Below are 45146 nucleotides of genomic sequence, written 5' to 3'. Positions count from 1 at the left end.
GGCGGGGGCGGGGGGGGGGGGGGGGGGCGGGGGGGGGCCCCCCCGCCCGCCCCCCCCCCCCCCCCCCCCCCCCCCCCCCCCCGCCCCGCCCCGCCCCCCCCCCCCCCCCCCCCCCCCCCCCCCACCCCTCACTGCCCGGCTCTCGCCGGTCAGCTCTCGTCGGTGGCGGCGGAGACCGGGGTCTTCTTCGCCGTCGACTTGGCCGCGGCCGTCTTGGCGGTCTTCGCCGCCTTCTTGGCCGTCGCCTTCTTGGCGGCCGTCTTCTTGGCCACGGTCTTCTTGGTGGCGGCCTTCTTCGCCGTGGCCTTCTTGGCCGTCTTACGGGCCGTCTTCTTGGCCGGGGCCGACTCCTCGCCCTCGGCCTCGGCAACGGTCTCGGCGGCGGCCTCCTTGGCCTCCACGAGAGCCTGCTCGGCCTCCTGGGCGGCCTGCTCCGCGACCGGCGCCTGCGGCTCCGCCGACGGCACCACCACCACGGCCGCCTCCTCCGACGCGGCCGGCGCGGTGGCCTTGCGCACGGCACGGCGCCGCGGACGGGCCGGAGCGGCACTCTCGGCGACCGCCTCGGCGGCAGCGGGAGCCTGCTCGGCCTGGACCTCGGCCGGGGCCTCGGACACCGGCTCGGGCGCCGTGGCCGCCGTCTCCGCGACGGTCACCACCGCGGCCTCGGCACCGGCGGGCGACCCGGCGGGCGCGGTCACCTTGCGGGTGGCGCGACGCCGCGTACGGCCCTTGGGCGCGGCCTCCTCGGCAGCCGGCGCGGCGGCCTCGGCGGTGGGCGCCTCGGTGGCCGGGGTCTCCACGACCGCGTCCTCCACGGCCACCGGCTCGGCCTTCGCCACCTCGGCCGGCTCCGGCTGCACCGGACGCGCGACCTCCTCGGCGACGGTCACGTCCTGAGCCGTGGGCACCGCCTCGGCCTTCTTCGGCGCACCCGCCGGAGCCGACACCCGCCGGCCCCCGCGGCGCCGCGAACGACCACCGCGCACGGCGGCCTCGGCCTCGGCGACGCTGCTGTACAGCTCCTCGTCCGGCGCGAAGGCCGGCTCGGGCAGCGCGGCCGGCTCGGCGATCTCGGCCACCACCTCGGCCTCGGTCTCCGCCTCCTCTTCGGCCGTCTCGACCGCCTCGGCGGCGACCGTGGCCTCGTGCACCTGCTCGGGACCGGCACCGGCACGCGCGCGCTTCTTGCGCTTGCCGCCGCCACCGACGGCCGTCGGCTGCTCCATGTGCACGATGACACCGCGCCCGTTGCAGTGGACGCAGGTCTCGGAGAACGACTCCAGCAGCCCCTGGCCCACCCGCTTGCGGGTCATCTGCACGAGCCCCAGCGAGGTCACCTCGGCCACCTGGTGCTTCGTACGGTCGCGGCCCAGGCACTCCAGCAGGCGCCGCAGCACCAGGTCGCGGTTGGACTCCAGCACCATGTCGATGAAGTCGATGACGATGATGCCGCCGAGGTCGCGCAGCCGCAGCTGGCGGACGATCTCCTCGGCCGCCTCCAGGTTGTTCCTGGTGACGGTCTCCTCGAGGTTGCCGCCCTGACCGGTGAACTTTCCGGTGTTGACGTCGACGACGACCATCGCCTCGGTCCGGTCGATCACCAGCGAACCGCCGCTGGGCAGCCAGACCTTGCGGTCCAGCGCCTTGGCGAGCTGCTCGTCGATCCGGTACGTGGCGAAGACGTCGACCTCGGAGGTCCACTTCTGCAGCCGCTCGGCCAGGTCGGGCGCGACGTGCGAGACGTATCCGTGGACGGTCTGCCAGGCGTCGTCACCGCTGACCACGACCTTGGAGAAGTCCTCGTTGAAGATGTCCCGGACGACCCGGACGGTCATGTCCGGCTCGCCGTACAGCAGCGTCGGAGCGTTGCCGTTCTTGGCCTTCTTCTGGATGTCCTCCCACTGCGCCTGCAGTCGCTCGACGTCCCGGCGCAGCTCGTCCTCGCTCGCGCCCTCGGCGGCGGTGCGCACGATGACGCCCGCGTCCTCGGGGACGATCTTCTTGAGGATGGTCTTCAGCCGGGCCCGCTCGGTGTCGGGCAGCTTGCGGCTGATGCCGGTCATGGAGCCCTCGGGGACGTACACGAGGTAGCGGCCCGGCAGGGAGACCTGGCTCGTCAGACGCGCGCCCTTGTGCCCGATCGGGTCCTTGGTGACCTGGACCAGGACCGACTGCCCGGACTTGAGGGCGGACTCGATCCGGCGCGGGCCGTTGGCCATGCCCAGCGCCTCGAAGTTGACCTCACCGGCGTACAGGACGGCGTTGCGGCCCTTGCCGATGTCGATGAACGCGGCCTCCATGGACGGCAGCACGTTCTGGACCTTGCCCAGGTAGACGTTGCCGACGTACGAGGTCGCCTGCTCCTTGTTGACGTAGTGCTCGACGAGCACGTTGTCCTCGAGGACGCCGATCTGCGTGCGGTCGCCGTGCTGCCGGACGACCATCACGCGCTCGACGGCCTCACGGCGGGCCAGGAACTCGGCCTCGGTGATGATCGGGACGCGACGGCGGCCCTGCTCACGGCCTTCCCGGCGGCGCTGCTTCTTGGCCTCCAGGCGAGTGGAGCCCTTGATGGACTGCACCTCGTCGGACGGCTCGGCCTTCGGGCGGGGCTCGCGGACCTTGACGACGGTGCGCTCGGGGTCGCCCTCGCCGGGCTCGGTGTCGACGGTGGCGTCACCGGCGCGGCGACGACGGCGACGACGGCGCCTGCTGCTGGTGCTGGAGCCGGCGCCCTCTTCGCCACGGGCGTCCTCGGCGTCCTCTTCCTCCTGCTCGGCGGTGTCCTCGGCGTCCTGCGCGGCCTGCGCGGCGGCGAGGTCCTCGGCCTCCACGTCGCCGCCCTCGGCCTCGGCCTCCGCGGCCTCACCGCGACGGCGGCGCCGGCCACCACGCCGACGACGCCTGCGCGACCCGGTCTCCTCGGCCTCCTCGCCCTCGACGACGTCCTCGGCGGCCTCGTCGGCCTCCTCGGTCTCGTCCTCGGCGGCGACCTCGACAGCCTGGGCCTCGGCCTCCTCGCCGTACGCGGCGCCCCGGCGCCGGCGACGGCGCCGCGACGTGCCGGGCTGCTCCTCCTGGAACTCCTCGACGTCCGCGGCCTCCGTCTCGGCCTCCGCCTCCGCGGCCGCCTCGGCGGCGGCCCGCTGGGGCGTCTGGAACTGCGGCTCGGTGAACACGGGCGCCTGGAAGACGGCCACCGCGGGACGGGCCGGACGCGGCGCCTCGGCCGCCTCGGCGGCGGAGGTCTGAGCGGGCTCGGCGAACCCGGTGGCGGCCCGGCGCACTACCCGACGGCGACGGCGCGGGCCGGCTTCCTCACCGGTCTCGGCGGTGGCGGGGGTGCCGGCTTCGTCGGCGGGCGCCTCGGCGGGCGCGCCCACACCGGTCACCGCGGCGGTCTCCGCCTCGATGCCCGGGGTCACGGGGGTCTCCGCGGTCACCGGCGTCTCGGCGGGAGCCTCGGCTCCGGCGGCCTCGGCGGGCGCGGACACACGCCGCGTGGCGCGGCGACGCGTACGGCGCGGGGCGGCTTCGGCGGCTTCGGGGACCTCCGCGGCCTCGCTCGGCTCTGCGGACGCGACCGGGGCGGCAGCCTCGGCGGGAACGTCGGTGCCGGCGGGAACCTCGGCCGCCTCGGCGGCGGCCGGAGCGTCGGCGGGCGCGGACGCCCGGCGCACCGCACGCCGACGCGTACGGCGCGGCGCCGCCTCCTCGGCGGTCTCGGCGGAAGCGGCAGGTGCCTCGGCGGCGGCAGGGCTCTCGGTCTCCTCATCGGCCCCGGCAGCAGCGGGCCCGGAGACCACGGTCTCGGCGGCCTCGGCGGCGGCCGGAGCACCCGCGGGCGCGGACGCCCGACGAACGGCACGCCGACGCGTACGAGGCGGCGCCGCCTCCTCGGTGACCTCCGCGCTCTCAGCCGCGGTCGCCGCGTTGGCGGCCACTTCGGCGACAGGCGCGGCGGCAGCGGCGGGCACCACGGTCTCGGCGGCCTCGGCGGCGGCCGGAGCACCCGCGGGCGCGGACGCCCGGCGAACGGCACGCCGACGCGTACGACCGGCGGGCGCGGCCTCTTGGGCAGCCGCCGTCTCGGCAGCCTCTTCGGCTGCTTCGGTCTCTTCGGCTTCCGCCGCCTCAGGAGTCACCTCGGCCTCAACGGCCTCGACACTCTCCTCGGCCTTCTCGGCATCTTCGGTCACCGCCGCGACATCGGCGGCTTCGGCGACCGGTATGGCCGGCTCGACCACCTCTGCGGGCTGCGCCTCGGCGGCAGCCGTGGGCGGGCCCGCCGGGCGGGACGCGGCGCGGCGCCGCCGGCGCGGCGGCAGCGTGTCGCTGGGGGTGTTCAGTTCGGAACCCTCGTTGGGTTCGGTCGGCTCGAGCATGCGGGCGTTTCTCCCGTCAGGCTCCCGGGCGCCGCGCATGGTCCGGCGATGTGCCGGTGACGTCCGCGGCTCGCGCGCTGCGCGACTGCCGCCGTCCGGGGCGCGGGCGCCGCACGGGAGCTCTCTGTGTCCTGTCTCGCCGGTTCCGTACGCCTCATGCGTACGGCCTGGCGAAAGTCTTCTGGTCGGTGCGCTGCCCGACCCAGGTGGCTCCCGAGTACGAGGGCGGCGCTTCGACGTGCGTCCCTACGGAACCTTCCTTACGCCGGCGCCGTCGCGGCGGCAGCGGTCTCGGCCTCGGTTGCGGCCGTCGCTGCCTCGCGGTCGGGCGCGAGCGGGTCGGTCACCGTGCCGGTCTCTTCATCGAACAGCCCCTGCGCCAGCCTGGTCACCGCTGCGGGGACCGGCGGCGCCAGGTCGGCCACGGCGCGGAGACCGGACAGGACGTCGTCGGGTCGTACGGCAGGCGTCACGTGCCGAACAACCAGCCGCAGTATCGCACAGGGCTGGTCGGTCGGCCTATCAGCCCGCGAAGTGTGCGTTTCTGTTCCGTCGCTGCCGTCCAGGCTTTCCAGGTGGACAACCGCCGGACGGGCGTCGAAGGTGCGCACGCCGTTCTTGGTCATGCGCTGGACCTCGACGGCGTCGGCGGCGTCGAAGGCGGCGACCGCGCGCCCGGCGTCGGCCGGGTCCACGCCGTCGAGCCGCAGCTCCCAGACCGACGCCGTGAGCCGGTCGGCGAGCCCGGAGGTCCGGGCCTCGACCGCCTCGATGACGTCGAGCCCGGCGGGCAGCGACTCGTCGAGGAGCACTCTCAACTGCTCCGGATCACGCGCCTCGGTGAGCGCGATCTCCAGGTACTCCGCCTCACTGCCCGTGCCGGTGGGTGCGGCATTGGCATACGACACCTTCGGATGCGGCGTGAACCCCGCCGAGTACGCCATCGGCACCTCGGCACGGCGCAGCGCACGCTCGAAGGCGCGCTGGAAGTCACGGTGGCTGGTGAACCGGAGGCGGCCGCGCTTGGTGTAGCGCAGTCGGATGCGCTGCACCGCGGGTGCGGGCGGCGGGCCTTCGGGCTGTCGCTTGCCCAGTGTCGTTCAGTCCTTCGTGAGAGCGGTCGTACTGCTACCAAGAGTACGTGTCTCACGGCCCTGAGGTTCCCGCCGGGCGACCGCCTCCCGTTCCCGGGGCTCCCCGAAGAGCATTCGCCGGAAGTCGGCGCGCGCCTGCCGTACGGACTCGCGGGCCGCTGCGAGGGCCTGCCGGGTGGCCCGCCCCACGCTGCGGGCGGCCTCGGCGACGGGCCGCAGCACGGCGTCGCGGACCACGTGCCCGATCGGCGTGAGCACGGTCCGGTAGACCCAGCGCACCGGCTCGACGAAGGTCCACCGCAGGAGGGTCGCGAGGAACCGGCCGACCGCCAGCGAGATCCGTCCGGCGACCCGCCAGGCGTGCCCGAGCGCGTCCCATGTCTCCCTGCCGATGACGGCGAGCACCCGGCCGACGGGAGTGAGGACCCACCGGTAAAGGCCCAGCGCCGGCAGCACGAACAGCACGCGGGCGATCCAGTACAGGGCCATCCCGATCCCGGTGACGACCGTGCTCACGATCCACACGAGGCCCCTCGCGCACCAGGCGATCGCCCGCCCGACCGGCGTGAGGATCCACTCGTACACCCACAGGGCGGGAACGACGAGGAGATACCGCACCAGCCACGCCAGCGCGCCGAACACACCGAGTCCGATCGCGGCGAGCACCGCACCGAGTCCCTTGAGGGCCCACATCACCGCGTGCCCCACGGGCGTGAGCACGCGCGCGTAGATCCACGCCAGCCCGGCCCCGATCCCGCGCGCCACCCAGGCGCACGCGTGCCAGACGCCCCGGCCCACCCACGCGCACGCGTGCCCCAGTGGTGTCAGCACATACCGGTAGAGCCATACCGCGGGCACGACGACGAGCACGTTCCCCAGCCAGGCGAACCCCTTCGCGACGGGTACGACCACATACCGCCACAGCCCCACGAACGGCCAGACGAACACCGCCCGCCCCAGCCACAGCAGCGCCCGGCCCAACGGCCGCAACACCGTGTCGTTCAGGAACCGCCCGGCGACGACGAGCGCGTCCCACACCATCCGCACCGGCACGACCAGCACGAGCACGACGATCCGCACCGGCAGGCGAACAGCGACGACCAAGCACCCTTCGGGTTCCTGGCGCGGCGGAGGCGGTTTTTCGAGATCCATGTCGTGGTAGACGCGGCAACGGCCCTGGTGGATGCAGTTGCGGGAAAGGAGCTAACCGGAGAGCACGTCCTTCGTCTCCTGGGCGCGTGTCAGCAGTTGGTACTGCTCGCTGCCGGCCAGCAGTTCCTCGTGGGTGCCCGCGGCGACGACACGGCCCGCGTCGAGCACGACGATCAGGTCGGCGGCGCGGATGGTCGACATGCGGTGGGCGATCACCAGCAGCGCGCACTCCTGCGCGGTCTCCCGGATGGACCTGCGCAGCGCCGCCTCGTTGACGGCGTCCAGATGGGCCGTCGGCTCGTCCAGCAGCAGCAGACGCGGCCGGGTCAGCAGGGCACGGGCGATCGCGATCCGCTGACGCTCGCCACCGGAGAGCGCCATGCCGTGCTCCCCGGCGTCGGTGTCCAGCCGCCGCGGGAGACGGTCGACCAGGTCCGTGAGGTGCGCCAGCTCGACCACCCGGTCCAGCTCGTCCTGTCCGGCGTCCGGGGCGGCGTACATCAGGTTCTCCCGCAGCGTTCCGTACAGCACCGGGGCGTGCTGCTCCACCAGGCCGACCCGGGCCCGGTGGTCGGCGCGGCCGACCGTCCGTATGTCACGGCCGTCGAAGAGGATCCGGCCGCGATCGGGGTCGTAGAACCGCTCGATCAGGGCGAACACGGTGGATTTCCCCACCCCCGAGTTGCCGATCAGGGCGACATGGGCGTGCTCCGGTACCTGGAAGGTGACGCCGCGCAGGACGGGGCGCCGCGGTGAGTAGCCGAACCACACGTCCTGGAACTCCAGCACGGGCGCTCGAGACCGCCGACGACTGCCGTCCGCACGCGGCGACGCCGCGGCCGCCGGGCCGGACTCGGCGTCCTGCTCCGTGGGCAGTGCCAGCACCTCCGTGACCCGGTGGTAGGCGCCCATGCCCTGCTCCATGGTGCTGAAGGACTGGAACAGCATGCCGATCGGCTCGACCAGATAGACCATGTACAGCAGGAAGGCGGCGAGATCGGCGATCGATCCCTGCCGGTCGGCGACCCGCACGCCGCCGATGAGCAGCACGACGATGAACGACCCCTTGACGGCCAGCTGGATCGCCGGTGCCACCACGGCGTCCAGTTTCGCCATCCGCACGCTTCCCTCGTAGGCCGATCGGGCGCCGCCGGCGATCCGGTCGAACTCGCGCTGTTCGGCACGGCTGGCCCGGACGGTGCGGATGGCCCCGAGCGCGCGCTCCAGATCAGCGGTCATCGCACCCGTCGCCCGCTGGGTGGACAGCGACGCCACCTCGATGCCGCGCAGCACCGAGGCGACGATCACGGTGGTGACCGCCACCATGGCCAGCACGACGAGGAACATCAGCCAGTCGAGCCAGATCATCAGCGCCACGACGCCGATCAGCCCGAGGGCGCCCGTCACCGCGGCGGTGAAGCCCTCGGCGATGAGCAGCCTCAGCGTGGTGCTGTCGGTGCCGACGCGCGAGATCAGATCGCCCGTGCGGTGGCGGTCGTACACGGGTATCGGCAGCCGCAGAACATGCCCGATCAGGCCGAGCCGGATCCCCAGCACGACGCCTTCGCCCGTGCGCACCAGGACGTACTGGGCGAGCCCCTGAACCAGTGCCTGGGCGAGGAAGACCACGGCGAGCAGCACCAGGGCGAGCACGGTCGCACCGCCGGACCCGGTCGCTTCGATCACCCTCTTGACCAGCAGTGGCTGGGCCAGGCTCAGCGCCGAGGCGCCCAGCGTCAACAGCACCGCGAGGCCCATCCACCGGCGGTGACCACGCAGCAGGCGCAGGGCAGCGCGCGGGCCGCTCCGGCTCCGCTCAGCTGCCGCTTTCGGCTTCATGACTCAAGGACTCGACGGTGAGGAGGGTCCGGAAGTAGCCGGGCGGGTAGTCCTCACCGACCGCAACTCCGTCCGCCTCCACCCAGGCGTGCGCGCCGAAGGGCGGCAGGTTCCGCGCGCCCACGCACCAAGTGGGCCACTGACCGTGCAGGCGGCACAGCAGCGTCGTGGCCAGTGACCGGGGCAGGCACCCTTCCCGTCCCCCGCACGCCAGGCTGATCGCGACCACGGTGTCCCGGGCGGCCTGGGCCTGCTCGACGGTGGCCGGACGGGCGCCCCGGCGCAGCCACTCCAGCACGGCCCGGATCCGCCGGGGGCGCTGGGTGGCCAGCAGCCGCGCGGCGCCCACCACCAACCGGACCGGGATCCGGCGCCGCAGGGGCACCGAGCGGGGGTGGTGGTAAATGGCCTCCGGCGTGGTCATGGTGTCTTCTTCTCCGGCCACCAGGCGCGTCGGCCACGCCGACCCCGCCGTACCGACGGGCCCTGGGTGCTCTCTTCGGCCAGGCCCGCCGAGCACAGTTCGCCGACCAACTCCCGGACATCCCGGTGCGCGGTGTCGATGTCCACCGCGTACTCCTCGGTGAGCGTCCGCGCGGCATCGGCTTCGGTGCCGCCGTCCAACAGCGTCCGCAGGGCGATGGCCGCGCTGGGATTGAGCGTCCAGTACTGGTCGCGGTCCTCGTCGAGCACCGCGACCCCGTACTCGGTCTCGGCCGTGAACACGCCGTCACGCAGCTTCAGCGTCATGAACGTCTCCTTCGGTGACCGTCGCCTTCAGTGACCGTCTCCTTCGGCCCGGAGCGGACCGTCCCCTCAGCCCGGAGCGGTGGCGCTCGCCGACACCCGTAGCCACACCTCGCAGCCCACGGTCTGGAACAGCGCGTCGAAGGGCAGGGCCGCGGGCAGCGGTCGCCCGCAGACCTCGCGCAGCACGTCCGCGTCGATCAGGCCCAGCCGAGCCATCCGGGAGTCCTCGCACAGGGCCAGCAACTCGGCACGGTTCTCGCGCAGCCCCACCTCCACCTCATGGGAGCCCTCGTCCTTCGTACGGCGGGTCAGGCTCTCGTCGGGAACGATGCCGCGCATCGCCTCGACGATGAGCGGCTTGTACGACCAAGGGGTGATTCGGTCCTCCGGCCGCACCGCCAGGCCCGCTTCGATCACGCGGTCGTCGTAGTAGGGGGCGGTGACGGTGAGCCCGGTACGAGCGGCCATCTGACCCAGCTGCCGGACCAGCCCGGACGTGATCCGCATCGCGTGCAGCTCGACATGCTGTCCGCGTCGCTCGGCCAGTGGTTCGGCGGTCCGGGCCGCGGTGAGAACCAGCTCGCGCACGGCATCGACCGCCGCCGGCGTCGCCCACGGGGGCAGCCGCGGCGGCGTCCCCCAGTCCAGAGTGGGTGCCTCCAAGGGTGGCGGCACGGCAGTGAGCCGGTCGCCGACCCTGGCCAGCCACTCCCGGTAGGGGCTGTTGTCCCACAGCTGCCGGAACGTTTCCCGATACGGCCACGGGCGCTGGGCGGCGAAACCACGCACGCGCCGCAACGCGATCCTGGGGCGCGTACGCACCAGCGCGTGCAGGTGCGCGGGTGAGCCGGCGAGCAGTTCGTCCCCGCCGAAGCCGGTCAGATGCAGCGGTGAGCCGCGCGCCGCGGCCGACCGCGGGATGACCATCCACCGGCTGCGATCGACGACGGCCGGGCACGGTTCGTCGAAGCGGTCGTCCACGTCTCGCAGACCCTCGTACACCATCGGCGACCGGTCCCCGGCGATGATGTGGTGTTCCACCTCGCCCAGTCCGGCAACGGTGCGGCGGGCCCACGTCACGTCGTCGCCCATGGGGTCGCGGCCGTCGGCGGTGTAGGCGATGACCTTCACCCCGTCGTGGGCGGCCAGAGAGCACACCGAGGTGGAATCCAACCCGCCGAGATCACAGCTCACCAGGCCTCGGCCCCGAACTCGAGCCTCGACCGCGGCGGACAGCGCCTCCCGCAGCGCCGCCGCGCCTTCGGCCATCGGAAGCACCGGCTCGGGCGGTGTCCACCACCTGACGGACCGTCGTCGGCCGTTGCTGTCGAGCACCAGGTAATGGTCGGTCGGCAGGGCGCCCACACCGCGCCACACCGGCCGGCCTGCGAGCGGGTGCGGTACCGACGGATTGAGCAGATGGACCGCCAGCAGCTGCTCGTCGACCGCGGCGTCGAGCAGGTCGGCCGGCACGTCGGCCCGGTCGGCGGCCACCGTGGCGTCACCGATCCTGGCGTGGAACACCCGCCGAAGGCCGGTGACGTTTCCCTGGACGCGCACACAGCCGGCGACGGAAGCGACGAGATGAAAGCTCCCCACCAGGGAGGCTGCGAATCGGTCGAGGTCAGCGACCGTTTCCGTGCGTCCGGCCGCCGCACTGAGCCGGTCGGCGGTGACGTCGTGTTCACCGATGACCGCGATCTTCACCCGGCCTGCCTCACCGACCACCAGGGCGTGGGGCGACCAGCTGCCGAGCAACCAGGGCCGTCCGGACGGATGGCTGACCTCCTGCACCGCCCGGCCACGCAGCGCGGCGCCGACCGGCGCCGCCGAAGCACAGTCCGGGAGAACGACGAACCAGCACGGAACGTCGCCGCCATCAGGAAAAGTGCCCATATCGGTGTCTCTCCAGGACGCTCGCCTCGGAGTGGTCGAAGACGGGAGGGCATGAGGAGGGGCGGCGGGGTTGCGTATGCCACAATCCACGCCACCCGGGAGCGCTTCACAGGCTGAACCTCAAGGGAATGACCCTCTCAGGCCCTCTGTTCGTGCCCAGACCAGTCCTGCGGAAAGAACCGGCCGCACTCAGCGTCGGACGCTCGTAAGTACGCATCCCGTCACACCTCCTTTCCACCACCCGAAGCCGGATTGGAGAGTTCAGGAGTGTGATCCTCGATGTGCGCACTTCAATAGCGGATCCCTCCCAGGATAGGCACCTACTTGACAAAACGCCCACTTATGGACACCCCCGGGCAGTATGGAGCCCCCTCCCGATCGGAAGGGGGCTCCATTGACTTGACTCCAGATCCCGGCTGACTTGACTCCAGGTGCCGGCCTCAGACCCCGCTGCCGCTGGGGGCAGGCGCGGCGTTCTTGACCGTCAAGGGCAGCAGCTTCTTGCCCGTCGGCCCGATCTGGATGTGCGTGTCCATCTGCGGCCAGAAGGAAACGGGTCCAAATCCATCGGGTAGTGTCCGCCCCTGTGAAGACGTACGACATAGAGACCGAGTGGTCCGCCGCAGACCTGGCCCTACTGGAGGACCTGAAGAGGGCGGAGGCGCTGCTCCCCGAGGACGCTCCCCGAGCCCTGCTCTCCATCCGCCTGTCTGTACTTACGGACGACACTACGTCGCCGGTGCGGCAGGAGCTCGACCTCCGCCTACTCGCCAGGGAGAAGGGATACCGCGTCGTCGGTGTCGCCTCGGATCTCAACGTGTCGGCGACGAAGGTTCCGCCGTGGAAGCGGAAGGCACTCGGCGAGTGGCTCAACAACCGAGCCCCCGAGTTCGATGCCCTGCTGTTCTGGAAGCTCGACCGGTTCATCCGTCGCATGACGGACCTGTCCACCATGATCGAGTGGTGTGAGCGGTACGGGAAGAACCTCGTATCGAAGAACGACGCGATCGACCTCGGTACGACTGTCGGCCGGATCATGGTCACCCTCATCGGCGGTATCGCCGAGATCGAGGCGGCGAACACGTCCACCCGCGTCACGTCGCTGTGGGACTACACGCGGACTCAGGACGCTTGGCTTGTCGGGAAGCCTGCGTACGGCTACGTCACGACGAGGATCAACGGAAAGCCTGCCCTTGCCATCGCGCCCGACGCACACAAGGCGCTGCACTGGGCTCGCCGCATGGCGCTGCGAGGAGTGTCCGCCCGACGCATGGTTCTGTGCATCGTCCGCTCCGGGCTCATGTCCGCCGGGCTCACCCCGTCGACTCTGCTCCGGCGACTTCGGAACCCGGCGCTCAAGGGATACCGGGTCGAAGAGAACAAGCAGGGCGGGAAGCGGCGGAGCAGAATCGTCCTCGGCAACGACGGACAGCCAATACGGGTCGCTCCCCCGATCTTCACCGAGGAGGAGTTCGAGACCCTTCAAGCGGCACTCGACCGCCGAAGCAAGAACCAGCCTGCCCGGCAGACGGGCGGAGCTACCCAGTTCCTCGGCGTGCTGATCTGCGTCGACTGCACCACCAACATGACCGTGCAGAAGACGACGACGAACGGGCGAGATTACGCCTACCTGCGGTGCGGCAACTGCAAGAGCGGAGGGCTCGGTGCCCCCGATCCGCAGGGCGTGTACGACGTACTTGTGGACGATGTGCTGCAAGTCCTCGGGGACTTCCCCGTACAGGTCCGGGAGTACGCACGAGGGGCGGAGGCTCGCGCCGAAGTGAAGCGGCTCGAAGAGGCCATCGCCTACTACATGACCGAGCTCGAACCGGGAGGCCGCTACACGAAGACGCGGTTCACTCGGGAGCAGGCGGAGAAGACGCTCGACAAGCTCACGGACGAACTGAACGCCATCGACCCCGAGACCACACAGGACCGGTGGACCCTCGTCCACAACGGCAAGACGTTCCGCGACACGTGGAAGGAGGGAGGCATGGAAGCCATGGCCGAGGATCTGCGCCGCGTTGGCATCACATGCGAGGTGACCCGGACCAAGGTGGAGGGAGTGCGCGCTCCGTCCGTGCACCTGCGGTTGAAGATCCCCCGCGACGTGCGCGAGCGTCTCGTCATCAAGGCTGACGACTTCGCCGCCAAGCTCTGACGAAGTGACGGCCCCTGCCCTGGCTCGCCTACCGCGACGCGAAGGGCAGGGGCTCGGCCGGCCAGCTTGACGACCGAGCGGCCTGCCATGTAGGAAGATCCCTCCCGCTCCGTCGAGAACGGACACCGTAGCTCCCGACCGTGCGGCGGTCGGTGAAGCTGGCCACTTAGCTAGGGGCCGCCATCCAGAGGGCTGGCAGGGGAGGCAGGAGCACCCCGAGCGCGAACGGTACGCGCGACTTCCAATCACTCGCCGAGGCGTAGCTACGCGCTGCCCTTGGCCACGCCAGGAGGTCGCCCCCTTGATCATCACGAGCGAAATCATCTGGACCTGTGAGGCGTGCGCGTCACCCCTCATCGACGGCCAGGTTCACGCCTGCGGCACCACCGAGACTTCCGTCTGAACCGTCCTGCTCATCCTGACCAACCCCACAGACAGAAGGGAGGCACATGTGCCCGCCATCCGGCGGGGGTCATCGGCGCACGCTGCGCCGCACAGGAAGCAGGAAGGAGGGCAACACCCTCTTGGGAGCCATCAAGGACAAGGGGCGCAAGCTCCACCAGATCGACCGTGTCTCGTACGAGGAGTCGTTCCTCATCGGCGATCTACTCACCAGCCGCATCACGGTTCTCGCCGGAGAACCGAAGGCGGGCAAGACCTTGCTGTCCGCTGGCATGACCAGCGCACTCGTCAACGGCGAGCCGGAGTTCCTCGGCCTGCCCGTACACCGCACCGTGCAACACGTCGTGTTCGGCCTCACCGACGACGGGGCGGAAGAGGAACTGAAGGAACGCCTACTCGACACCGTGCCCAATGACGCGGTGACCATCTTCCCGGTGGAGCACACCGGAGAGCCCGGCTACTGGGACGGAGTCCTCGAAGACCTCCTGTCCATCGACGCTGACCTGTTCGTCCTGGACAACGCCCTCGGTTCTCTCGCATCGGGTGAGGACATCAGCAAAGGCGTGACTGCCCAACGCATCATCGACGACCTCAAGCCCATCAGCCGGGCAGGCATTCCCGTGCTGGTCATCACCCACACCGCCAAGGCCGGCGAAGGAACGACCACCGCGTCCGCTCCGATCGGGGGGCGAGCCATGGCCAGTGGGGCTCGCGGAGTGATCGCCCTGCGCAAGTCCGCGAGGCACGGGCTCCGCATCCAGACAGCCATCAACCGGGCCAAGGAAGATCTAGACTTGCGGGTCAGCGTGCGCCGCGCCAACGCGGGCAGCGAGGTTCCGGTGTGGGAGCGGGAGAGCACGGGATTGAAGCCCGTCAGCCCCACCAAGGCAGAGGACTGGAAGACCAGCCTCACCGACCGGATCATCCGGGAGCAGCCGGAGGAGACGACGCACAACGGCCTGGCCAAGCGCTACGCGCCGGAACTCGGGAAGAGTGTCGATCACGTACGCAAGGCGCTCACGAAGGCCGTGACCCACGAGGAAGGCCGCTGGGCCGTCCAGCCGCTTCGGGCCGTCTGAATGTTGGTGGTGGTGGTCCTGCCCCCTTATAGAGAAAGAACCACCACCACTACCTCGCTCCGCTCGGCAAGCCTCGCTCCTCCTTCTACTTACGTAAGTACGTCAGTCCTCTGACACTGTCGGCCTTCGGCCGAACAGCACGCAGACCACTGGAGAACTGGAAGCCCGAAGCCAGCCAGCCCAAGCGTCGGCCCCCCGAAGGGGCCGACGAAGGAGCGAAGCCACTTACGTACCTACGTTCGTACGTGAGGCACCGGCGAAGAGGTGAGCAGAAGTGAGCGGCCCCTTCGGGGGCCGCGCTTGAGGGAAGACGACTCACGTATCTACGTAAGTACGGGCAGCGGCGAAGAGGTAAGGAGCAAGGGGCTACGAGGAGTGGGCGGCGGAGCCGCCACCAGAGCGAAGACCCTTACGGCAAGACTCGAAAGCCCTCATTCTTGTGCAGTCCTTCGCCGTCGCCTCACGCCTGGGCAGCGCTTCCACCTGCTACTTCTTCGCCGCTGCCTTACCTCGCCGCTGCCCTGACGAGGTCTGGAACCGTGGCAGGATCTGAGCTGCTAAGACATGCCGGTCCTCGACTTTCCGCTCTAGGGGTCATACCCCACCCCCTTCACCTCGGCTCGTACGTCTCGGCTGTCCGCCTCGCCGTCGCCTTCGGGCAGGCGTGAGACTCTGCCTTCCCTTCCGTTGGCAGGCTTGCCCGCGCCACATGACAGGCGAACGGCTGTGCGTCTCTGTGAGCGGCCGACAGGCCGCACGACTCCGCAAGGGACGAGAGCGAAGCGACGGGCAGGGAGACAGGCGCACAGCCTCACGACAGGACAGGCAGTCAGGGCAGAGGGCAAGCCCAAGGCAGGGCGCACCAGCGCCCCACTGTCGAAGGTGTCAAGCATGAGCACCAGGACCACGGGCAACGCGGAGAGTGATCACGACAGGGCGTCTCAATAACCTTCGATAGTGAGACGATCCGCCGGACTCGGGGCCATGTCCGTTTCGCCCTCACTCTCGCGTCTCGAAACCCGTCTCAAAAGATCCGTCTCACGACTAGCTTTCGAGACACGTTTATGAGACAGTCTCGGTCATGATCACGAACACCCCGGCCGATCAGGTCGAGCGTCACCCCTGCCCAAAGTGCGAAGCCCCCGCCGGTAGCCCCTGCCGTACGGGTGCGGGCAAGGTGGCAGCGAACTACCACACAGGGCGCTTCGCCCTCGTGCCGTCTCTGAAGGCGGAACTCACCGTGAAGACTCCGGCCGACCGCAACCCCGGTAAGCGGTGGGTGCAGGGTGAGCCCGTGCCCGTGGTGTCCGAAGCTGTGCCGGGCGCAGCGATACGACTGGGCTATGCCAGGTGCAGCACGGTCGGGCAGGAACTCCAGAGCCAGTTGGACATGCTTGCCCGTGCCGACTGCACCCGGGTCTTCTCGGAGAAGATCAGTACCCGTGTGAAGGAGCGGCCGGAACTGGAGAAGGCGTTGGCCCTGGCACGGGAGATCAAGGAAGCCGCCCCGAACCAACCGGTGATCCTCACGGTGGTTGAGATGAAGCGCCTTGCCCGCAATGCGGCAGAGCTCATGACGTTGTCCTCCACCCTGCAAGCGGACGGCATCCAACTGGAACTCCTCTCCGGTCCCTTGCAGGGTGTGTACGACCCGAACGGGGCGGGAGCCATCGTGTTCGCCGTCCTGGCCGTGGCCGCCGAGGTGGAGCGGGAAGGCATCCGGGAGAAGACGTTGGAGGGGCTGGACACTGCGGCCCGCAAGGGCAACCACGGTGGACGCCCCTCCGTCGTGGACGACGACAAGCTAGCCATAGCCCGCGCCCGGCATGCCAAGGGAGAGAGCGTCACCGCCATCGCCAAGGCACTGGGGATCTCCCGGGCCACCTTGTACCGGCACATCGGTGAGAGCGCCTGAGACAGGCGCACATGGACACAGGCAGGCCCCCGGCATCACGTCGGGGGCCGCTGTCATGCACGGGCCTGTGCGCCCACCTGAGAGGACCGACCACCCCGCAGCCGGCCGACCCCACCAGGGGCGAGAGAGGCCAGCACAGAGGGCGCAGCGCAGGGCGTGAACGGCCCGGAGCGCGGCGGGTCAGGCGGATGCAGGCTCCGAGTCCGGAACGGAATCCGCGCGAGTCGCCATACGGTCGGCGAAAGCCGGACGCTCATGCATCGCCAGACTGCCGAGCGCGCCGAGGGCGAGCAGGTGAAGCAGGGCCCAGGTTGCGGCGAGCACCGTGCCGAGTCGGTCATGGTCCGGTGGTGCCGCATGTCGAGCCGACATCAAGCCGCCTCCTTCACGGTCACGTGGTCGGCAGCCCACTCCAGAGCGGACGCGATGTGCTCGGGCTGTATGCCCTCGTGCGGGTCAGGCTGGATGAGCAGGGTGGGGTTACCGAACGCGGTACGGTCTGCCGCCCACTGGTGGTCGAGGTGAGTGAAGTCGTCGTCGATCCACACAGCGGGAGCGGTGGCGAGCCAGTCGGCGACGTGGTTGCGCTTCCACAGGTAGCCGTCGGGGTGACTGGTCTTGATCGGCAGGTTGGGCAGCTCGATGTGCTCGAAGTCCGGCACGCCCATGAGCGGGGCGATGATGCGGCGGGCATCGTGCCGCCAGCTCGTGCACCACACGGGCCGGACCAGTCCGGTGCCGATCGCGTCGGTGATGAGCTTGCCGTGGTCCGGGTTGAGCCAGACATCGAACGGCTTGTCCACGTCGTCAGTGCTCACCGTGTGGCGGGGGTGGGTGGCCGGGGTGGCGCCGTCCGGTCCGGGGAACGGGATGAAGACGCCGTCTATGTCCAACAGCAGGAACGGGGCGTGGTGCATCGGTGCCTCCCGGGTTCGGTCGGGGGTCAGGGCTTCCGTGCGGTGATCAGAAGGGTGGTCGGCCAGCGAGAGTCAGCCGGGGCGAACAGGTTTTGCACGCCCGTGATCAGCAACCCGGCGCGGTTGATCGCTCGCACCCATGCAGCGGGGTCGATGTCCCATCGGTCCACCAGGGCGGTAGTGCCGTCCGGCAGAGTCATCCGGTCAGGGGTGCGAGGACTGACGGGGATCGTGCCGGTTCGCTGCGGGTGCGGAACGGAGAAGGCAAGCACGCCTCTTCGGCTCAGCCGCCGGGAGCAGGCACTGAGCAGCTTGGATGGCTCATCCAGGCCGATCGCTCCGAAGACCGAGACGATCGCGTCCAGCCGCTCACTCTCACGAGTGAGGTAGCCCAGCGCCCGGGAGTGGACGAACTCGGTCCCGTGGTGCCCGTAGTGGGCGAGCGCTCGTTGGATCTGTCCCTCCGAGCGGTCCACTCCGGTGACCTTCGCGCCGAGGCTGGTCAGGTGCGCGGCGTTGTGGCCGGGTCCGCAGCCCAGTTCCACGACCCGCCGTCCTGCCAGGTCCTCGCCGAGGGTCTCGGCGCCGGGGCCGATGCCAGGGCGCTGCGTCCACTCCATCCGAGCGGGCGGTTCGAGGGGGCGTAGCGGGCCGTCTGCCAGGCGCTGGGCAGCGTGAGCGTCCCAAGCGTCCACGTCACGCCTCCAGCAGCCTGACGGCCGCGAGGAGGTGCTTGTGGACGACCTTGATGTAGACCGGGTCATCCTCGGGGTTGTTGATCCAGCGAAGCGCCTGCTCCATGAACCACTCACTCGCCCACACCCGATGCCAGCCCAACGCCCACCGTTCGGCGGGAAGGCCGCCACGTTCGGCAAGCGCGTCCTTGTCACCACCAGCGTTCACGTACGCCTCGATGAAGGCGCGCAACCTCTCCGGGTCCGGGTCGCCGGTGGTGCCGTGCCAGGACGCAAGGTCAAGTAGGCCGGGACCGGTGAACGCGCGGGCGAAGTCGAGCAGGCGCCATCCCTCCTCGCCGATGTGAAGGCTGGTCGGGTGGAACTCGGAGTGCACCCACCCGTACGGGCCCAGCTCAGCACCAGTCGCCCGCTTCTCCGCCGAGGCGGCAAGGCTGTCGAGCGCAAACGCCAGCTCGGCAGTCTCATCGTCCCAGCGGCCGGCATCACGAAGGCGGCGCAGGTGGCCGAGCGCGAGCTCGGGCAGGGCGGCAAGCGCGTCCTCGTCCATCTCTCGGAGCGACGGGGCGGCAGGTGCCTGGTGCAGGGCGACAGCGGCCAGGATGCCGTCAGCGTCCTGTGCCTCGCGGACCTCTTCGCCCAGGTCCTCGATGACCATGCCGAGGGTGCCGTCTCGGACGATGGAGCCGATGACCTTCGGCACGGGGATGCCGGACCGGTCGGCGGCTCGAAGGATCTCGTCCTCGTTGGCGAACGGTTCGACGGCGTACTTGTAGATCGCGGTGCGCATGTTCGGGGGGAAGCGCAAGCGCACGACACCCGACATGTCCCACACCCGCATCTCCTCACGAGTGGGGAGCGGCTGGCCGGTGCGGGCGCAGATGTCGGCGAGGATGGCGGCGGTGAGCTTGCTGTCCACGGGGGCGGTTCCGTTCGTTCGGGGGTGGGTCAGGGGGCCAGGCCCGGGGCGACAGCGCGCTTGCCACCCCGGGCCGTGGATCAACGCTGGGATCAGGCGGCGGTCACCCGGTAGGAGTTGACCTGCTCGATCCACTCGGCCTTCATCTCGGCGAGCTCCTTGCCGAAGGTGGCCATCGAGGCGCCGTAGGGGGCGACGACGCCGCCGGTCTGGTCGGGCTTGGACTGGCAGCCGTGAACCAGCCGACCGCCGAGCGCGGCATGGGCCTTGATGCCCTCGATCCGGCGGTGCTCGTTGAACCACCCGCCGTGGTAGACCTCGTCCAGCATCTGGCCGCCCTCGTCGGAGAGGTCGAAGACCACGCCGGTCGCGGAGGGGAAGAACCAGCACGGGCCCACGTTGGAGATGTGGCCGTCGAGCTCGACCTTGTTCAGGGCCATGAAGGTGGCCGCCTCGCGGAGCATCTTCAGGTGCTCGGCGGTGACGCCCGGCAGGCCGAGCGTGGCGAGGTGCTCGTCGCGGAACAGGTACGAGTACACCTGGTAGGCGATGGCCAGGACCTCGCCCGCGTCGCTGGTCGAACGGCCGTGGGCCTTCACGAAGTCCAGCGCCATCTGTTCGACGCTCGCGGTCTCGGTCTCGTCCACGCCCAGCAGGCCGTCCGTCACGGTCTGCCAGTCGATGACCAGCCAGGTGTTGGCCTCGAACCGGAAGAAGTACTCGGCCGGGTCGAGGGTGATCTTCTTGCCGTCCACGGTGATGCCGGGCAGGCGGTTCCAGCGCGGGTCGAACGCGTCGGGCAGTTCGACCGTGATCGTCGCGGTGTCGACGGTGGTCACCTGTATCTCCGTTCCGGGTGGGGCGCAGTAACTGCGCCTTCGGCTGGGTCGGCCACACGGGGCGGGGGAGATTCTGTCGTCGCCCTGAGTGGCCCGACCCTGAGTCAACAGGTGTGCGCACCCCGTGAACATGGAAGGAGCCGGGCGGTACCTTGAAACCCTTGAAACCCGGCACGGGGGGGCGGACTCATGGCAGCACGCGCACGCACTCCGAACCACAAGCTCGCCGCTCTGTACGCAGAGACCCGCTGGAACCTGGGCGAGTTCGCACGTGCGGTCAACCGCGCCGGAACCGAGGCTGGTCACCGGTTGAAGTACGACGAGTCCGCCGTCTCCCACTGGTTATCCGGCACACGCCCCATGGCCAAGTACCAGCCCGTCGTGCTGGAAGCCCTCACCCGGAAACTCGGCAGGCAGATCACCGCGTTCGAAGCTGGCTTTGCCGATCAGCCCGACATCAAGCCCGAGGCGACGGATACCGTTGCAGGACTGATCGACCTCGGGAGCATGGACATGGACCCATCTCGAAGGGGAGTTCTCGCAGCGGGCTTGTACTCGGTCGCCCTGACCATCCCCGGCTGGCCCGACGTGCTCTCGCGCTTCGAACGGATCAAGACCAACCCGCACACGCAGATCGGCATGGCGGACGTCGAGTCTGTGATCGCCATGACCGAGCGCATCAGCGAACTGGACGACCAGTTCGGAGGGCGCACCGCCCGGCCCATGGCCGCCGCGTTCCTGGTGAACAACATCGCCCCTTACCTCCAAGCCACAGCCTCCGACGAGGTACGCAAGGCGATGCTCTCGGCCGCTGCCGATCACCTCTACCTGACGGGATACATGGCCGTTGATGAGCGCCTGGACATGCTCGGCCAGAGCTATTACATGAAGGCTCTGGAGCTGGCCGGCGCGGCCGGAGACCACCTCACGTACTGCACCACGCTGCGCGGCATGAGCGTCCAAGCCGTCGAGCTCGGCCACGGCGCAGCGGCCTTGCGATACGCGGATGCAGCGTCGGCCGCCTCACCCGAGGCCGGACCGAGGATGCGGGCGTTCCTGGCCGGACAGCAGGCGCACGCCCTCGCGCAGACCGGGGACCGAAGGGGAGCGTGGTCGAAGCTCCGTGAGGCAGAGGTGGCGATGGAGAAGGCCGAGGCCAGGGCCAAGGCCCACGGCTCCTACGACCCGTCGTCCCTGAGCTACCACGTCTCCCAGGTGAGCTACGAGCTCGGAGATCGCGAGGGTGCCATCCGTGCCCTTCAGCAGTCGGAGAAGGTTAGGCCCGCCGTGTACCGCCGGGCCAGGGTCCGGCACCGCTCGATGCTCGCCGAGTGGCAGCTAGAGGCGGGTCGGCTGGAGGAGGCTGTCCAGACCTGGCACCTGTCCCTGGACGATTACCCCCACGTCCAGTCCGGCCGTGCCGACGACCGCTTCCGCGCGATGCTCTCCGCCGTCCGGCCGCACTCCAGGAATCCCCACGTCCGCGAGCTGACCGAGCGTGCCCGGCCCCTGGCAACCGCACGCCGGATCTGAGGCACGCCCCGGCCGAGACCACACACGGGGCCGTGCGGCCCTGAGAGGGCCCAGTTCCACCCCGAAGCCCGGCAATGGCGTAGAAGCTCCGCAGAGTGGCGGCGAGGGGCGCCCGGCCTTGCCGTACCGGACGCCGCTCGTCGGCTGGCTACACCCACTCCACAGCGGAAACGATGCTCGGGTCTCGCCGAGGAGCAGGGAGCGGCGTGCGCCGAGCAGGCCGAGGAGCCTGCTCACGCTCCTTCGTTCCGAGCCCTCTGAGGATCTCGTTACGCTCCGCCTCGGTCACTCCGGCAAGCGTCTCAGCCATCCTCCGGACAGCATCGCCGCTGGTCACGGCTACTTCTTGACCGTGAGCGGGAGCAGCTTCTTACCCGTCGGGCCCGTTTGTGGCCATGTATCAAATTGGGGGCACACCCCGCAGTCGAAGCACGGCGTCCACCGGCAGTCCTCGACCTCGGTCTCGTCGAGGGCGTCCTGCCAGTCCTCCCAGAGCCAGTCCTTGTCGAGGCCGGAGTCCAGGTGGTCCCAGGGGAGGACCTCCTCGTACGTGCGCTCGCGCGTCGTGTACCAGTCGACGTCCACGCCGAACGGCGCCAGCGCCTTGTCCGCGCAACTCATCCAGCGGTCGTACGAGAAGTGCTCACGCCAGCCGTCGAAGCGGCCGCCGTCGTCGTAGACCGCGCGGATGACGGCGCCGATCCGGCGGTCGCCGCGGGACAGCAGGCCTTCGACGATGCCGGGCTTGCCGTCGTGGTAGCGGAAGCCGATGGAGCGGCCGTACTTCTTGTCGCCGCGGATCTTGTCGCGGAGCTTCTCGAGGCGGGCGTCGGTCTCCTCGGCCGACAGCTGCGGGGCCCACTGGAAGGGGGTGTGGGGCTTCGGGACGAAGCCGCCGATGGAGACCGTGCAGCGGATGTCGTTCGACCTCGACACCTCGCGGCCCTTGGCGATCACCTTCGTGGCCATGTCGGCGATCTGCAGGACGTCGTCGTCGGTCTCCGTGGGCAGGCCGCACATGAAGTACAGCTTCACCTGGCGCCAGCCGTTGCCGTAGGCGGTGGCGACGGTCCGGATCAGGTCGTCTTCCGAGACCATCTTGTTGATGACCTTGCGGATGCGTTCCGAGCCGCCCTCGGGGGCGAAGGTGAGGCCGGAACGGCGGCCGTTGCGCGTCAGCTCGTTGGCCAGGTCGATGTTGAAGGCGTCGACGCGGGTGGAGGGGAGGGACAGACCGATCTTGTCCTCCTCGTAGCGGTCGGCCAGGCCCTTCGCGATGTCGCCGATCTCGCTGTGGTCGGCCGACGACAGGGACAGCAGGCCGACCTCCTCGAAGCCCGTCGCCTTCAGGCCCTTGTCGACCATCTCGCCGATGCCCGTGATCGAGCGCTCCCGGACCGGGCGGGTGATCATGCCCGCCTGGCAGAAGCGGCAGCCCCGGGTGCAGCCGCGGAAGATCTCGACCGACATGCGCTCGTGGACCGTCTCGGCGAGCGGGACCAGCGGCTGCTTGGGGTACGGCCACTCGTCGAGGTCCATCACCGTGTGCTTGGACACGCGCCACGGGACGCCCGACTTGTTCGGTACGACACGGGCGATACGGCCGTCGGAGAGGTACTCGACGTCGTAGAACGCCGGGATGTACACCGCGCCCGTCTTCGCCAGGCGGAACAGGACCTCCTCGCGGCCGCCCGGCCGGCCCTCCGCCTTCCACTCACGGATGATCTTCGTCATGTCGAGCACGGCCTGCTCGCCGTCGCCGATGACGGCGGCGTCGATGAAGTCCGCGATCGGCTCGGGGTTGAAGGCCGCGTGGCCGCCGGCCAGGACGATCGGGTCGTCGATGGTGCGGTCCTTGGACTCCAGCGGGATGCCGGCCAAGTCCAGGGCCGTGAGCATGTTCGTGTAGCCGAGCTCGGTGGAGAAGGACAGGCCGAGCACGTCGAAGGCCTTCACCGGGCGGTGGCTGTCCACCGTGAACTGCGGGACGCCGTGCTCCCGCATCAGCGCCTCCAGGTCCGGCCACACGCTGTACGTGCGCTCGGCGAGGACACCCTCCTGCTCGTTCAGGACCTCGTAAAGGATCATGACGCCCTGGTTGGGCAGCCCGACCTCGTACGCGTCCGGGTACATGAGCGCCCAGCGGACGTCACAGGACTCCCACGGCTTGACCGTGGAGTTGAGTTCTCCGCCGACGTACTGGATCGGCTTCTGCACATGCGGGAGCAGAGCTTCGAGCTGCGGGAACACGGACTCAGCGGCCGCAGCGGCTTCGGCAGACATCTGGCGAACCTTTGTGAGCTGGACTGAACTGACAGGGGTGACCATCTAGCCTAACGCGACCGGGACGGCCCCCCGTACGTCCACGATCCCGCCCTGCTCCTGATCTCCGCCCAGAGCCCCGGAAGCTCGGCCTCGTCCTCGGCCGCCCTGCGCTCCTCACGCCCGTACAGCAGCCCGTAGGTGAACGACGGCTCCCCCGCCGCGTGCGCCTGCCGCGCCAGCTCGCGCAGCGCCTCCCTGGTCATCACGCTGTCCTGGTGGTCGCCGAGCAGGTTCTGCAGGTTCTTCATCGACTTGACCAGCCCGGCGGCCGGGTCGCCGAGGGCCGGGACCGCGGACTCCGCCGAGTACCTCGTCCGCTTGGCCAGCTTCCGCGCCTCGTGCAGCGCGAGGTCCCGCTCGTGCCCGGGCTCCAGCCCCAGCGCCTGCTCGACCAGCCCGGACACCCGCGAGAAGTCCTTCCGTACGGCCTTCCCGATCACCGTCTCCGGCTGCCCGCCGGCCGCCTCCAGCAGCGGCGGCCCGGCGACCAGAGCATCGACGGTGCCCAGCAGCTCCAGGTACCTCGTGCCGTCGAGCACATTCACCAACCGCCGTCGGGATCCCCCGCTGCGGGCCTTCGACCAGGTGCGCAGCCGGGTGCGGACGGGCCCGGACAGCAGGGTGCGCGGCAGCTCGTCGATGGCTGCCGTCAGCCGCTCGGTCAGCACCTCCTGGTCCCGGTCGACGCCGAGCTCCCCGGCCAGCCACTTCAGCTCCTCGCCGATCGGGTCGGTCACGGCCCGGTCGAGGACCTTCGCGTACGACTTGAAGGCGCTGCGCATCCGCCGGGTGGCGACCCGCATCCTGTGCACGGAGTCGTACACGTCCCGCCGCACGGCCGGGTCGAGCTCGACGATGGCGTCCCGCTGGGCCCTGATGTAGTCGAGCACGTGATCGCCTGCGGTGACCGGAGCCCGGACCACCCGCGTCTTCTGGCCCCGCTTCTTCTTCGGCGCCGTCTCCGCGAGGGCCCGCTGCAGCTTCGAGGCGGACGAGGACGGCCGCACGCCCGCCTTCTTCAGTCGCTTCTCGACCTTGTCGAGGAACACCGGGTCGACGCCGTCGGCCAGCTCCACCTCGATCTCGGTCCACTGTGCGGTGCCGCCGTCGCCACTGAGCCGTTCGGCCAGCACCGCGTCCACGCTGACCTCTGCCAGCACCCGGCCGTCGGCGTCCACCAGGTCGCGCACATCACGGTCGGAGCGCAGCCGGACCACCGGCACCAGCTCGGTGTCCCGGACCCGGGAGCGGACCAGACCGGCGAGTGTGCGGGGCAGTTCGTCGGACAACGGTGCCTGGATCTCGTCCCGTATGCCCGGGCCGACGGGGAACTTCAGATGCCAGCCGGCGTCGGAACCCCCCGTCCTGCGCCGCAGGGTCAACGACGACGCGGCGAGACGTTCGTCCACGGTGTCGTAGTAGGTGGCGTCCAGCTGCGCGACACCTTTGTCGATGACCGCCGCCACCCCGGCGACGCCGGTCAGGTCGGGCAGGCCGCTCTCGTCGGACTCGTACTTCCGCTCGATCTCGCGCTTTGTGTCCGCCATGAGCCGAATCTAATGGGAGTCACGACGTGATGACAGGGCTTACCGGCCATGAACAACAGGTGAACCGACACGGCCCATGTGGGCCCCCGCTCGAAGAGATTGGGGAGTTCGCGGACGAGACGAGGCCCGTCCGGGCCGAAGCGGGGGCCAGGGGCGTCGGCCACCAGGGACCGCCACCCGCCACCCGCCACCGCCACCGGCCACCGGCCACCGGCCACCGACCACCGACCACCGACCACCGACCACCGACCACGGTCATCGACCGAACGGCCCACCGCCGCATGCCTACGCGGACATGGGACGCTGCACCCTGATCGACTGCAACAACCCCACCGCCACCCACACCGCGAACATCGACGACCCGCCGTACGACACGAACGGCAGCGGCAGACCCGTCACCGGCATGATCCCGAGCGTCATCCCGATGTTCTCGAACGACTGGAAGGCGAACCACGCCACGATCCCCGCCGCGACGATCGTCCCGTACAGCTCGGTCGTCTCGCGCGCGATCCGGCAGGCCCGCCACAGGATGACGCCGAGGAGCAGGATGATCAGCCCGCCGCCGACGAAGCCCAGCTCCTCCCCCGCCACCGTGAAGACGAAGTCGGTCTGCTGCTCGGGCACGAACTGGCCGGTCGTCTGCGAGCCGTGGAACAGCCCCGCTCCCGTGAGCCCGCCCGAACCGATAGCGATACGCGCCTGGTTGGTGTTGTAGCCGACGCCCGCCGGGTCGAGCTCGGGGTTGGCGAAGGCCGCGAAGCGGGCGATCTGGTAGTCGTCCAGGACGCCGAGTTGCCAGACCGCGATGGCGCCCATCGTCCCCGTGCCGATCAGTCCGAAGACCCAGCGGTTGGAGGCGCCGGACGCGAGCAGCACGCCCAGCACGATCACCACCATCACCATGACCGAGCCGAGGTCGGGCATCAGCAGCACGATCAGCATGGGCACGGCGGCCAGGCCCAGGGCCTGCACGACCGTGCGATGGTCGGGGTACTGCTTGTCGCCCGCGTCCACTCTCGCCGCCAGCAGCATCGCCATGCCCAGGATGATCGTGACCTTCACGAATTCCGAGGGCTGGAGGGAGAAGCCGCCGGGCAGCTTGATCCAGGAGTGGGCGCCGTTGATGGTGGAGCCGAGCGGGGTCAGCACCAGCAGGATCAGGAAGACCGAGACGCCGTACAGGATCGGCACGGCCGTGCGCAGGGTGCGGTGGCCGAGCCAGACCGTGCCGATCATCAGGGCGAAGCCGATGCCGGTGTTCAGCAGGTGGCGGACCAGGAAGTAGTACTGGTCGCCCTGGTTGAGCTCGGTGCGGTTGCGGGTCGCCGAGAAGACGAGCAGCGAGCCGATCAGCGACAGGACGATCGCCGCCAGCAGTATCGTCCAGTCGAGCCTGCGGGCGAGCGAGTCACGGGCGAACAGCCGGGTCCAGCCCGCCCGTTCGGGCCCGTACCCGGAGACCTGGAAGCTGTTGGCCCCGGTCATGTGAGCATCCTCCGGCTTCCCCGCCCACGGCTCCGCCGCCGCCTGCGCCGTGTGTCCCGGTTCTCGGCCGACGGCGTGGCCACCGTGGCGGCGAGCTGCTGCTGGTCCGGCGAGTCCTCGCCCTCCTGGCTGGCCCGCTGCTCCTTCGCCGGGTCCTTGGAGATCTTCGGCGAGGTGATGGTGCCGTCCGTGCGGACCTTGGGCAGGCTCTTCTGCGGCGTCGGCAGCAGCGCCTTCTTCTTGTCGATCGTGCCGTCGTCCGAGACGCCGTACAGCGCGTCGTAGATGTTGCGCACGGCCGGGCCCGAGGCGCCGGAACCCGTACCACCCTGGGAGATCGTCATGACGACCGCGTAGTCCTTGGTGTACGTGGCGAACCACGAGGTGGTCTGCTTGCCGTAGACCTCCGCGGTACCGGTCTTGGCGTGCATCGGGATCTTGTCCTGCGGCCAGCCGACGTCCGCGAACCGCCAGGCGGCGGTACCGCGGGTGGCGACGCCGGCGAGGGCGTCGTCCATCTCGGCCAGCGTCTGCCTGCTTATCGGCAGCTTGCCGTGGGACTTCGGCTTGATCTCCTGGACGTTCTTGCCGTCGGCGCTGATGATCGCCTTGCCGACGGTGGGGTCGTACAGGGTGCCGCCGTTGGAGATGGCCGCGTAGATCGTGGCCATCTGGATCGGCGTGACCAGGGTGTCGCCCTGGCCGATGGAGTAGTTGACCGAGTCACCGGCGCGCAGCCGGTTGCCTTCGAGGCAGTTCTCGTAGGCGATCTTCTCGGCGTAACTGCCGTCCTTCTTGCCGTACTTGCACCACGCGTCCTTGTTGGCCTTCCAGTAGTCCTGCTTCCACTGGCGGTCCGGGATGCGTCCGGTGACCTCGTTGGGCAGGTCGATCCCGGTCTCAGCACCGAGGCCGAACTGGTGCGCCGTCTTGTAGAACCAGTCCTTGGCGTTCTTCTTCGGCTTGGTGCCGCCGTCGCGCTGCCACTCCTGGTGGGAGAGGCGGTAGAAGACGGTGTCGCAGGAGACCTCCAGAGCGCGCCCCAGGCTGATCGGGCCGTACCCCTTGGACTCGAAGTTCTTGAAGACCTGGCCGCCGATCGAGTAGGAGCTCGAGCACTGGTAGGGGCCGTCGAAGGAGTAACCGGCGTTGACCGCGGCGGCCGTCGGGATGACCTTGAAGACGGAGCCGGGGGCCGACTGGCCCTGGATCGCGCGGTTGAGCAGCGGGTAGTTGGAGCTCTTGCCGGTCAGCTCCTTGTAGTCCTTGGCGGAGATGCCACCCACCCAGGCGTTGGGGTCGTAGGTCGGGTTGGACGCCATGGCGACGACGCGGCCGGTCTTGGCCTCCATCACCACGACCGCGCCGGAGTCGGCCTTGTACCGCTCGTTGGTGTTGCGGTCCCACTCCAGGCGGGCCTTCTTCATCGCGTCGTTCAGCTCGTACTCCGCCACCCGCTGCACCCGGGCGTCGATGCTGGTGACGAGATTGGAGCCGGCCCGAGCGGCGTCCGCCTGGGCCTGCCCGATGACCCGGCCCAGGTTGTCCACCTCGTAGCGGGTGACACCGGCCTTGCCCCGCAGCTCCTTGTCGTACTCCCGCTCCAGACCCGAGCGGCCGACCATGTCCGAGCGCAGGTAGGGCGAGTCGCTGTCCTGGGCCTGCTGGATCTCCTCGTCCGTGACCGGCGACAGATAGCCGAGGACCTGCGCGGTGTTGGCCTCACCCGGGCTCGGGTAGCGGCGCACCGCCTGCGGCTCGGCCGTGATGCCGGGGAAGTCCTCGGCACGCTCGCGGATCTGCAGTGCCTGCTTCGCCGTGGCCTCGTCGGTGATGGGGATCGGCTGGTACGGCGAGCCGTTCCAGCACGGCTGCGGTGTCTTGGCGTCGCACAGCCGGACCTTCTCCATCACCTCCTTCGGTGTCATCCCCAGCACACCCGCCAGCTTGGTCAGCACCGCCTTGCCGTCGTCCGGCATCTTCAGCAGATCCGTACGCGAGGCGGACACCACCAGCCGCGTCTCGTTGTCCGCCAGCGCCACCCCGCGCGCGTCCAGGATCGATCCGCGCACGGCAGGCTGCACCACCTGCTGGACGTGGTTGCCGGACGCCTCCTTGGCGTAGGCGTCGCCCTCGCGGATCTGCAGGTACCACAGGCGTCCGCCGAGGGTGCCGAGGAGGGAGAGCACGAGGACCTGGATGACGATGAGCCGGATCTGGACGCGTGGCGTCCGGCCCGTCTCGGGAATGTTGGTCATGTCTGCTGCTCCCCCTCTCAGCTCATGAACGAACAGGTGTGCGCGAATGGTGATGGTGTCCGGCTGTGTACGAGTGATGAACGACGGGCCCGCGCGACGCGGTTCCGGTGATCCTCACTCGTTCCGGTGAACTCTTGGGCGGTCACAGCCGCTTGACCCCCTTGATGCGCCCGGCGCGCGCCGTCCGCGACCGCGCGGCCTTCACCTTCAGGCCGCCCAGTCCACCGCGCTGGCTGCCGATGCGCAGGCCGGTGCCGCCGGAGAGCCAGCCGGAGGAGATGCTGGGCTTCTTCGCCTGGGAGTTGGTCTCCGCGAGCGGGTCGTTCTCCGCTCGGCGGGCCAGCGCCATGATCCCCGGGACCACGAACGGCGCGAGCAGCAGGTCGTACAGCGCGGCCGTGAACAGCAGGCTGCCGAGGCCGACATGGCGGGCGGCGGTGTCCCCGACGAGGGCGCCGACCCCGGCGTACAGCAGGGTCGAACCGATCGCGGCGACGACCACGACCACCATCGGCCCGGTGGCCGACTTGAGCCGGCCGTTCTCCGGCTTGACGAGCCCCGCGAGATAGCCGATGACGCACAGCACGAGCGCATAGCGGCCGGCGGCGTGGTCGGCGGGCGGGGCGAGGTCGGCGAGCAGACCGGCGCCGAAGCCGACGAGGGCGCCGCCGACATGGCCGTAGACCAGGGCGAGGCCCAGCACGGTGAGGAGCAGCAGGTCGGGGACGGCACCCGGGAGGTGCAGGCGGGCCAGGACGCTCACCTGGAGCACCAGGGCGACGACGACCAGGGAGGAGGAGAGCAGGATTCGGTTGACGCGCATGGGGCTTCAGCTCCTACTGCTCTTGCTCGTACTGATTCCGGCCGTCGGCCGGAGGCTGGTACTGGCCGTCCGCCTGGGGCTGCGCCTGTCCGTCGGCCTGCGGCTGGTCCTGGCCGTCGCCCTCGGGGTCGGCGCCCGGCGTGACGGTGACCGTCACGGTCGGCGTCGGGGTCGGCTCGGGCTTGTCGGGGAGGACCGTGTCGCGCGGGTCCTTCGCGGGGGCCTGCACGACGACTCCGACGATGTCGAGCTTGCTGAAGCCGACGTAGGGCGTGACGTACAGGGTGCGGGTCAGGTTGCCGCCGGACGGGTCGACGCGTGAGACGACGCCGACGGGCACGCCGGGCACGAAGGGCTTGTCGGCCTGCGAGCCGAAGGTGACGAGGCGGTCGCCCTTCTTCACCTCGGCCTTGCCGTTGAGGAGTTCGACGCGCAGCGGGCGGTCGCCCTGGCCGGAGGCGAAGCCGAGCTCGTCGGTGGACTCCATGCGGGTGCCGACGGTGAAGTCGGGGTCGCTGGCGAGGAGCACGGTCGCGGTGTTCGGGCCGACGGTGGTGACCCGCCCGACGAGTCCGTCCCCGTTCAGGACGGTCATGTCGCGCTGGATACCGTCGTTGGCGCCGGCGTCGATGGTGATCGTCCAGGAGAAGCCCTGGGCCGCTCCTATGGCGATGACTTCCGCGCCCTTGATGCCGTACTGGCCCTCGCCCGCGATCTTCAGCATCTTGTCGAGCTGCCGCAGCCGGCTGCGGTTGCGGTCGTCGCTGCCGAGCTTCGCCTTGAGGGCGGCGTTCTCCTGCTCCAGTTGGGCGAGCCGGTCGTGGCGCTCGCCGGAGTCACGGACCGCGGCGACCGCGTTGCCGACCGGGTTCACCGCGGCCGACACACCGTCCTCGATCGGGCCGAAGACCGCCGCGGCGGCGGACCGGGCGCCGTCGACGGGGGAATCCTCACCGCCGCGGATGTCCACCGTGATCAGCGCGAACGCGATGGCGATCAGCAGCACCAGGAGCAGCCGGCTCTCTCGTGTGTCCCTCACGTGCGGCGGCCGTGCCCTTCCTCATAGGAATTCGGGGAAACCCCCGGTAAACCCCAGGGGTTCTGTATACGGAGTTTGTACGCGGAGTTGTATGCGAGGTTTCGATGCTTCGAGGCTTCAAGGCCCTTCGGGAAGCTTATGCCTCTATATCAACGATCCGCCGTACGAGAGGAGATCATCCCGTACGGCGGAATCGAAGAGTTACGTCATCTGCGCGGCTGGGCGTCCAGCACCTGCTGCAACGCCTCGAACTCCTCGACGCACTTGCCGGATCCGAGCGCCACGCTGTCCAGCGGGTCCTCGGCGATGTGGATCGGCATCCCGGTCTCGCGGCGCAGCCGCTCGTCGAGGCCGCGCAGCAGGGCGCCGCCGCCGGTCAGAACGATTCCTCGGTCCATGATGTCGCCGGACAGCTCCGGCGGGCACTTGTCGAGGGTCGTCTTCACCGCGTCGACGATCGCGTTGACCGGCTCCTCGATGGCCTTGCGTACTTCGGCCGCGGAGATGACGACGGTCTTCGGCAGCCCGGAGACGAGGTCCCGGCCGCGGATTTCGGTGTGTTCGTCAGCATCGAGGTCGTACGCCGAACCGATCGTGATCTTGATCTGCTCGGCCGTGCGCTCACCCAGCAGGAGGGAGTACTCCTTCTTGATGTGCTGGATGATCGCGTTGTCCAGCTCGTCGCCCGCGACGCGGATGGACTGGGCGGTGACGATGCCGCCGAGGGAGATGACCGCGACCTCCGTGGTGCCGCCGCCGATGTCGACCACCATGTTGCCCGTGGCCTCGTGGACCGGCAGGCCGGAGCCGATGGCCGCGGCCATGGGCTCCTCGATGATGTGCACCTGGCGGGCGCCGGCCTGGGACGACGCCTCGATGACGGCGCGGCGCTCGACGCCGGTGATGCCGGAGGGCACACAGACGACGACCCGCGGGCGAGCCAGATACCGCCGCTTGTGGATCTTCAGAATGAAGTAGCGGAGCATCCGCTCGGTGATCTCGAAGTCGGCGATCACGCCGTCCTTCAGCGGACGTACGGCAACGATGTTGCCGGGCGTGCGCCCGATCATCTTCTTCGCCTCGGCGCCTACCGCGAGGATGCCACCGGTGTTCGTGTTGATCGCGACGACGGACGGCTCGTTGAGTACGATCCCGCGACCCCTGACGTACACCAGCGTGTTGGCGGTCCCGAGGTCGACAGCCATGTCACGGCCGATGAACGACATTGAGTTCCCCATCAGGATTCGTCTGGCCTTCCTGGGAGCTTTTGACGGCTTTTCAGGTCGGCGAAGTGGGTGCTGTGACGTGAAGGCTTCCATCGTAGACGCGCCTGCACGAACACTGCGGGAGGGTCTTCGCCAATTGTCATCAGATGGCGAACCGCCCCGCTTGTGGAGACGGGCCATCGGGGGCACTCGTTCCCTCGATCGCCACGCATATGCACGCGGGTGTCACACATATGCACGCAGGGGTGGGGACTACTCGGACTTCAGCCCCCACACCGCGATTTCCCGACCGCTTCGGCCTAGGCCGTGTCCGACCTAGGCGCGGCCCGGGAAGAAGATCTTCACCTCGCGCTCGGCGGACTCCTCGGAGTCGGAGGCGTGGATGAGGTTCTCGCGGACGATCACACCGTAGTCACCACGGATGGAGCCGGGCGCGGCGGCGATCGGGTCGGTCGGGCCGGCGAGCTGACGCAGTCCCTCGATGACCCGCTCGCCCTCGACGATCAGAGCGACGACCGGGCCGGAGGCCATGAACTCCACCAGCGGCTCGTAGAAGGGCTTGCCCTTGTGCTCTCCGTAGTGCTGCTCCAGGGTCTCCTGGTCCAGGGTGCGCAGCTCCAGCGCGGTGATCTGCCAGCCGGCCTTGCGCTCGATGCGGCTGATGATCTCGCCGGTCAGGCCGCGGCGGACTGCGTCGGGCTTGAGCAGGACGAGGGTGCGCTGGGTCACGGGAGGGCTCCTTCTTACAGCCGGTGGTGCGGTGGGATGAGGCTACAGGGCGTTCCCAGGTGCCTGTTACGCAGTGTCAGCTTGCGCTCAGGCCCCGGACGGGCTGCTCTCACCGCTCTGCGCCGCGAATCTCGTCTTCGCCTCGTCGACCTTCCTGCCGAAGTGCACCGAAGCCCACCAAAGCGCGGCGAACACCGCGCCGAGGAAGAACATCGTGGGGACGATGAAGCCGGAGGCGACAAGGGCGATCTGCAGGGCCCAGCCGAGGGCGACGCCACCGGGGCGGGTCACCAGGCCGCACAGCAGCAGGCACAGGAACATCGCGATGCCGCTGACCGTCCACACCTGCGACATGGACAGGTCGGGGTCCTTCATGGCGACCAGACCGGCGAAGCCGATGACGAAGAACTCGCCGATCAGCGTCGAGGAACAGAGCGTACGCATCTTTCGGACTCAGCCCTTCCGCAGGAGCAGCCGGGCTTCGCCGACCGTGATGACGGACCCGGTGACGAGCACGCCGCCGCCCGCGAACTCGCCCTCCTCCTCGGCCAGCGTGATCGCGGCCTCCAGGGCGTCGGGCAGCCGCGGCTCGACCTGCACACGCTCCTCGCCGAACACCTCGACGGCGATGCCGGCCAGTTCATCGGCGTCCATGGCGCGGTGCGAGGAGTTCTGCGTGACGACGACCTCGGCGAAGATCGGCTCGAAGGCCTCGAGCAGCTCCCGCACGTTCTTGTCGCCGCTCGCCCCCACGACCCCGATCAGCCGGCTGAAGTCGAAGGCCTCACCGATCGCCTCGGCGGTGACGCGCGCGCCGGCCGGGTTGTGGGCGGCGTCGAGCACGACGGTCGGAGAGCGCCGTACGACCTCCATACGGCCCGGCGAGGCGACGGCGGCGAACGCCTTGCGGACCGTGTCGATGTCGAGCGCATCGGCCCGCGCGGCACCGACGCCGAAGAACGCCTCCACGGCGGCGAGGGCGACGGCGGCGTTGTGCGCCTGGTGCGCGCCGTGCAGCGGCAGATACACCTCGGGGTACTCGCCGCCCAGTCCGCGCAATGTGACCAGCTGCCCGCCGACGGCGACCTGACGTGCCACGACCCCGAACTCGAGGCCCTCGCGGGCCACGGTGGCGTCGACTTCCACGGCCTTCTTCAGCAGCACCTGCGCGGCGTCCACCGGCTGCTGGGCCATGATCACGGTGGCGTCCTGCTTGACGATGCCGGCCTTCTCGGCGGCGATCTCGCCCGGCGTGCTGCCCAGGCGGTCGGTGTGGTCGAGGTCTATGGGCGTGACGACGGCGACGTCACCGTCGATGACGTTGGTGGCGTCCCAGGAGCCGCCCATGCCCACTTCCACGACGGCGACGTCGACGGGCGCGTCGGCGAAGGCGGCGTACGCCATGCCGGTCAGCACCTCGAAGAAGGACAGCCGGTACTCCTGCGAGGCGTCGACCATCTCGACGTACGGCTTGATGTCGTTATAGGTCTCGATGAACCGCTCGGCGGAGATCGGGGCGCCGTCCAGGCTGATCCGCTCGGTGATCGACTGGACGTGCGGGGAGGTGTAGCGGCCGGTGCGGAGTTCGAAGGCGCCGAGGAGGGCCTCGATCATGCGGGCGGTCGAGGTCTTGCCGTTGGTGCCGGTGATGTGGATGGAGGGGTACGCCCGCTGCGGCTCACCCAGGACGTCCATCAGCGCGGCGATGCGCGTGACCGAAGGCTCGAGCTTGGTCTCGCCCCACCTCGTCGCGAGCTCCGCCTCGACCTCGCGCAGGGCCTTGTCGACCTCGGGGTCCTCGGGGCGCGCGGGCACGTCTGCCTCCGGCGGGCCGCCCTGGGTGCGCAGGGTGCGGCTGCCGGCCTCGATGACCGCGAGATCGGGGTCACGGTCGGTTTCCGCCGCGATGATCTCGTCGAAGGGGTCGTCGCTCTCACTCACGGGGCCAGTCTACGGAGGGGGACTGACAGCGTGCCCACGGAGTGGGGTGGCGTGTGTTGTCGGGCGACTGCGGGCCAGTCCTGGCTGGTCGCGCCCACGCGGCGGAGCCGCACATCGATACAGCCCCGCGCCCCTTAGGGACGTCAAGGCCCCCGGCGCCTGCACGGCACCGGGGGCCTTCTCGGCGTATGAACACCTACGCCTGCGGCAGCCTCTCCAGCTGCGCAGCAATCCGCGCGATGTCCTCCTGCGCCTTCGCGAGGCGCCCGCGGATCTTCTCCACCACCTGGTCCGGTGCCTTCGCCAGGAACGCCTCGTTGCCGAGCTTGGCCGTCGCCTGGGCCTTCTCCTTCTCGGCGGCGGCGAGGTCCTTGGCCAGGCGCTTGCGCTCGGCCGCGACGTCGATCGCGCCCGAGAGGTCCAGCGCGACCTCCGCACCCGCGACCGGCAGGGTCGCCGTGGCCGTGAAGGCCTCGCCCTCCGGCTGCAGGCGCAGCAGCTGGCGGATGGCCGGCTCGTGCGGGGCGAGTGCCGTGCCGTCGAGGGCCAGGCGGGCCGGGACGCGCTGGCCCGGCTGCAGGCCCTGGTCGGCGCGGAAGCGGCGGACCTCGGTGATGACCTGCTGGAGGGATTCGATCTCCCGCTCGGCGCCCTGGTCACGGAAGCCGCTGTCGCTCGGCCACTCGGCGATCACGATCGACTCGCCGCCGGTCAGCGTGGTCCAGAGGGTCTCCGTGACGAACGGGACCACCGGGTGCAGCAGCTTGAGGGTGACGTCGAGGACCTCGCCGAGGACACGCTTGGAGACCTCGGCCGCCTCGCCGCCCGCCTGGAACGTCGTCTTCGACAGCTCGACGTACCAGTCGAAGACCTCGTCCCAGGCGAAGTGGAAGAGGGCGTCCGACAGCTTGGCGAACTGGAAGTCCTCGTAGAACGCGTCGACTTCGGCGACGACGGAGTTCAGACGGGACAGGATCCAGCGGTCCGTCGAGGACATCGCCGACGGGTCCGGCAGGGGCCCGTCCACCGTCGCGCCGTTCATCAGCGCGAAGCGGGTCGCGTTCCAGATCTTGTTGGCGAAGTTCCGGGAGCCCTGGACCCAGTCCTCGCCGATCGGGACGTCGACGCCGGGGTTGGCGCCGCGGGCGAGGGTGAAGCGCAGGGCGTCGGAGCCGTACTTGTCCATCCAGTCCAGCGGGTTGACCGCGTTGCCGAAGGACTTCGACATCTTCTTGCCGAACTGGTCGCGGACCATGCCGTGCAGGGCGATGGTGTGGAACGGCGGGGTGCCGTCCATCGCGTACAGGCCGAACATCATCATCCGGGCGACCCAGAAGAAGAGGATGTCGTAGCCGGTGACCAGGACGGAGTTCGGGTAGAACTTCGCGAGCGACTCGGTCTGTTCGGGCCAGCCGAGCGTGGAGAACGGCCACAGGCCGGAGGAGAACCAGGTGTCGAGGACGTCGGTGTCCTGACGCCAGCCCTCGCCGCTCGGCGGCTCCTCGTCCGGTCCGACGCAGACGACCTCGCCGTTCGGGCCGTACCAGACCGGGATGCGGTGGCCCCACCACAACTGCCGCGAGATGCACCAGTCGTGGAGGTTGTCGACCCAGTCGAAGTACCGCTTCTCCATCTCCTGCGGATGGATCTTGACCCGGCCGTCACGGACCGCGTCACCGGCGGCCTTGGCGAGCGGGCCGACCTTGACCCACCACTGCATGGACAGGCGCGGCTCGATGGTGGTCTTGCAGCGCGAGCAGTGGCCGACGGAGTGGACGTACGGCCGCTTCTCCGCGACGATCCGGCCGTCGGCACGCAGCGCGGCGACGATGGCCGAGCGGGCCTCGAGGCGGTCCAGCCCCTGGAAGGGGCCGTGGGCGGTGATGACCGCGTGCTCGTCCATCACCGTGAGGGACGGCAGGTCGTGGCGCTGGCCGATCTCGAAGTCGTTCGGGTCGTGCGCCGGGGTGACCTTGACGGCGCCGGTGCCGAACTCGGGGTCGACGTGCTCGTCGGCGACGACGGGGATACGGCGGCCGGTGAGCGGCAGCTCGATCTCGCGGCCGACGAGGTGGCGGTAGCGCTCGTCCTCGGGGTGGACGGCGACGGCGGTGTCGCCGAGCATCGTCTCGGCGCGGGTCGTGGCCACGACGATGGAGTCGTCGCCCTCGCCGTACCGGATGGAGACGAGCTCGCCGTCGTCGTCCTGGTACTCGACCTCGATGTCGGAGATGGCCGTCAGGCACCGGGGGCACCAGTTGATGATGCGCTCGGCGCGGTAGATCAGCTCGTCGTCGTAGAGCCGCTTGAAGATGGTCTGGACGGCCTGGGACAGGCCCTCGTCCATGGTGAACCGCTCACGCGACCAGGCGACACCGTCACCGAGGCGGCGCATCTGGCCGGAGATCTGCCCGCCGGACTCGGCCTTCCACTGCCAGACCCGCTCGACGAACGCCTCACGGCCCAGGTCGTGCCGGGACTTGCCGTCCTTGCCGAGCTCCCGCTCGACGACGTTCTGCGTGGCGATACCGGCGTGGTCCATGCCGGGCTGCCACAGCGTCTCGTAGCCCTGCATGCGCTTGCGGCGCGTCAGGGCGTCGATGAGGGTGTGCTCGAAGGCGTGCCCGAGGTGCAGGCTGCCGGTGACGTTCGGCGGCGGGATGACGATGGTGTACGGCGGCTTGTCGCTCTTCTCGTCCGCCTCGAAGTAACCCCGCTCCACCCAGCGCTCGTACAGCGGCCCCTCTACATCGGCCGGCGCGTACTGGGTCGGCAGTTCGGTGTCGGGCGCTGGTGGCTGCTGCTGAGCGTTCTCGGTCACGCGCTCAGTTTAGGGGTGTCCCGGCGGTGTCCCGAAACGCGTTTGTTCTGTAACGGTGCGCCCCCCGATGCATCGCGGTTTCCGGGCCTGCGCCAGGATGTCGGGAACACATAAACATCTGGAGGGGAACCCAGAAATGAGCTACAACCAGCCGGGCCCGTACGGCGGGCAGCCCCAGCAGCCCGGACCGTACGGCCAGCCCGGACCGTACGGCCAGCAGCCGCAGGCGCCCCAGCCCGGCTACGGCTACCCCCAGCAGGCTCCTCCAGCGCAGCCGCAGCCCCAGCCCGGCTACGGCTATCCGCAGCAGCCCCCGCAGGGTGTCCCGCCCCAGCAGCCGCCGTACGGCCAGCAGCCCCAGTACGGCCAGCAGCCGCCGTACGGCCAGGCCCCGTACGGGGTGCCTCAGCCGCCGGCGCCGGAGGGCGGCGGCAACAAGAAGACGGCCATCATCCTCGGCGCGGTCGCGGTCGTGGTCGCCATCGGCGTCGGGGCGTACTTCGTGTTCGGCGGCGCTTCTGGCGGCATCGAGGACGACGGGCCGCACAAGCTGGCGACGCCGGAGAAGGTGCTCGGCGGCGAGTACACGCGGGCGCCCAAGGCCGGGGACGCCATCGGAAAGTCCAACGACACCGCGAGTGAGCTGGCGAAGAACGGCATCGAGAACGGTCAGAGCGTGGCCAGCCTGTACTCGACCACCGACCTGAGCAGCTACGACCCCAGCGACCCGACGACCGCGCCCGACGCGTCCGACCTCGCGACGAACAAGACGATCCTCGTCTTCGGCGCCTACGGTGAGATCGCCGACCCCGAGAAGGCTCTGGACGATTTCTTCGTCGCGTACAAGAAGGGCGCCTCCTCGTCCGGCTCCGGCACCTCCGGCGCGGGCAAGGTCGAGGTGCTCGGTGAGCCCGAGGAAGTGGAGCTCGACGGCGCGGTCATGAAGTGCCAGGGCATCAAGGGGCAGGACATGATGACCCAGAAGGAGAAGACCGACTGGTTCTGCACCTGGGCCGACCACAGCACCATCACCATGGTGGTGCCGGGCGACGCCACGCAGGGCATCACCAAGGATGTCGCCGTGGACATCGCCACGAAGATCCGCCCGGAGATCCGCGTCGCGTCCTGACCTCTGCACCTCTGCATCTCTGCGGACTCATCAACAGTGAAGGGGCCCCGGTCGGTTGACCGGGGCCCCTTCGTACGTCTGCGGTGCGGTTACGCCGTCTTCTGCTCGCCCGGACCGCGCCCGCGCGCCTCACGCGGGATCAGCGTCGGGTTCACGTTCGAGTGAACGACGTCCGCCGTGATGACGACCCTCGCCACGTCCTTGCGGGACGGGACCTCGTACATCACCGACATCAGGACCTCCTCCATGATGGCGCGCAGGCCGCGCGCGCCCGTCTGGCGGAGGATGGCCTGGTCGGCGATGGCCTCCAGGGCCTCGCGCTCGAAGTCGAGCTCCACGCCGTCGAGTTCGAAGAGGCGCTGGTACTGCTTCACCAGGGCGTTGCGGGGCTCGACCAGGATCTGGAGCAGGGCCTCGCGGTCCAGGTTGTGCACGCTCGTGATGACGGGCAGCCGGCCGATGAACTCGGGGATCATGCCGAACTTGACCAGGTCCTCGGGCATGACGTCCTCGAACTGGTCCTTGGCCTCGAGCTCCCGCTTGGAGCGGATCGTCGCGCCGAAGCCGATGCCCTTGGCGCCGGCCCGGGACTCGATGATCTTCTCCAGTCCGGCGAAGGCGCCGCCCACGATGAACAGCACGTTCGTCGTGTCGATCTGGATGAACTCCTGGTGGGGGTGCTTGCGGCCGCCCTGCGGCGGGACCGAGGCGGTGGTGCCCTCCAGGATCTTCAGCAGGGCCTGCTGGACGCCCTCGCCGCTGACGTCCCGGGTGATCGACGGATTTTCACTCTTCCGCGCGACCTTGTCGATCTCGTCGATATAGATGATCCCGGTCTCGGCCTTCTTGACGTCGTAGTCGGCCGCCTGGATCAGCTTCAGCAGGATGTTCTCGACGTCCTCGCCGACGTACCCGGCCTCCGTGAGCGCCGTCGCGTCGGCGATGGCGAACGGGACGTTCAGCATGCGGGCCAGGGTCTGGGCGAGCAGCGTCTTGCCGGAGCCCGTGGGGCCCAGCAGCAGGATGTTGGACTTCGCCAACTCGATGGCGTCGTCGCGGCCTTGGGCGCCGCCGTTCTCGCCGGCCTGGACGCGCTTGTAGTGGTTGTAGACGGCCACGGAGAGCGCCTTCTTGGCCGGTTCCTGGCCGACCACGTAGCCCTCGAGGAACTCGTAGATCTCGCGTGGCTTGGGCAGTTCCTCCCAGCGGACCTCACTGGTCTCCGCGAGCTCTTCCTCGATGATCTCGTTGCAGAGATCGATGCACTCGTCGCAGATGTACACACCAGGGCCTGCGATGAGCTTCTTGACCTGCTTCTGGCTCTTGCCGCAGAACGAGCACTTGAGCAGATCGCCGCCGTCACCGATGCGTGCCACGGTGTGCTTCCCCTTCGCCTGGGAGACGCCTGGACGTTTTCGAATCCAGCGGCTCCTGGTGCTGCCTTATGTCGACGGTACCTTGCCTGGCCCCCCGTTCGGGCCCCCCTTGGCGCGGTTCACTTTGACGTGCACCGTCCCAAACCGTGCCAAGGGGCAGCAGACAATACCGGGTCCGCGTCAGCGAACGTCGGCGTTGTTCATCTTCCGCGTGGAGATGATCTGGTCGATCAGCCCGTACGACAGCGCGTCCTCGGCCGTGAGGATCTTGTCGCGCTCGATGTCCTCGCGGATCTTCTCGATCGGCGTGGTGGAGTGCTTGGCCAGCATCTCCTCCAGCTGCGAGCGCATCCGGAGGATTTCGTTGGCGGCGATCTCCAGGTCGGAGACCTGGCCGCGGCCGGTCTCGCTGTACGGCTGGTGGATCAGCACCCGCGCGTTGGGCAGCGCCATGCGCTTGCCGGGCGTGCCGGCGGCCAGCAGGACGGCCGCGGCGGAGGCCGCCTGGCCCATGCAGACCGTCTGGATGTCCGGCTTCACGAACTGCATCGTGTCGTAGATGGCCGTGAGCGCGGTGAAGGAGCCGCCCGGGCTGTTGATGTAGACCGAGATGTCCCGGTCGGGGTCCATCGACTCCAGGCACAGCAGCTGCGCCATGACGTCGTTGGCGGAGGCGTCGTCGATCTGCACGCCGAGGAAGATCACGCGCTCCTCGAAGAGCTTCGCGTACGGGTCGTACTCGCGGATGCCCTGCGAGGTGCGCTCCACGAAGCGCGGGATGACGTAGCGGGACTCGGCGGCGGGACCCGTGTACTCGGCGCGCGTGCGGTCGTACAGGCCGCTGCCGGGGAAGTCGTTCACTGTCTGTCTCCTAGGGGCTCAGGCGGTCGGCTGGGGGCTGTGCGGGGGCCCTGCGGACCCCTGCCGGGGCTCTCAGGCCCCGGTGCCGCCGCCGCCCGGCATTCCGGCGGCCGTGGGCATGATGTCGTCGATCAGGCCGTACTCCTTGGCCTCGATCGGGTCGAACCAGCGGTCGCGGTCCGAGTCGCGGGTGATCTGCTCGACCGACTGGCCGGTGTGGAAGGCGGTCAGCTCGGCCATGCGCTTCTTGGTGTGCAGCAGCCGCTCGGCGTGGATCTTGATGTCCGACGCGGAGCCCGCGAGGCCTGCGGAGGGCTGGTGGATCAGGATCTCGGCGTTGGGCAGCGCGAAGCGCTTGCCGGGGGTGCCGGCGCTCAGCAGGAACTGCCCCATCGAGGCCGCCATGCCCATGGCGATCGTCACCACGTCGTTCTTGATGTACTGCATGGTGTCGTAGATCGCCATGCCCGCGGTGATCGAGCCGCCGGGGCTGTTGATGTACAGGTAAATGTCCTTGTCCGGGTCGGCGGCAAGGAGCAGCAGCTGCGCGGTGATCCGGTTTGCGATGTCGTCGTCGACCGGCTGGCCGAGGAAGATGATCCGCTCGTTGAGCAGCCGGTTGTAGACATGGTCGCCGAGGCCACCGCCGATGGAAGGCTCGCCGGCGGCGGAGGGCATCAGATTCGTCACGTATCCACCTGCTCGTCTTACGACGGCGCCGGGCCGTCTTACGTCTTCTGCGGGCAACGGGGGCTCCCCTGCCCTCATACTCATGGACCCTAACGCGCAGGCTGGGCGGTGCCATCCCGGTTCCGTGGGTGTTCGCCGGGGGCGTAGAGCCTCCGGCGGGTGGGCCGCTTGCTACTCGCCGTGGTTGTGCCGGTACATGGGCGGCTGCGGGCCCGTCGTGGTTGCTCGCGCCCACGCGGCGGAGCCGCACATCGATACAGCCCCGCGCCCCTTTCGGGGCGCCGTCCCGACGTACGTCGAAGGGCCCTGGGGCGTGAACATCCCCAGGGCCCTTCGTACGACCTTCCAGGCGCCGTGGGCGTCAGCCCTCGGTCTTCTCCTCGGCGGCCTCGTCAGCAGTGCCCTCGGCGGCCTCCACCGTCTCGACGGCCGCCTCGACCTCGTCCTCGTCGTCCAGGTCGATGATCTCGCCGTTGGTGTCCTTGACCACGGCCTTCTCGACCACGACGGCCAGGGCCTTGCCGCGGGCGACCTCGCCGACCAGGAGCGGAACCTGGCCGCCCTCGACGACCGCCTGGGCGAACTGGTCGGGGGACATGCCGGAGGAGGCGGCGCGGCGCATGAGGTGCTCGGTGAGCTCCTCCTGGTTGACGTTCAGCTTCTCCTGCTTGACGAGCTCGTCGAGCACGAACTGGGTCTTGATGCCCTTGACCGCGGCCTCGCGGGTCTCGGTCTCGAACTCCTCGGCGCTCTTGCCCTGGATCTCCAGGTACTTGTCGAGGGTGAGGCCCATCTGGCCGAGCTGGTGGTGCTCGAGGTTGTGCTTACGCGTGTTGATCTCGTCCTCGAGCAGCTTCTCGGGGACGGGCACCTCGACGAGCTCCAGCAGCTTCTCCAGGACGCGCTCCTGGGCCTGCGTGGCCTGGTCGAACTGCTTCATGTTCTCGAGGCGCTTGCGGCTGTCCGCCTTGAGCTCCTCGAGGGTGTCGAACTCGGAGGCGAGCTGCGCGAACTCGTCGTCCAGCTCGGGCAGTTCGCGCGCGGCGACCTGGGTGACCTTGACGGTGACCTCGGCCTCCTTGCCGGCCGCCGAGCCGCCCTTGAGCTCGGAGGTGAAGGTGGCCTCAGCCCCGGCCTCCAGGCCCTTCACGGCGTCGTCGATGCCGTCCAGCAGCTCGCCGGAGCCGATGGTGTAGGAGACGCCGTTCGCGACGCCGTCCTCGAGGACCTCGCCGTCGACCTTGGCCTCGAGGTCGATCGTGACGACGTCGCCGTCCTCGGCGGCGCGCTCCACCGGGGAGGTGGAGGCGAAGCGCTCGCGGAGCTGCTCGACCGACTTCTCGATGTCCTCGTCGGTCACCTCGACGGCGTCGACCTCGACCTCGATCCCGGAGTAGTCCGGGATCTCGATGGCCGGGCGGACGTCGACCTCGGCGGTGAAGTTCAGCGTCTCGCCGTCCTTCAGCTCGGTGATGTCGACCTCGGGCTGGCCCAGGACGGAGAGCTCGGCCTCGTTGACCGCCTCGGTGTAGAACTTCGGAAGCGCGTCGTTGACCGCCTCCTCCAGGACCGCACCGCGGCCGAACCGCTGGTCGATGACGCGGGCCGGGATCTTGCCCTTGCGGAAGCCCTTCACCGTGACCTGCTGGTTGATCTTCTTGTACGCCGCGTCGAGGCTGTCCTTGAGCTCCTCGAAGGGCACCTCGACAGTGAGCCGAACCCGAGTCGGGTTCAGGGTCTCCACGGCGCTCTTCACGGTTCGGTCTCCTTGTGGCTGACTTCTTGGTTTCTGCCGGAGCCAGACTGGTCCGGCGGATTCGCCGCCCGGAGGACTTCGTGACTTCGTACGGAGAGACACACGGGCGTGCAGCTTGCATAGTAACGGCAGCGGCGACACGCCCTCAAAGGCGATCAAGGGACACGATCAACCGAGGTCGTCGCACGTGATGGCCGGTGGTGACCGGTCGTGGTCGGGGTGGCGGGATTTGAACCCACGGCCTTCCGCTCCCAAAGCGGACGCGCTACCAAGCTGCGCCACACCCCGTGCTGGTGCGACACGTAGGGTACATGGCCGCAGACAGTCGGGCCGCCGCATTTACGGGGTGTGCACCGAGGGCCCCCGACCCGCTACGATGCCTGAAGTGCCGCGGTCACCTGACCTGCGGCGCGTCCCTGTGCGGGCGTAGCTCAATGGTAGAGCCCTAGTCTTCCAAACTAGCTACGCGGGTTCGATTCCCGTCGCCCGCTCTGTACGACTCAGGGCCAGGTCAGAGGATGATTCCTCGGCCTGGCCCTGATCGCTTTCGGGGGCGCCGGCCAGTGCGCCGTGTCCCCCGCGTGCCCCTCGGGCTTTCGGAAGCTCCCCGCGTGCGGTCAAGTGACGTCTTTCGACCGCACATGTTGAGCCCGCAAGGTGATGACGTCGCCATGGTGGATGCCCTCCGGGCGCCCCGCCGCCGAACACCGTGTCCGGATGCGGATCACCTATGGGATATCGATCACCTGGGCGCGGACGAGAACCCCGCTGTGGCTGGGGCGGGCGCGCCCATGGGTCCGCTGGGCAGAGCTCATGACTTCGTGCGCCCCCTGTGCACCGGCACTGTCGGTCAGGTCGCGCTTACGCATCGGTGCGACCGGAGAGACCCCATCACAGTGGTTCAACACAAAGCCCACCGATCGCTGCACAGGCTTCCCGGCGAGGGCAGCGATCGATGGGCGCGCACCTAGGAGGTACTGCTATGAGTCTGACCCCAACCAACTCACTTTCAATCCCCCGCCCACGAGACTGGGCCGCCGTTCTCGTCATCATCGTGATCATCTGCGTCTCCGCCGCGCAGATCGAAGGCGTTCTGACCAACTTGATCGCGCTGTCGGCGGTCCTCGTCTCCGGCACCGCGGTGCGCGCAGCATCGGCGAGGTGGCCACACACGGACTCGTGACCGCCCACTGGGCCGGCTGGGCAGAAGTCGGCGTTTCCGGCCTGGAAGGGCGGGGGTAAGCCACGCACGTGCCCGATCGTGCGGCGACGGACGGGGAACATCCGCATACACGATCTCCCCAGCTGGCTACGCTGGTTCGATTCCCGTCGCCCGCTGTGAACGCCGAAGGGCCCGGTTCCGTGAACCGGGCCCTTCGTATGTCCGGTGGGCCGTCGATTCCCGGAAACCGTGCGTTCCCGGAGATCTCGCAGGGCCGGCGGTCAGAGATCGCGGGCGTCCACGGAGTAGACGGAGCGCACTCCGTAGGGGACGTAGAGGGCGTCGCCGGAGCGGGTGATGGGTACGCCGTCGCCGGACGTGGCGAGGCCACCGGGGCCG

The 45146-nt window shown here is 69.5% G+C and carries 34 protein-coding genes and 2 tRNA genes (1 of these 36 cut by a window edge); 7 read left to right on the top strand and 29 right to left on the bottom strand.

Going from position 1 to position 45146, the window contains the following annotated elements:
* Positions 1-149 precede the first annotated feature (149 nt).
* From ACIBAG_RS08370 to ACIBAG_RS08335, 8 genes are all read right to left on the bottom strand, one after another.
* Positions 150-4388: an Rne/Rng family ribonuclease gene (locus ACIBAG_RS08370; protein WP_399102391.1), complete on the bottom strand. Its 4239-nt coding sequence runs from the start codon at positions 4386-4388 to the stop codon at positions 150-152.
* Between the two features lie 260 nt (positions 4389-4648).
* Positions 4649-5440, bottom strand: coding sequence for a TIGR03936 family radical SAM-associated protein (locus ACIBAG_RS08365; RefSeq protein ID WP_399102388.1), 792 nt, complete (start codon positions 5438-5440; stop codon positions 4649-4651).
* A 48-nt stretch (positions 5441-5488) separates the two neighbouring features.
* Positions 5489-6634 (bottom strand): hypothetical protein, encoded by a 1146-nt coding sequence (locus tag ACIBAG_RS08360; RefSeq protein ID WP_399102386.1) that lies wholly within the window; start codon positions 6632-6634, stop codon positions 5489-5491.
* A 51-nt stretch (positions 6635-6685) separates the two neighbouring features.
* Complete coding sequence (locus ACIBAG_RS08355) at positions 6686-8392, bottom strand: ABC transporter ATP-binding protein (RefSeq protein ID WP_399102383.1); 1707 nt, start codon at positions 8390-8392, stop codon at positions 6686-6688.
* Positions 8393-8450: 58 nt separating this feature from the next.
* The gene (locus ACIBAG_RS08350) at positions 8451-8897 is read right to left on the bottom strand and encodes a lasso peptide biosynthesis B2 protein (protein WP_399102380.1); all 447 of its coding nucleotides are present in this window, start codon (positions 8895-8897) and stop codon (positions 8451-8453) included.
* Positions 8894-9223 (bottom strand): lasso peptide biosynthesis PqqD family chaperone, encoded by a 330-nt coding sequence (locus ACIBAG_RS08345; protein WP_399102377.1) that lies wholly within the window; start codon positions 9221-9223, stop codon positions 8894-8896. The genes ACIBAG_RS08350 and ACIBAG_RS08345 overlap by 4 nt, the downstream gene beginning before the upstream one ends.
* Positions 9224-9289: 66 nt before the next feature.
* Positions 9290-11119 carry a lasso peptide isopeptide bond-forming cyclase gene (locus ACIBAG_RS08340; protein WP_399102375.1) on the bottom strand — a complete coding sequence of 610 codons (1830 nt, stop codon included), beginning with the start codon at positions 11117-11119 and terminating at the stop codon, positions 9290-9292.
* Positions 11120-11225: 106 nt separating this feature from the next.
* On the bottom strand, positions 11226-11336 hold the full coding sequence (locus tag ACIBAG_RS08335; RefSeq protein WP_399102373.1) for a keywimysin-related RiPP: 111 nt from the start codon (positions 11334-11336) through the stop codon (positions 11226-11228).
* Positions 11337-11693: 357 nt separating this feature from the next.
* Here ACIBAG_RS08335 and ACIBAG_RS08330 point away from each other — a divergent pair, with 357 nt between their 5' ends.
* The 3 genes from ACIBAG_RS08330 to ACIBAG_RS08320 all read left to right on the top strand — a co-directional run bounded on the left by ACIBAG_RS08330 (position 11694) and on the right by ACIBAG_RS08320 (position 16676).
* Positions 11694-13280 (top strand): recombinase family protein, encoded by a 1587-nt coding sequence (locus ACIBAG_RS08330; RefSeq protein ID WP_399102371.1) that lies wholly within the window; start codon positions 11694-11696, stop codon positions 13278-13280.
* A gap of 524 nt (positions 13281-13804) precedes the next feature.
* On the top strand, positions 13805-14761 hold the full coding sequence (locus tag ACIBAG_RS08325; RefSeq protein ID WP_399102369.1) for an AAA family ATPase: 957 nt from the start codon (positions 13805-13807) through the stop codon (positions 14759-14761).
* Between the two features lie 1177 nt (positions 14762-15938).
* Entirely contained in the window at positions 15939-16676 is a 738-nt protein-coding gene (locus ACIBAG_RS08320; protein WP_399102367.1) for a recombinase family protein, read from the top strand.
* Positions 16677-17047: 371 nt separating this feature from the next.
* Here the strand turns inward: ACIBAG_RS08320 and ACIBAG_RS08315 are convergent, their stop codons facing one another.
* The 4 genes from ACIBAG_RS08315 to ACIBAG_RS08300 all read right to left on the bottom strand — a co-directional run bounded on the left by ACIBAG_RS08315 (position 17048) and on the right by ACIBAG_RS08300 (position 20046).
* A complete protein-coding gene (locus ACIBAG_RS08315; protein ID WP_399102365.1) occupies positions 17048-17593 on the bottom strand; it encodes an HAD domain-containing protein in 546 nt (181 codons plus the stop codon).
* A 26-nt stretch (positions 17594-17619) separates the two neighbouring features.
* Complete coding sequence (locus ACIBAG_RS08310; protein ID WP_399102363.1) at positions 17620-18213, bottom strand: class I SAM-dependent methyltransferase; 594 nt, start codon at positions 18211-18213, stop codon at positions 17620-17622.
* A 76-nt stretch (positions 18214-18289) separates the two neighbouring features.
* A complete protein-coding gene (locus ACIBAG_RS08305; RefSeq protein ID WP_399102361.1) occupies positions 18290-19207 on the bottom strand; it encodes a phosphotransferase family protein in 918 nt (305 codons plus the stop codon).
* Between the two features lie 92 nt (positions 19208-19299).
* Positions 19300-20046 (bottom strand): hypothetical protein, encoded by a 747-nt coding sequence (locus ACIBAG_RS08300; RefSeq protein WP_399102359.1) that lies wholly within the window; start codon positions 20044-20046, stop codon positions 19300-19302.
* 189 nt (positions 20047-20235) lie between these two features.
* Between ACIBAG_RS08300 and ACIBAG_RS08295 the strand changes: the two genes are divergently transcribed.
* Complete coding sequence (locus ACIBAG_RS08295) at positions 20236-21579, top strand: tetratricopeptide repeat protein (protein ID WP_399102357.1); 1344 nt, start codon at positions 20236-20238, stop codon at positions 21577-21579.
* Positions 21580-21918: 339 nt separating this feature from the next.
* On the opposite strand, the gene ACIBAG_RS08290 is transcribed toward ACIBAG_RS08295, so the two are convergent.
* The 11 genes from ACIBAG_RS08290 to ACIBAG_RS08240 form a co-directional block, all read right to left on the bottom strand.
* Positions 21919-23862 carry a TIGR03960 family B12-binding radical SAM protein gene (locus ACIBAG_RS08290; RefSeq protein WP_399102355.1) on the bottom strand — a complete coding sequence of 648 codons (1944 nt, stop codon included), beginning with the start codon at positions 23860-23862 and terminating at the stop codon, positions 21919-21921.
* Positions 23863-23912: 50 nt separating this feature from the next.
* On the bottom strand, positions 23913-25451 hold the full coding sequence (locus ACIBAG_RS08285; RefSeq protein ID WP_399102353.1) for a CHAD domain-containing protein: 1539 nt from the start codon (positions 25449-25451) through the stop codon (positions 23913-23915).
* 285 nt (positions 25452-25736) lie between these two features.
* Positions 25737-26936: a rod shape-determining protein RodA gene (gene rodA, locus ACIBAG_RS08280; RefSeq protein WP_399102351.1), complete on the bottom strand. Its 1200-nt coding sequence runs from the start codon at positions 26934-26936 to the stop codon at positions 25737-25739.
* Positions 26933-29194, bottom strand: coding sequence for a penicillin-binding protein 2 (gene mrdA, locus ACIBAG_RS08275; protein ID WP_399102349.1), 2262 nt, complete (start codon positions 29192-29194; stop codon positions 26933-26935). The genes rodA and mrdA overlap by 4 nt, the downstream gene beginning before the upstream one ends.
* A gap of 142 nt (positions 29195-29336) precedes the next feature.
* Positions 29337-30017, bottom strand: a complete 681-nt coding sequence (gene mreD / locus ACIBAG_RS08270) for a rod shape-determining protein MreD (protein WP_399102347.1) — start codon at positions 30015-30017, stop codon at positions 29337-29339.
* A gap of 13 nt (positions 30018-30030) precedes the next feature.
* Positions 30031-31056, bottom strand: a complete 1026-nt coding sequence (mreC, locus tag ACIBAG_RS08265) for a rod shape-determining protein MreC (protein WP_399102345.1) — start codon at positions 31054-31056, stop codon at positions 30031-30033.
* A gap of 206 nt (positions 31057-31262) precedes the next feature.
* Entirely contained in the window at positions 31263-32282 is a 1020-nt protein-coding gene (locus tag ACIBAG_RS08260) for a rod shape-determining protein (protein WP_004931372.1), read from the bottom strand.
* A gap of 315 nt (positions 32283-32597) precedes the next feature.
* Complete coding sequence (gene ndk / locus ACIBAG_RS08255; protein WP_004001296.1) at positions 32598-33011, bottom strand: nucleoside-diphosphate kinase; 414 nt, start codon at positions 33009-33011, stop codon at positions 32598-32600.
* 87 nt (positions 33012-33098) lie between these two features.
* Positions 33099-33455, bottom strand: a complete 357-nt coding sequence (locus tag ACIBAG_RS08250) for a DUF4233 domain-containing protein (RefSeq protein WP_399102342.1) — start codon at positions 33453-33455, stop codon at positions 33099-33101.
* 9 nt (positions 33456-33464) lie between these two features.
* On the bottom strand, positions 33465-34952 hold the full coding sequence (locus ACIBAG_RS08245) for a bifunctional folylpolyglutamate synthase/dihydrofolate synthase (protein WP_399102340.1): 1488 nt from the start codon (positions 34950-34952) through the stop codon (positions 33465-33467).
* A gap of 196 nt (positions 34953-35148) precedes the next feature.
* On the bottom strand, positions 35149-37773 hold the full coding sequence (locus ACIBAG_RS08240; protein ID WP_399102338.1) for a valine--tRNA ligase: 2625 nt from the start codon (positions 37771-37773) through the stop codon (positions 35149-35151).
* Positions 37774-37909: 136 nt separating this feature from the next.
* On the opposite strand from ACIBAG_RS08240, the gene ACIBAG_RS08235 reads away from it, so the two are divergent.
* Positions 37910-38902, top strand: a complete 993-nt coding sequence (locus ACIBAG_RS08235; protein ID WP_399102336.1) for a hypothetical protein — start codon at positions 37910-37912, stop codon at positions 38900-38902.
* Positions 38903-38991: 89 nt separating this feature from the next.
* On the opposite strand, the gene clpX is transcribed toward ACIBAG_RS08235, so the two are convergent.
* From clpX to ACIBAG_RS08210, 5 genes are all read right to left on the bottom strand, one after another.
* Positions 38992-40278: an ATP-dependent Clp protease ATP-binding subunit ClpX gene (clpX, locus tag ACIBAG_RS08230; protein ID WP_399102334.1), complete on the bottom strand. Its 1287-nt coding sequence runs from the start codon at positions 40276-40278 to the stop codon at positions 38992-38994.
* A gap of 180 nt (positions 40279-40458) precedes the next feature.
* A complete protein-coding gene (locus tag ACIBAG_RS08225; protein WP_308400784.1) occupies positions 40459-41139 on the bottom strand; it encodes an ATP-dependent Clp protease proteolytic subunit in 681 nt (226 codons plus the stop codon).
* A 72-nt stretch (positions 41140-41211) separates the two neighbouring features.
* Positions 41212-41817, bottom strand: a complete 606-nt coding sequence (locus tag ACIBAG_RS08220) for an ATP-dependent Clp protease proteolytic subunit (RefSeq protein ID WP_399103275.1) — start codon at positions 41815-41817, stop codon at positions 41212-41214.
* A 373-nt stretch (positions 41818-42190) separates the two neighbouring features.
* Positions 42191-43585 carry a trigger factor gene (tig, locus tag ACIBAG_RS08215; protein WP_399102331.1) on the bottom strand — a complete coding sequence of 465 codons (1395 nt, stop codon included), beginning with the start codon at positions 43583-43585 and terminating at the stop codon, positions 42191-42193.
* Between the two features lie 211 nt (positions 43586-43796).
* Positions 43797-43873 (bottom strand) — tRNA-Pro (locus ACIBAG_RS08210).
* 132 nt (positions 43874-44005) lie between these two features.
* Here ACIBAG_RS08210 and ACIBAG_RS08205 point away from each other — a divergent pair.
* A tRNA-Gly gene (locus ACIBAG_RS08205) sits at positions 44006-44076 on the top strand.
* A 491-nt stretch (positions 44077-44567) separates the two neighbouring features.
* Positions 44568-44768, top strand: coding sequence for a hypothetical protein (locus ACIBAG_RS08200; protein WP_399102329.1), 201 nt, complete (start codon positions 44568-44570; stop codon positions 44766-44768).
* Between the two features lie 260 nt (positions 44769-45028).
* On the opposite strand, the gene ACIBAG_RS08195 is transcribed toward ACIBAG_RS08200, so the two are convergent.
* Positions 45029-45146 carry the 3' portion of a serine/threonine-protein kinase gene (locus ACIBAG_RS08195; protein ID WP_399102327.1) on the bottom strand. The gene runs 2009 nt beyond the window's last position, so the window shows 118 of its 2127 coding nt (coding positions 2010-2127); its start codon lies beyond the right edge, outside the window; the stop codon is at positions 45029-45031.

The organism is Streptomyces sp. NPDC051243 (genome assembly GCF_044455405.1).
GTDB lineage: Bacteria > Actinomycetota > Actinomycetes > Streptomycetales > Streptomycetaceae > Streptomyces.
Note: the sequence above shows the minus strand (reverse complement) of the source record. Positions and strands in the feature narration are given on the sequence as shown.

What these genes read in the sequence shown, in the direction of transcription:
- ACIBAG_RS08235 (WP_399102336.1), top strand. Translation starts at nt 37,910, where the DNA reads ATGAGCTACAACCAGCCGGGCCCGTACGGCGGGCAGCCCCAGCAGCCC.
- ACIBAG_RS08250 (WP_399102342.1), bottom strand. Translation starts at nt 33,455, where the DNA reads ATGCGTACGCTCTGTTCCTCGACGCTGATCGGCGAGTTCTTCGTCATC.
- ACIBAG_RS08295 (WP_399102357.1), top strand. Translation starts at nt 20,236, where the DNA reads ATGGCAGCACGCGCACGCACTCCGAACCACAAGCTCGCCGCTCTGTAC.
- ACIBAG_RS08360 (WP_399102386.1), bottom strand. Translation starts at nt 6,634, where the DNA reads ATGGATCTCGAAAAACCGCCTCCGCCGCGCCAGGAACCCGAAGGGTGC.
- ACIBAG_RS08345 (WP_399102377.1), bottom strand. Translation starts at nt 9,223, where the DNA reads ATGACGCTGAAGCTGCGTGACGGCGTGTTCACGGCCGAGACCGAGTAC.
- ACIBAG_RS08200 (WP_399102329.1), top strand. Translation starts at nt 44,568, where the DNA reads ATGAGTCTGACCCCAACCAACTCACTTTCAATCCCCCGCCCACGAGAC.
- ACIBAG_RS08355 (WP_399102383.1), bottom strand. Translation starts at nt 8,392, where the DNA reads ATGGGCCTCGCGGTGCTGTTGACGCTGGGCGCCTCGGCGCTGAGCCTG.
- mrdA (WP_399102349.1), bottom strand. Translation starts at nt 29,194, where the DNA reads ATGACCAACATTCCCGAGACGGGCCGGACGCCACGCGTCCAGATCCGG.
- ACIBAG_RS08340 (WP_399102375.1), bottom strand. Translation starts at nt 11,119, where the DNA reads ATGGGCACTTTTCCTGATGGCGGCGACGTTCCGTGCTGGTTCGTCGTT.
- ACIBAG_RS08310 (WP_399102363.1), bottom strand. Translation starts at nt 18,213, where the DNA reads ATGGAGTGGACGCAGCGCCCTGGCATCGGCCCCGGCGCCGAGACCCTC.
- ACIBAG_RS08335 (WP_399102373.1), bottom strand. Translation starts at nt 11,336, where the DNA reads ATGCGTACTTACGAGCGTCCGACGCTGAGTGCGGCCGGTTCTTTCCGC.
- ACIBAG_RS08290 (WP_399102355.1), bottom strand. Translation starts at nt 23,862, where the DNA reads ATGTCTGCCGAAGCCGCTGCGGCCGCTGAGTCCGTGTTCCCGCAGCTC.
- rodA (WP_399102351.1), bottom strand. Translation starts at nt 26,936, where the DNA reads ATGACCGGGGCCAACAGCTTCCAGGTCTCCGGGTACGGGCCCGAACGG.
- mreD (WP_399102347.1), bottom strand. Translation starts at nt 30,017, where the DNA reads ATGCGCGTCAACCGAATCCTGCTCTCCTCCTCCCTGGTCGTCGTCGCC.
- ACIBAG_RS08370 (WP_399102391.1), bottom strand. Translation starts at nt 4,388, where the DNA reads ATGCTCGAGCCGACCGAACCCAACGAGGGTTCCGAACTGAACACCCCC.
- ACIBAG_RS08350 (WP_399102380.1), bottom strand. Translation starts at nt 8,897, where the DNA reads ATGACCACGCCGGAGGCCATTTACCACCACCCCCGCTCGGTGCCCCTG.
- ACIBAG_RS08220 (WP_399103275.1), bottom strand. Translation starts at nt 41,817, where the DNA reads ATGCCCTCCGCCGCCGGCGAGCCTTCCATCGGCGGTGGCCTCGGCGAC.
- ACIBAG_RS08315 (WP_399102365.1), bottom strand. Translation starts at nt 17,593, where the DNA reads ATGCACCACGCCCCGTTCCTGCTGTTGGACATAGACGGCGTCTTCATC.
- ACIBAG_RS08285 (WP_399102353.1), bottom strand. Translation starts at nt 25,451, where the DNA reads ATGGCGGACACAAAGCGCGAGATCGAGCGGAAGTACGAGTCCGACGAG.
- ACIBAG_RS08260 (WP_004931372.1), bottom strand. Translation starts at nt 32,282, where the DNA reads ATGTCGTTCATCGGCCGTGACATGGCTGTCGACCTCGGGACCGCCAAC.